This window comes from Mesorhizobium sp. ANAO-SY3R2 (genome assembly GCF_042466635.1).
GTDB lineage: Bacteria > Pseudomonadota > Alphaproteobacteria > Rhizobiales > Rhizobiaceae > Aminobacter.
Genome location: NZ_CP159955.1, coordinates 1977038 through 2033046, shown reverse-complemented (window position 1 = coordinate 2033046; position 56009 = coordinate 1977038). Strand labels below are relative to the sequence as shown.

General features: G+C 63.2%; 52 protein-coding genes, 2 pseudogenes and 1 riboswitch (2 of these 55 running past the window's edge). Of the genes and pseudogenes, 27 read left to right on the top strand and 27 right to left on the bottom strand.

The features are described from left to right. From glpX to ABSY17_RS14620, 3 genes are all read left to right on the top strand, one after another. Nucleotides 1-596 carry the 3' portion of a class II fructose-bisphosphatase gene (glpX, locus tag ABSY17_RS14630; protein WP_378951994.1) on the top strand. Its footprint begins 379 nt before the window's first position, so the window shows 596 of its 975 coding nt (coding positions 380-975); the start codon falls outside the window, past its left edge; the stop codon is at nucleotides 594-596. 56 nt (nucleotides 597-652) lie between these two features. Continuing rightward, nucleotides 653-2443, top strand: a complete 1791-nt coding sequence (gene recJ / locus ABSY17_RS14625; protein ID WP_378951991.1) for a single-stranded-DNA-specific exonuclease RecJ — start codon at nucleotides 653-655, stop codon at nucleotides 2441-2443. 135 nt (nucleotides 2444-2578) lie between these two features. After that, nucleotides 2579-3352 carry a transglutaminase family protein gene (locus tag ABSY17_RS14620; RefSeq protein ID WP_378951988.1) on the top strand — a complete coding sequence of 258 codons (774 nt, stop codon included), beginning with the start codon at nucleotides 2579-2581 and terminating at the stop codon, nucleotides 3350-3352. Nucleotides 3353-3367: 15 nt separating this feature from the next. Here ABSY17_RS14620 and ABSY17_RS14615 read toward each other — a convergent pair whose 3' ends face one another. The 3 genes from ABSY17_RS14615 to folE all read right to left on the bottom strand — a co-directional run bounded on the left by ABSY17_RS14615 (nucleotide 3368) and on the right by folE (nucleotide 5548). Further along, complete coding sequence (locus ABSY17_RS14615) at nucleotides 3368-4333, bottom strand: patatin family protein (RefSeq protein ID WP_378952703.1); 966 nt, start codon at nucleotides 4331-4333, stop codon at nucleotides 3368-3370. Between the two features lie 86 nt (nucleotides 4334-4419). Next, nucleotides 4420-4872: a phosphoribosyl-AMP cyclohydrolase gene (hisI, locus tag ABSY17_RS14610; protein ID WP_378951986.1), complete on the bottom strand. Its 453-nt coding sequence runs from the start codon at nucleotides 4870-4872 to the stop codon at nucleotides 4420-4422. Nucleotides 4873-4909: 37 nt separating this feature from the next. After that, the gene (gene folE / locus ABSY17_RS14605; RefSeq protein WP_378951983.1) at nucleotides 4910-5548 is read right to left on the bottom strand and encodes a GTP cyclohydrolase I FolE; all 639 of its coding nucleotides are present in this window, start codon (nucleotides 5546-5548) and stop codon (nucleotides 4910-4912) included. A gap of 237 nt (nucleotides 5549-5785) precedes the next feature. On the opposite strand from folE, the gene ABSY17_RS14600 reads away from it, so the two are divergent. After that, complete coding sequence (locus tag ABSY17_RS14600; RefSeq protein WP_378951980.1) at nucleotides 5786-6229, top strand: iron-sulfur cluster assembly scaffold protein; 444 nt, start codon at nucleotides 5786-5788, stop codon at nucleotides 6227-6229. On the opposite strand, the gene ABSY17_RS14595 is transcribed toward ABSY17_RS14600, so the two are convergent. After that, complete coding sequence (locus ABSY17_RS14595) at nucleotides 6226-7140, bottom strand: LysR substrate-binding domain-containing protein (protein WP_378951977.1); 915 nt, start codon at nucleotides 7138-7140, stop codon at nucleotides 6226-6228. The genes ABSY17_RS14600 and ABSY17_RS14595 overlap by 4 nt on opposite strands. A gap of 93 nt (nucleotides 7141-7233) precedes the next feature. Here ABSY17_RS14595 and ABSY17_RS14590 point away from each other — a divergent pair, with 93 nt between their 5' ends. From ABSY17_RS14590 to thrS, 4 genes are all read left to right on the top strand, one after another. Next, nucleotides 7234-7395 (top strand): hypothetical protein, encoded by a 162-nt coding sequence (locus ABSY17_RS14590; RefSeq protein WP_378951974.1) that lies wholly within the window; start codon nucleotides 7234-7236, stop codon nucleotides 7393-7395. Nucleotides 7396-7493: 98 nt separating this feature from the next. Then, nucleotides 7494-7859, top strand: a complete 366-nt coding sequence (gene yidD / locus ABSY17_RS14585) for a membrane protein insertion efficiency factor YidD (protein WP_378951971.1) — start codon at nucleotides 7494-7496, stop codon at nucleotides 7857-7859. Nucleotides 7860-8002: 143 nt separating this feature from the next. Beyond that, a complete protein-coding gene (gene blaOXA / locus ABSY17_RS14580) occupies nucleotides 8003-8836 on the top strand; it encodes a class D beta-lactamase (RefSeq protein WP_378951968.1) in 834 nt (277 codons plus the stop codon). Nucleotides 8837-8980: 144 nt separating this feature from the next. Next, a complete protein-coding gene (gene thrS / locus ABSY17_RS14575) occupies nucleotides 8981-10960 on the top strand; it encodes a threonine--tRNA ligase (protein ID WP_378951965.1) in 1980 nt (659 codons plus the stop codon). Nucleotides 10961-11099: 139 nt separating this feature from the next. On the opposite strand, the gene ABSY17_RS14570 is transcribed toward thrS, so the two are convergent. Next, nucleotides 11100-12068, bottom strand: a complete 969-nt coding sequence (locus tag ABSY17_RS14570; RefSeq protein ID WP_378951962.1) for a hypothetical protein — start codon at nucleotides 12066-12068, stop codon at nucleotides 11100-11102. A gap of 134 nt (nucleotides 12069-12202) precedes the next feature. Here ABSY17_RS14570 and ABSY17_RS14565 point away from each other — a divergent pair, with 134 nt between their 5' ends. Both ABSY17_RS14565 and ABSY17_RS14560 read left to right on the top strand, forming a co-directional pair. Continuing rightward, complete coding sequence (locus ABSY17_RS14565) at nucleotides 12203-12787, top strand: nitroreductase (protein WP_378951959.1); 585 nt, start codon at nucleotides 12203-12205, stop codon at nucleotides 12785-12787. Nucleotides 12788-12791: 4 nt separating this feature from the next. Beyond that, a pseudogene (locus ABSY17_RS14560) lies at nucleotides 12792-13395 on the top strand (flavin reductase family protein). Here ABSY17_RS14560 and ABSY17_RS14555 read toward each other — a convergent pair. Further along, the gene (locus tag ABSY17_RS14555; RefSeq protein ID WP_378951956.1) at nucleotides 13392-14273 is read right to left on the bottom strand and encodes an HpcH/HpaI aldolase/citrate lyase family protein; all 882 of its coding nucleotides are present in this window, start codon (nucleotides 14271-14273) and stop codon (nucleotides 13392-13394) included. The pseudogene ABSY17_RS14560 and the gene ABSY17_RS14555 sit on opposite strands and share 4 nt — an antisense overlap. Before the next feature lie 4 nt (nucleotides 14274-14277). Next, nucleotides 14278-14730, bottom strand: coding sequence for a MaoC family dehydratase (locus ABSY17_RS14550; protein ID WP_378951953.1), 453 nt, complete (start codon nucleotides 14728-14730; stop codon nucleotides 14278-14280). 147 nt (nucleotides 14731-14877) lie between these two features. On the opposite strand from ABSY17_RS14550, the gene ABSY17_RS14545 reads away from it, so the two are divergent. Further along, complete coding sequence (locus ABSY17_RS14545; RefSeq protein ID WP_378951950.1) at nucleotides 14878-15999, top strand: DUF2336 domain-containing protein; 1122 nt, start codon at nucleotides 14878-14880, stop codon at nucleotides 15997-15999. Between the two features lie 17 nt (nucleotides 16000-16016). Here ABSY17_RS14545 and parE read toward each other — a convergent pair whose 3' ends face one another. The 9 genes from parE to ABSY17_RS14500 all read right to left on the bottom strand — a co-directional run bounded on the left by parE (nucleotide 16017) and on the right by ABSY17_RS14500 (nucleotide 27003). Beyond that, nucleotides 16017-18077 carry a DNA topoisomerase IV subunit B gene (parE, locus tag ABSY17_RS14540; RefSeq protein ID WP_378951947.1) on the bottom strand — a complete coding sequence of 687 codons (2061 nt, stop codon included), beginning with the start codon at nucleotides 18075-18077 and terminating at the stop codon, nucleotides 16017-16019. Nucleotides 18078-18224: 147 nt separating this feature from the next. Continuing rightward, nucleotides 18225-21035 (bottom strand): aminomethyl-transferring glycine dehydrogenase, encoded by a 2811-nt coding sequence (gene gcvP, locus ABSY17_RS14535; RefSeq protein WP_378951944.1) that lies wholly within the window; start codon nucleotides 21033-21035, stop codon nucleotides 18225-18227. A gap of 13 nt (nucleotides 21036-21048) precedes the next feature. Next, entirely contained in the window at nucleotides 21049-21417 is a 369-nt protein-coding gene (gene gcvH / locus ABSY17_RS14530; RefSeq protein WP_378951941.1) for a glycine cleavage system protein GcvH, read from the bottom strand. Between the two features lie 5 nt (nucleotides 21418-21422). Continuing rightward, nucleotides 21423-22523, bottom strand: a complete 1101-nt coding sequence (gene gcvT / locus ABSY17_RS14525) for a glycine cleavage system aminomethyltransferase GcvT (protein WP_378951938.1) — start codon at nucleotides 22521-22523, stop codon at nucleotides 21423-21425. Nucleotides 22524-22673: 150 nt separating this feature from the next. Beyond that, nucleotides 22674-22760, bottom strand: a riboswitch (glycine riboswitch). Between the two features lie 83 nt (nucleotides 22761-22843). Beyond that, nucleotides 22844-23635: a molybdopterin-binding protein gene (locus ABSY17_RS14520; RefSeq protein ID WP_378951935.1), complete on the bottom strand. Its 792-nt coding sequence runs from the start codon at nucleotides 23633-23635 to the stop codon at nucleotides 22844-22846. A 1-nt stretch (nucleotide 23636) separates the two neighbouring features. Further along, nucleotides 23637-24515, bottom strand: a complete 879-nt coding sequence (locus tag ABSY17_RS14515; protein ID WP_378951932.1) for a cytochrome b/b6 domain-containing protein — start codon at nucleotides 24513-24515, stop codon at nucleotides 23637-23639. Between the two features lie 126 nt (nucleotides 24516-24641). Next, entirely contained in the window at nucleotides 24642-25232 is a 591-nt protein-coding gene (locus ABSY17_RS14510; RefSeq protein ID WP_378952700.1) for a DUF1345 domain-containing protein, read from the bottom strand. Between the two features lie 62 nt (nucleotides 25233-25294). Then, nucleotides 25295-25771: a YaiI/YqxD family protein gene (locus ABSY17_RS14505; RefSeq protein WP_378952697.1), complete on the bottom strand. Its 477-nt coding sequence runs from the start codon at nucleotides 25769-25771 to the stop codon at nucleotides 25295-25297. A gap of 104 nt (nucleotides 25772-25875) precedes the next feature. After that, nucleotides 25876-27003: an S-(hydroxymethyl)glutathione dehydrogenase/class III alcohol dehydrogenase gene (locus ABSY17_RS14500; RefSeq protein ID WP_378951929.1), complete on the bottom strand. Its 1128-nt coding sequence runs from the start codon at nucleotides 27001-27003 to the stop codon at nucleotides 25876-25878. Nucleotides 27004-27276: 273 nt separating this feature from the next. On the opposite strand from ABSY17_RS14500, the gene dnaE reads away from it, so the two are divergent. From dnaE to ABSY17_RS14480, 4 genes and pseudogenes are all read left to right on the top strand, one after another. Beyond that, nucleotides 27277-30756: a DNA polymerase III subunit alpha gene (gene dnaE / locus ABSY17_RS14495; RefSeq protein ID WP_378952694.1), complete on the top strand. Its 3480-nt coding sequence runs from the start codon at nucleotides 27277-27279 to the stop codon at nucleotides 30754-30756. Between the two features lie 116 nt (nucleotides 30757-30872). Further along, nucleotides 30873-31829: pseudogene (locus ABSY17_RS14490) on the top strand (glycine betaine ABC transporter substrate-binding protein). A 34-nt stretch (nucleotides 31830-31863) separates the two neighbouring features. Continuing rightward, nucleotides 31864-32550 carry a L,D-transpeptidase gene (locus ABSY17_RS14485; protein WP_378951926.1) on the top strand — a complete coding sequence of 229 codons (687 nt, stop codon included), beginning with the start codon at nucleotides 31864-31866 and terminating at the stop codon, nucleotides 32548-32550. Nucleotides 32551-32705: 155 nt separating this feature from the next. Continuing rightward, nucleotides 32706-32924 carry a hypothetical protein gene (locus tag ABSY17_RS14480; RefSeq protein ID WP_378951923.1) on the top strand — a complete coding sequence of 73 codons (219 nt, stop codon included), beginning with the start codon at nucleotides 32706-32708 and terminating at the stop codon, nucleotides 32922-32924. Here the strand turns inward: ABSY17_RS14480 and ABSY17_RS14475 are convergent. From ABSY17_RS14475 to ABSY17_RS14465, 3 genes are all read right to left on the bottom strand, one after another. After that, nucleotides 32921-34243, bottom strand: a complete 1323-nt coding sequence (locus ABSY17_RS14475; protein ID WP_378951920.1) for an RNA polymerase sigma factor — start codon at nucleotides 34241-34243, stop codon at nucleotides 32921-32923. The two genes, ABSY17_RS14480 and ABSY17_RS14475, sit on opposite strands and share 4 nt — an antisense overlap. Before the next feature lie 3 nt (nucleotides 34244-34246). After that, nucleotides 34247-34657 carry a YciI family protein gene (locus ABSY17_RS14470; protein WP_378951917.1) on the bottom strand — a complete coding sequence of 137 codons (411 nt, stop codon included), beginning with the start codon at nucleotides 34655-34657 and terminating at the stop codon, nucleotides 34247-34249. 155 nt (nucleotides 34658-34812) lie between these two features. Continuing rightward, a complete protein-coding gene (locus ABSY17_RS14465; RefSeq protein ID WP_378951914.1) occupies nucleotides 34813-36141 on the bottom strand; it encodes a DNA polymerase IV in 1329 nt (442 codons plus the stop codon). A 156-nt stretch (nucleotides 36142-36297) separates the two neighbouring features. On the opposite strand from ABSY17_RS14465, the gene ABSY17_RS14460 reads away from it, so the two are divergent. Beyond that, nucleotides 36298-36795, top strand: a complete 498-nt coding sequence (locus tag ABSY17_RS14460; RefSeq protein WP_378952691.1) for a GNAT family N-acetyltransferase — start codon at nucleotides 36298-36300, stop codon at nucleotides 36793-36795. Nucleotides 36796-36799: 4 nt separating this feature from the next. Here ABSY17_RS14460 and ABSY17_RS14455 read toward each other — a convergent pair whose 3' ends face one another. Both ABSY17_RS14455 and ABSY17_RS14450 read right to left on the bottom strand, forming a co-directional pair. Further along, complete coding sequence (locus ABSY17_RS14455; RefSeq protein ID WP_378951911.1) at nucleotides 36800-37354, bottom strand: DUF924 family protein; 555 nt, start codon at nucleotides 37352-37354, stop codon at nucleotides 36800-36802. Continuing rightward, a complete protein-coding gene (locus ABSY17_RS14450; protein ID WP_378951908.1) occupies nucleotides 37354-39210 on the bottom strand; it encodes a monovalent cation:proton antiporter-2 (CPA2) family protein in 1857 nt (618 codons plus the stop codon). Before ABSY17_RS14450 ends, ABSY17_RS14455 begins: the two co-directional genes overlap by 1 nt. A gap of 255 nt (nucleotides 39211-39465) precedes the next feature. On the opposite strand from ABSY17_RS14450, the gene ABSY17_RS14445 reads away from it, so the two are divergent. Beyond that, nucleotides 39466-39732, top strand: a complete 267-nt coding sequence (locus ABSY17_RS14445; RefSeq protein WP_378951905.1) for a hypothetical protein — start codon at nucleotides 39466-39468, stop codon at nucleotides 39730-39732. 67 nt (nucleotides 39733-39799) lie between these two features. Here ABSY17_RS14445 and ABSY17_RS14440 read toward each other — a convergent pair whose 3' ends face one another. The 4 genes from ABSY17_RS14440 to ABSY17_RS14425 form a co-directional block, all read right to left on the bottom strand. Beyond that, a complete protein-coding gene (locus ABSY17_RS14440) occupies nucleotides 39800-40354 on the bottom strand; it encodes a hypothetical protein (protein WP_378951902.1) in 555 nt (184 codons plus the stop codon). Between the two features lie 72 nt (nucleotides 40355-40426). Continuing rightward, nucleotides 40427-41506 carry a YcjF family protein gene (locus tag ABSY17_RS14435; RefSeq protein WP_378951899.1) on the bottom strand — a complete coding sequence of 360 codons (1080 nt, stop codon included), beginning with the start codon at nucleotides 41504-41506 and terminating at the stop codon, nucleotides 40427-40429. After that, the gene (locus ABSY17_RS14430; RefSeq protein WP_378951896.1) at nucleotides 41503-42978 is read right to left on the bottom strand and encodes a YcjX family protein; all 1476 of its coding nucleotides are present in this window, start codon (nucleotides 42976-42978) and stop codon (nucleotides 41503-41505) included. Before ABSY17_RS14430 ends, ABSY17_RS14435 begins: the two co-directional genes overlap by 4 nt. A gap of 67 nt (nucleotides 42979-43045) precedes the next feature. After that, nucleotides 43046-43549, bottom strand: a complete 504-nt coding sequence (locus ABSY17_RS14425) for a SixA phosphatase family protein (RefSeq protein ID WP_378951893.1) — start codon at nucleotides 43547-43549, stop codon at nucleotides 43046-43048. Between the two features lie 243 nt (nucleotides 43550-43792). On the opposite strand from ABSY17_RS14425, the gene dksA reads away from it, so the two are divergent. Beyond that, nucleotides 43793-44209 carry an RNA polymerase-binding protein DksA gene (dksA, locus tag ABSY17_RS14420; protein WP_378951890.1) on the top strand — a complete coding sequence of 139 codons (417 nt, stop codon included), beginning with the start codon at nucleotides 43793-43795 and terminating at the stop codon, nucleotides 44207-44209. A gap of 66 nt (nucleotides 44210-44275) precedes the next feature. Here the strand turns inward: dksA and ABSY17_RS14415 are convergent, their stop codons facing one another. Next, nucleotides 44276-45034 (bottom strand): hypothetical protein, encoded by a 759-nt coding sequence (locus ABSY17_RS14415; protein ID WP_378951887.1) that lies wholly within the window; start codon nucleotides 45032-45034, stop codon nucleotides 44276-44278. A gap of 206 nt (nucleotides 45035-45240) precedes the next feature. On the opposite strand from ABSY17_RS14415, the gene cckA reads away from it, so the two are divergent. The 4 genes from cckA (at nucleotide 45241) to ABSY17_RS14395 (ending at nucleotide 50787) form a co-directional block, all read left to right on the top strand. After that, entirely contained in the window at nucleotides 45241-47838 is a 2598-nt protein-coding gene (gene cckA / locus ABSY17_RS14410; protein WP_378951884.1) for a cell cycle histidine kinase CckA, read from the top strand. Nucleotides 47839-47944: 106 nt separating this feature from the next. Beyond that, complete coding sequence (gene deoD, locus ABSY17_RS14405; RefSeq protein WP_378951881.1) at nucleotides 47945-48688, top strand: purine-nucleoside phosphorylase; 744 nt, start codon at nucleotides 47945-47947, stop codon at nucleotides 48686-48688. A gap of 184 nt (nucleotides 48689-48872) precedes the next feature. Then, nucleotides 48873-49049 carry a hypothetical protein gene (locus ABSY17_RS14400; protein WP_378951878.1) on the top strand — a complete coding sequence of 59 codons (177 nt, stop codon included), beginning with the start codon at nucleotides 48873-48875 and terminating at the stop codon, nucleotides 49047-49049. Between the two features lie 334 nt (nucleotides 49050-49383). Then, entirely contained in the window at nucleotides 49384-50787 is a 1404-nt protein-coding gene (locus tag ABSY17_RS14395; protein WP_378951875.1) for a DEAD/DEAH box helicase, read from the top strand. A gap of 95 nt (nucleotides 50788-50882) precedes the next feature. Here ABSY17_RS14395 and ABSY17_RS14390 read toward each other — a convergent pair whose 3' ends face one another. Further along, nucleotides 50883-51704 carry an SDR family NAD(P)-dependent oxidoreductase gene (locus ABSY17_RS14390; RefSeq protein WP_378951872.1) on the bottom strand — a complete coding sequence of 274 codons (822 nt, stop codon included), beginning with the start codon at nucleotides 51702-51704 and terminating at the stop codon, nucleotides 50883-50885. 219 nt (nucleotides 51705-51923) lie between these two features. Here ABSY17_RS14390 and ABSY17_RS14385 point away from each other — a divergent pair, with 219 nt between their 5' ends. From ABSY17_RS14385 to dapB, 5 genes are all read left to right on the top strand, one after another. After that, on the top strand, nucleotides 51924-52955 hold the full coding sequence (locus ABSY17_RS14385) for a cysteine synthase A (RefSeq protein ID WP_378951869.1): 1032 nt from the start codon (nucleotides 51924-51926) through the stop codon (nucleotides 52953-52955). Further along, the gene (locus ABSY17_RS14380) at nucleotides 52955-53698 is read left to right on the top strand and encodes an alanyl-tRNA editing protein (protein ID WP_378951866.1); all 744 of its coding nucleotides are present in this window, start codon (nucleotides 52955-52957) and stop codon (nucleotides 53696-53698) included. The genes ABSY17_RS14385 and ABSY17_RS14380 overlap by 1 nt, the downstream gene beginning before the upstream one ends. 15 nt (nucleotides 53699-53713) lie before the next feature. Further along, a complete protein-coding gene (gene sseA, locus ABSY17_RS14375; protein ID WP_378951863.1) occupies nucleotides 53714-54565 on the top strand; it encodes a 3-mercaptopyruvate sulfurtransferase in 852 nt (283 codons plus the stop codon). A gap of 2 nt (nucleotides 54566-54567) precedes the next feature. Beyond that, entirely contained in the window at nucleotides 54568-55131 is a 564-nt protein-coding gene (locus ABSY17_RS14370) for a GNAT family N-acetyltransferase (protein WP_378952688.1), read from the top strand. Between the two features lie 129 nt (nucleotides 55132-55260). Beyond that, nucleotides 55261-56009, top strand: the 5' portion of a protein-coding gene (dapB, locus tag ABSY17_RS14365) for a 4-hydroxy-tetrahydrodipicolinate reductase (protein ID WP_378951860.1). 76 nt of this gene lie beyond the right edge of the window; the window shows 749 of its 825 coding nt (coding positions 1-749); the start codon lies at nucleotides 55261-55263; its stop codon lies beyond the right edge, outside the window.

Here is a 56009-nt window from a genome sequence, read left to right as displayed (position 1 = left end):
TGGACAAAATCGCCGTCGGCCCCGGCTATCCGGATGGCGTGATCGACCTCGACGCTTCGCCGGCCGACAACATCGCCAGTGTTGCCAAGGCCAAGGGCGTGCCGGTGAACGAGATCACCGCCTGCATTCTCGACCGCCCGCGCCATGCCAAGCTGATCGAGGCTGTGCGCGAGACGGGTGCGGCCATCCGCCTCATCGGCGACGGTGATGTGGCCGGCGTCATCCACACCACCGATCCGGAGGAGACCGGCATCGACATCTATCTGGGCACTGGTGGTGCGCCGGAGGGCGTGTTGGCAGCCGCGGCGCTGCGCTGCACCGGCGGCCAGATCCAGGGGCGCTTGCTGCTGGACACGCCCGAAAAGATCGCCCGCGCGGCCACCATGGGCATCACCGATCCGAAGAAGGTCTACCGCACCGAGGAGATGGCGCGTGGCGACGTGCTGTTTGCAGCCACGGGCGTGACCGACGGCAACATGCTCGCCGGCGTGAAATTCGGCCGCGACTCCATCACCACCCACACCATCGTGCTGCGCTCGTCGTCCAAGACGGTGCGCGAGATCAAGGCACGGCATCAGGATCTGGAAAAATTCTGATTACGCAGCCCGCTTGGTCGCCTATGGTCCATCCGCAGAGGGTGGACCATTTCTGAATGACTTCCGAAAAACGCAATTTCCTTGGCGTGAGGCGTTCGGCCACCGGTGTCTCATGGGAGCACCGGCTGACCGAGCGTCAGGACATGCTGGCGCTCGCTATCGCCCAGGGCCATGGTGTGCCCGACATCGTCGCGCGCGTGCTGGCCGGCCGCGGTGTTCTGCCGGAGGACGCCGAACGATTTCTGGACCCGACGATCCGGGACCTTCTGCCTGATCCCGCATCGCTGACGGACATGGGCAAGGCGGCCGAACGGATCGCCGAAGCCGTCGTGCGCAAGCAGAAGGTTGCGATTTTCGGCGACTATGACGTCGACGGCGCTTCGTCATCGGCGCTGATGAAGCGCTTTCTCGCGCATTTCGACATCGAGTCCGAAGTCTACATTCCCGACCGAATTTTCGAAGGCTACGGCCCCAATCCCGACGCGATGCGCGAACTGATCGGGCGCGGCGCGCAACTGATCGTCACCGTCGACTGCGGTACCAACAGCGCGGCATCCATCGATGCGGCGAACGAGGCCGGCGCCGACGTGGTGGTGCTCGACCACCATCAGGTCGGCGGACCGCTGCCCAATGCGCGTGCGGTCGTGAATCCGAACCGCGACGACGACCTGTCGGGACAGGGCCATCTCTGCGCGGCCGGCGTAACCTTCCTGACGCTTGTCCACACCGCCAAGGTGCTGCGCGAGAGGCTGCCCGACGCGCCGCGGCCGGATTTGTTGTCCATGCTCGACCTGGTGGCACTCGCCACCGTCTGCGACGTAGTGCCCTTGACCGGCGTCAATCGCGCCTTTGTCGTCAAGGGGCTGCAGGCGATGCGCCAGCAGAACAATGCGGGGCTGACGGCACTTGCCCGCGTCGCCCGCATCGGCGAGCCGCTCAACAATTTTCATCTCGCGTTCCTGCTTGGCCCACGCATCAATGCCGGTGGCCGCATCGGCGACGCGGCGCTCGGCAGCAAGCTGCTGGCCACCGACGATCCCGTCGAAGCCGGAACGATCGCCGAGACGCTCGACCGCCTGAATCAGGAGCGGCAGGCGATGGAGACCGTAATGCTTGCCGAGGCACGGGCCGAGGCCGATGCCGAGATCGGTGCCGGGCCAGGGCCGGCCGTACTCGTCACCGCGAACACGACCTGGCATCCCGGCATCGTCGGCCTGCTTGCCTCGCGGCTCAAGGACCATGCCCGCCGCCCGGCTTTTGCCATAGCTTTCAATGCCAACGGAGTAGGCACCGGTTCTGGCCGCTCCGTCTCGGGCTTCGATCTGGGCCGGTTGGTGCGCGAGGCGGTGGAGGCAGGTCTGCTGGTCAAGGGCGGCGGCCACGCGATGGCGGCGGGGATCACCGTCGAAAAGGCCAAGCTTGGGGAGTTGCGTGGGTTTTTCGAGGCCCGCGCCTCGGCTGAGGTTTTTCGCCTGCAGAGCGAAGAAAGCCTGCAGATCGATGGCGCGCTTGCCGCCGAGGGGGCAACTCTTGGGCTTGTCGAGGCGTTGGAAAGGGCCGGTCCATTCGGTGCCGGTCACGTTGCACCCGTCTTCGTGCTGCCGCGCCACCGGATCGCTGATGTCCGTGTCATCGGCACGGGCCATATCCGCATCGAACTGCGTTCGGAGAGCGGCGGCAGGATACAGGGCATCTCCTTTCGCGCGGCAGAGACACCGCTCGGCGATTTCCTGTTCAAGAACCGGGACCGTACAATCCATGTCGCCGGCTCGCTTTCGGTCAATCACTGGAACGGCAACCGTACCGTGCAGTTGCGGGTGATGGATGCGGCCCTGGCGGAATTCTAGTCGACAGCCGTTTTCGAAGTCGGAAGAGCATTTTCAATCGACCCGAAATTCGCACTGCGAACGCCGATTCGCCCTTGATCCTCTAGTGACTAGAGGAATTATGCAGGTCCGCGATCTGGACGGGAGATCGATCCAGTGACCGCGGACAGTGTGGAAGCATATCTTCGCCAGACAGCTTTGCTCGACTACGGGGCGCCTTCGATCCGGTCGCTTGTCGCCGAACGCGGCTGGGGCGGACTGTCGGAGTTCGACAGGATCGGCGCTGCCTACAGCTTCGTCCGCGACGAAATCGCCTTCGGCTACAACAGAGCTGACGACATCAAGGCGTCTGAGGTCCTCGACGACGGATATGGCCAGTGCAACACCAAGGGAACCTTGCTCATGGCGCTGCTTCGAGCGCTGGAGCTGCCCTGCCGCCTGCACGGCTTCACCATCCACAAGGCACTACAGCGCGGCGTCGTGCCCGAACTCGTCTATGGCCTTGCCCCGGATAGCATCCTGCACAGCTGGGTTGAGGTCCATCACGGTGGGCGTTGGGTCAACCTGGAGGGCTTCATACTGGATGCCGCTTTCCTGCAGGCCCTGCAGGAAAGATTCGCCAGCAGCGGCGAGGCGCTCTGCGGATACGGGGCGGGGACTGATTGCCTCTCCGCGCCACCGGTCGATTGGGTGGGCGAGAGCACCTACATCCAGAAGACCGGTATCAATGCCGACCTCGGCCTGTTTGACAGCCCCGACGAGTTCTATCGGAAGCATCGACAGGATTTCGGCTGGGTGCGGGGTATGCTGTACCGCTATGGTATCCGCCACTGGATGAACGCCAGAGTGAGGCGGGTGCGCCAGGGGAAAATCCCGCCGATCCCGGAAGTTGGAGACCACGCCCAGGCCGAGCCGGGGCAGATAAGTTGATAGGCCGCCAGCGGCTCAGCCGAGCACGGCTTGCAGGCGCACGATTTCCTCCATCTGCGCCTTTGTGGCCTCGTAGCCGAGGCGGATGGCCTCGTCGGCGCGGTGGAAATCTGAAAGGCCGATTTGGCCGAGTTTCGGCTGCAGCGACAAATCGGGTGGATCGCCGGCAAGCCGCGCCCGCGAAATGCGGTCCTGGATGATGTTGAAGGCTTCGACCATCACGCCGGTGATGCCAAGACGCGATTCGCGTTCGCTTTGCGGCGAGTTCTCGCCTGGCCTTGCAGGACGTTCGACGACGAGTTCGCCGGCGCTGTGTTTGATGACGGCAGCACGTCCAAACAGGTCGTAGTGCAGGTTGACCGCGACGACCAGCGGCTGTTCGTTGGCGCGGCACACCGAGACGGGAACCGGGTTCACCAGTGCGCCGTCGACCAGCACGCGACCGTTGCAGGTGACGGGTTCGAACACGCCGGGTAGTGCGTATGAGGCACGCATGGCCTTGATCAGCGACCCACTCGACAGCCAGATTTCATGGCCGGTGCGGATCTCGGCAGCCACGCACACGAACGGCTTGGGCAGGTCTTCGAAAGTCAGGCCTCCCATATGCTGCTGCATGCGGGCGTCGAGCTTCATGCCGCCGAACAGGCCGCTGCCGCCGATCTTCAGGTCGAAGAGCCCAAAGAGCCGGCGCTTGGTCAGGCTGCGGGCGAATTCCTCGAGCTCATCGAGCCTTCCGGCGAGATAACAACCTCCGACAAGCGCGCCGATGGACGTGCCGGCAATCATGTTGACATGGATGCCAGCCTCGTCGAGCGCGCGCAGCACGCCGATATGGGCCCAGCCGCGTGCAGCGCCACCGCCGAGGGCGAGCGAAATGCCGGTTGGCCCGGCTTTGGGGGAACCGTCAGTACTCCTGCCGGAGGAGAAGCCATTGGCTTCCCGGACATTCTGACGCGCATGGAAGGACGCCCAGTCGAGCATCACGATCTCCTTGTCCGACACCCAGACTACATCCAGGCCGTGTCGAAATCGTGAATCTTAGTGTCGCAGGGCGTCAGGCAGGTTCACTATTCCTTGCGGTAGACTTTGTCTGCATCGAACAGCGGCTGAGTGCCATCTGCGCTGAGAGTCGCGACGCCGTCCTTGAGGCCCACCATCCGATAAAAGCAGGAACGCCTTCCTGTGTGACAAGTTGCATCGTGGCCAGTAACTTTTACACGCAGCCACACCGCGTCTTGATCGCAATCGGTGCGAAGTTCGACGACGTGCTGGAAATTGCCCGACGTTTCGCCCTTCTTCCACAACGAGCCGCGCGAGCGCGACCAGTAATGGGCGATACCGGTCTCGATGGTCAGCGCCAGCGCTTCGGCGTTCATGTGCGCCACCATCAGCAGCATTCCGTCCGCCGCGTCGGTTACCACGGCGGTCACGAGGCCATTGGCATCGAAGCGGGGTGTAAACACGCCGCCCTCCTCGAGGGCGGCCTTTTCCTTGGAGGTTGCAGGAAATTGCAATGTCATCGCCGGGTCCTGGAAGTTCGGGGACCGGCGAGGGAAGTCAAATCCCGCCGCCGGCGCGCACCATGGTCACGAACCGGACCTGTTCTTCGGGGCTGTCCCGGAAAACGCCGGTGAATGTGGAGGTCAGGGTCGAGGACCCTTGCTTGCGGATGCCGCGCATGGCCATGCACATATGCTCGGCCTCGATCATGACGGCAACGCCGCGTGGATTTAGCACGTCCTGGATGACACCGGCAATCTGAGCCGTCATCGCTTCCTGCGTCTGCAGGCGGTGGGCGAAGATGTCGACGACACGCGCGATCTTGGACAGGCCGACGACCTTGCCGTCAGGCAGGTAACCGACATGCGCCTTGCCGATGATCGGCACCATGTGGTGTTCGCAATGCGAATGGAACTTGATGTCGCGGACGATGACCAGATCGTCATAGCCGGCGACTTCCTCGAACGTGCGACCGAGCTCTTCGGCCGGGTTCATGTCGTAGCCGTTGAACATCTCGCGGTAGGCCTTGGTGACGCGCTTCGGCGTGTCGATCAGGCCCTCGCGATCAGGGTTGTCGCCGGTCCAGCGCAAAAGCACCTTTACGGCCGCTTCGACCTCCGCCTCCGTGGGGCGGGCGGTCTCGGGCTTTTCCATATATGCAGACTGCGGCATCAGCTTTTTAATCACGGCATCCATATCAGGCGTCTCCCGTAGTCCCTGTCGACGCAGGGACGAGTTGAACGGATCACAGCCACTTCAGGGAAAATCGGAAAATGTCGCCGTACCCAAAGCTGCTTAACTTGCTCTTCGCTCCATGCCACATTGGCTGGCTTGTCGGGAAGCGAATACCACCATTATATATGAGTGGAGACGACGATTGAAAGTGCGCCAGCGACAAGAGATGTTCGCTCCACGCGTTGAGAGTGAAACAATTTGATCGACGACATCTACAACTCGAAAATCCTGGGCTTTGCCGGCAATATCGGCCGCCTCGGGCGACTCGAAAATCCGGATGCGTCAGCCACTGCGCATTCCAAGCTGTGCGGCTCCACCGTCACCATCGATCTCAAGATGAAGGACGGGATCGTCACGGACTTCGCCCATGTGGTCAAGGCTTGCGCGCTCGGACAGGCGTCGTCGGCGATCATGGCCGAGCATGTGGTGGGTGCCTCTGCGGATGAACTTCGCGCGGTCCGCGAGAGCATGCTGCACATGCTCAAGGACAACGGCAAGCCGCCCGAGGGGCGTTTCGAAGACCTGAAATATCTCGAGCCAGTGCGCGACTACAAGGCGCGCCACACCTCGACCATGCTGACCTTCGACGCCGTGGTCGACGCGATAGGGCAGATCGAGCGCCAAAAGGCAGAAACCGTCTAGAAATTCTGGAGATAGCGCCGGGCTTCGGCAAATTCGATCCGAATCCAGTCGGCAAATGCTAGGGTCGGTTCGGACAGTTTCCGCAAGTTCCTCGCTACCAGCCAGTAGGCGCCGCAGACGACGTTGGTCTCGAACGGCTTGACCAGCGCGCCGGAGGCCAGTTCGTCACGTACCAGCAGCAAGTCGCCAAGCGCGACGCCGTGACCGAGCAGCGCCGCCTGCTTGGACAGCGATGCGTCCGCGAGCAGGGGGCCGCGGCCCGGTACAAGCTCTTCGGCAACGCCCGCCGCCGCGAACCAGCGCGCCCAGCCACTGCGGTTTTCTTCGTGCAGGAGCGTGTAGCACCCGAGCTCGGCCGGATGGTCGAGCTCGGGGCCCGAGCCGAGCAACGCCGGCGACAGAACTGGCGAGTCGATGACAGGGGCGAGCAGTTCCGCCTCGCTGCGTGGCCATGAGGTCGCCTGTGCGCTGAAGCGCAGCGCGAGCTCGGCCTGCCCGCTGCGGAAGTCGATCAGGCGGGGCTCGACGTCGAGCGACACATCGATATCTGGCCGCAACTCGCGGAATTGGTTGAGCCGCGGCACGAGCCAACTGGCTGCGAGCGAAGGTTCGACGCTGACGGTGACGACCGACTGCGTCGGGCGTGCCACGAGTTCGGCCAAGCACTGATCGATGTCGTCAAAACTCTTCACCACCTGCCTGAGCAGCTTCTGGCCGGCCTCCGTAAGTTCCACGCGCCTATGGTGGCGCTCGAACAGCTGCTGGCGAAGAAAGCCCTCCAATTCGCGGATCTGCCGGCTGATGGCGGCTTGTGTGACAAAAAGCTCCTCGGCAGCCCGGCTGAAGCTCAGGTGCCGCCCGGCAGCCTCGAAGCTTCGCAATGCCGTCAGCGGCAGTCGCCCGCGCTTCATTCGCATAATCTCAGGTTATCTGAACCGGACGTTATACTCGTTTGAAGCGAACGGCTAGGGGCGGTCTAATCATGCCAGCAAGGAGGCAGGACCATGCCGACGCTCATCGACGCATACGCGGACATGTTCCGCATCGCGATGTTCCAAACTGATCACTCCACTTCCGGGACAGGCCGCTGGACCGATCGGCGGCAACTTGAGCCGCCACAGCGCCGGTGGCCAAACCATCCGGGGAAACGTAGCTGGCTCGCGTGACACGCCGCCGCAGTCGCGTGGTCACATGGACTGGGCATTGCGTCTGCATGTCGGAATTGACATCTATGGCGGATGATCAATCCTGAGCGGCGAAGGCGATGAGCCACGGCCACGACCATACCCACGGCAAGCCTTTGGTCCGCGGCCGCAACTGGCCCGGACCATGGCCCAAGACGCCCGGACGTTTGCTGGGCACGTCATTGGTGCGCCTCTATCAACTGACGCTTTCTGGTTTCATCGGCAATTCATGCCGCCACATGCCAACCTGCTCGGAGTACGCCCACGAGGCGATCGCCCGGCACGGCCTGTGGGCCGGCGGCTGGATGGGGCTGTTCCGCGTGCTGCGCTGCGGGCCGTGGGGCACGCATGGCATCGACCGGGTGCCGGAGGAACTGGCGCCGCGCTATCGCTGGTTCACCCCCTGGCGCTACTGGCGCATCGGCAGCAAGCCTAAACAGGCATGACAGGCAACGCGTGGCCCGATGTATGATGTATTAAGACACCAGATTTACCCTTTGCTTAGGGTAAACAAAAGCTGTCCAAATTCAGTCATATTCAAGCCAGCTAGCCTCGCTAGTCCTCGGCGGCCAACCGCCCAGAGGATGTCATGTCGGTAACCCCTGAAGTCCGAGTCTTGTCCTTACTTGCAGTCGCAGTGTTTGCGTATGCTTTCCCGGCTTCTGCGCAAACGGCAGCGCTGAAACCTGCCTTGGAATGCACGCTGATAGCTGACGCCGCGAGTGGCGCGACGCTGTTTCGTGAAGGTGTCTGCGACAAGCGCGTCAGCCCCGCCTCCACCTTCAAGGTTCCCTTGGCGTTGATGGGCTTCGATTCCGGCATACTCATCGACGAACACACGCCGCGCTGGGACTACAAGCCCGAATTCAATGCGGTGAAGCGTGACCACAAGCCTGTCGATCCCACCATATGGGAAAGGGATTCGGTCGTCTGGTACTCGCAGGAGATCGCCCGTAAACTCGGCAACGAGCGTTTTGCCGGCTATATCGCCGGTTTCGGCTACGGCAACGAGGACATCTCGGGCAATGCCGGCAAGAAGGACGGTCTGACGCGCTCCTGGCTAAGCTCCTCGCTCAAGATCTCCCCGGAAGAGCAGGTGGCGTTGCTGCGCCGCATCGTCAACCGGTCGTTGCCGCTCTCGACTAGGGCATTCGAGCTGACGGAAGCAGTGTTGCCGCCGTTCGAGGCCGGCGGCTGGCGTGTCAACGGCAAGACAGGCACCGGCTGGCTTCCGGCGAAGGACGGCCAGCCCAACCGCAATCGGCCTCTGGGATGGTTCGTCGGCTGGGCGGAAAAGGATGGTCGCAAGATCGTGTTCGCGAACCTCCACGTCAACGACGGCAAGAGCTCGATCACGCTTGGCCGGCATGTTCGCGACGCCTTCCTGGCCGAATTGCCTTCGATGAAGCTGAAGGGCAACTGAGGGGTTAGCCGGCGGCGCCGTCGTTGCATCTCTTGCAAAGTCTTTACGACGCTGAAATCTCACCCTAAAAGACCGCTCGTTACCGGACGCATCCGGGTTTTCAACCACCCGCGCTCGTTTGCGGGACTGGATAGGAGAAGAGTTTTGCTGAATTCCGTTTCCCTGACATTTCCTGATGGCTCCGTCCGCGAATACGACGCGGCAATGACCGGTGCTGGGCTTGCCGAATCGATCTCCAAGTCGCTGGCCAAGAAGGCTGTGGCCTATGTGATGGATGGCGTGCTGCGCGATCTGTCCGACCCGCTGGGCAAGTCCGGCAAGGTCGAGATCGTCACCCGCGACGACCAGCGCGCGCTCGAACTCATTCGCCACGACGCCGCCCACGTGCTGGCCGAGGCGGTGCAGGAATTGTGGCCGGGCACTCAGGTTACCATCGGACCGGTGATCGAGAACGGCTTCTACTACGACTTCGCCCGCAACGAGCCCTTCACGCCCGAGGATTTCCCGGCGATCGAAAAGAAGATGCGGGAGATCATCGGCCGCAACAAGCCGTTCACCAAGGAGGTCTGGTCGCGCGACAAGGCCAAGCAGGTGTTCCGCGACAAGGGTGAGGCCTACAAGATCGAGCTGATCGATGCGATCCCCGAGGATCAGGACCTGAACATCTATGCGCAGGGCGAGTGGTTCGATCTTTGCCGCGGTCCGCACATGGCTTCGACCGGCCAGATCGGCAGCGCCTTCAAGCTGATGAAGGTGGCCGGCGCCTATTGGCGCGGCGATGCCAATAATCCGATGCTGACGCGCATCTACGGCACCGCCTGGGCGGACCAGGCGCAGCTCGACCAGTATTTGCACATGCTGGAAGAGGCCGAGAAGCGCGACCATCGCAAGCTCGGCCGCGAGATGGACCTGTTCCACTTCCAGGAAGAAGGGCCGGGCGTCGTCTTCTGGCATGCCAAGGGCTGGAAGATGTTCCAGAACCTCGTCAGCTACATGCGCCGCCGGCTGGACACGCAGGGCTACCAGGAGGTCAACGCCCCGCAGGTGCTCGACAAGAGCCTGTGGGAGACTTCCGGCCACTGGGGCTGGTATCGCGACGCCATGTTCAAGGTGACGGTTGCCGGCGATGATACCGACGACGACCGCGTCTTTGCGCTGAAGCCGATGAACTGCCCCGGCCACGTGCAGATCTTCAAGCATGGCTTGAAGTCGTATCGCGACCTGCCGGTGAAGCTCGCCGAATTCGGCAATGTGCATCGCTACGAACCTTCGGGCGCTCTGCACGGGCTGATGCGCGTCCGCGGCTTCACCCAGGACGACGCGCACATCTTCTGCACCGAAGAGCAGCTTGCCGCCGAGTGCCTGCGCATCAACGACCTGATCTTGTCGACCTATGCCGACTTCGGCTTCGAGGAGATTTCGGTGAAGCTGTCGACGCGGCCCGACAAGCGCGTGGGCTCCGACGAGGCCTGGGACCACGCTGAAGAGATCATGTCGAGCGTGCTCGAGACGATCCGGACACGCTCGGGCAATCGCATCAAGACGTCGATCAATCCGGGCGAGGGCGCCTTCTACGGTCCCAAGTTCGAATATGTGCTGAAGGATGCGATCGGCCGCGAATGGCAGTGCGGTACGACCCAGGTCGACTTCAACCTGCCGGAGCGTTTCGGCGCCTTCTACATCGGCTCGGATTCGGAGAAGAAGCAGCCGGTCATGATCCATCGCGCCATCTGCGGCTCGATGGAGCGTTTCCTCGGCATCCTGATCGAGAACTACTCGGGCCATTTCCCGCTGTGGTTTGCGCCGCAGCAGGTGGTGGTGGCGACGATCACCTCCGATGCCGACGACTATGCCCGCGAGGTGGTGGCCAAGCTCAAGGCGGCCGGCCTCTCGGCCGAAGCCGATCTGCGCAACGAGAAGATCAACTACAAGGTCCGCGAGCACTCGCTGGCCAAGGTCCCCGTGATCCTCGTCTGCGGCAAGCGCGAGGCGGAGGAGGCGAGCGTCAACGTCCGCCGTCTCGGCTCGCGCGACCAGCAGTCGATGAGCCTCGACGAGGCGATTGCCTCGCTGGTTGACGAGGCGATGACGCCGGATCGCCGGCGCGCCACAGCGGCGGCCTGAAACAAACAAAAAGGGCGGCAGTGATGCCGCCCTTTTTGTTTGCAGCGTCATGCTGCAAGGGGTGGGGCGGCGGCTGCGGAGTTCTCAAGCCAAGGCTGGGCCAGTGTCAGGCGCGGCTCAAATCGCGAGGAGCTGTGGCTCAGTCCGCGCCTTCGGTCGGGTCGATCGCCGCATCTTCGGAGGCGACGACATCGACGTCCTGGTTGTGGCCGGCAACGACGGTGAAATCGCGCTGATAGATACGGTCGCGGTTCTTGGCGATGATGGTGTAGTCGCCTTCCGACAGGACCATTGAGGCGAAGGCACCGACTGCCTCGCGCAACGGATCGCCCGATTCGGTCAGGACCGACCAGGATGTGTCGGCGATCGCTTCGCCGCCGGCCTCGCGCACCAGCTTGAAGGTGATGTCGGCGGCGCGGTGCTCGACGGCCGCCTCGGTCAGCTTGCCTGCCTCGACGCGGATGTCGGAGCGGATGACGGCGTTGACGTTGCCATAGGTTGAGACCACGTGGTAGGTGCCGGAATTCAACCGCACGACAGCATTTGGCGCAACGTCGGGAATGATCAGTGCGCGCTCGCCGTCGCTGCCGGGGTCGGCTTCATAGATCGAGAATTTGAGCTTTGCCGGGGGGATGCGCACACCGCCCGACAGCACGGCATCGAGCTTGAGGCCGCCGGCATCAAGCACCAGATTCTCACGCTTACCCTGCTTGCCGACCGTGATGCGCTTGGTAGCACCCGCGCGGCCGTAGGAGGCATGCACGAGATAGCTGCCGGGCGGCAACTGGAACATGCTGGTGCCGCCTTGCGCGGAGGCCACGAGCGGCAGCTTGCCGTCTGGCCCGGCCTCGGGACGGAATACCCGCCAGACCAGCCCGCGGCTGATGTCCTTGCCCTTGGCTGTGAGTTGGGCGGTCAGCGTGATCTCGCCTAGTGGGCCGGTCGCCAGTGGCTCGTCGCTTCGCGGCGTCGCAAATCCTGAGATGCCGGGCAGGCTCAGTCCTTCAACTGCGTTCGCGCCGTCCTGCGCGAAGCCAGCCAGCGGCTGCACCGTAAGCAGTGCGGCACCCAGAATCGGCGCTAAAAATCGGACGTGTCCCCTAGACATCCCTTGTTTGAAGCCCAAGGCGGTGGCAATTTCAAGGCTATTCCGGCGCCATGGAATCGTCCGATGGTCCGCCGCTGCCAAAGCTGCCTCCGTTCGGACGGCGCTTCAGCCCGAAAATCAGGAGTGACTGCGCTTTGACATCGCCGATCATCGACCTTTTGCTGACCCGCAATTCCGCTCCCATCCCGGAACTTCGCGCACCTGCCCCTTCCGACGCCGAGATCGAGACGATGCTGCGTGCGGCGACACGCGTTCCCGACCATGGCCGCCTCGAGCCCTGGCGCTTCATTCTCTATCGCGGCGAGGCAAGGATCGAAGTCGGCAATAAGCTGGCCGAACTCGCCGAGCGCCGCGAAGGGCCTTTGGCGGAGGGCCGCCGCAATCAGGAATTAAGCCGGTTTTCGCGTGCGCCGCTGGTCATCGGCGTGGTTTCCAGCCCCAAGGACCATCCGAAGATTCCGCAGTGGGAGATGCTCCTGTCGGGCGGCATGGCGGCGATGAACCTGATTACCGCTGCGAATGCGCTTGGCTACGGCACCAACCTGATCACCAACTGGTATTCGGATTGCGAGGAAGGCCGTGCGCTTCTAGGCTTGGCGCCGCATGAGCGGGTCGTCGGCTTCGTTCACATCGGCTCCTACGAAGGAACCGGCCAGGAACGCCCGCGCCCCGATGTCGCCAAGCTCTACGCCGACTATTCCGGTCCCTGGGCGGGCTGACACGATGTTCTACGAACCGTCGAAGGGCCACGGCCTGCCGCATGATCCGTTCAAGGCGTTGGTGTCGCCGCGGCCGATCGGCTGGATTTCGACTGTCGGCAAGGAAGGGGCTCTCAATCTTGCGCCCTATTCCTTCTTCAATGCGCTGTCGGGGAAACCGCCGCTGGTCTGGTTCTCTTCCGAGGGCCAGAAGGACAGCGCCGCTTTCGCCGGCGATACCCGCGAGTTCGTCGCCAACATTGTCGGGCGCGATCTTGCCGAGAAGATGAACCGCACGTCGGTCAATGCCCCGCGTGGCACGAGTGAGTTCGACTATGCCGGTTTGACGCCCGCGCCGTCTCAGCTGGTGGCGCCGCCGCGCGTGGCTGAGGCGCCGGCTGCGCTCGAGTGCAAGGTCACCGAGATTTTCCGGCCGAAGGGCCTTGATGGAAACGAGACCGGCGCAATCGTCGTCATTGGCGAAGTGGTCGGCGTCCATATCGACGAGGCTTTCCTCAAGGAAGGCCTGTTCGATGCGGTCAAGGCCGGCAATGTCGCACGCCTTGGCTACATGGAATTCGACCGTCGATGCGGTCTTTCCCATGCGTCGGCCGCGCTGGGAGGATTAGACGCGCGGGCCGGCTGCTCTGGCCCGTTCGAGCAGCCGCTGCGCCAGCCTGAGGTGCGGGCGGTCATACATCTTTCCATCAATGCCGACGACGCCGGGATTTCCTGCGGCTTCGAATGCTGCAACCACGGTGGAGGCATGAGCTATGGCCTCGACCGTTGGGGTGAAGGCGTCGTTGATGATCGCGACCTGATCGGGATGAATCGCCATCTTGGCGGTGAACCCATCCCGCTCGGCTTCGATGCATTCGTTGCGTAGGACCTCGATGTCGCGGAAATTGATGAAGACTGTGTCGATGGCCGCTGTGCCGGCAGCCGTCGCGCCAAGCACCGTCAGCGACCGCGCCAGCCTGAAGACGTCGGTGTAGCGGCCGGCGGGGTCGCGCGTCGTGCGTGCGCCGATGGCCGCTGAAAGATCCTCCGCGCCCCAGGTCATGCCGGCGAGGCGGGCGCTCGCGCCGGAATAGGTGCCGGCGGACAATACGCTCGCTGCGGTCTCCGAGATGATCGGGATGATCCGCGTCGAACCGTCCGGCAGGCCGTTTTCGGCTTCATGCACGCGGAGCTTGGCCGACAGGTGCTGCACGTCCATGCCCGAACTGGATTTTGGCAGCATGATGCCGTGCGGCCCAACGGGGATGATCGCGCGCAGATCGTCGTCGGTCATGCCGGTGGTGAGGTCATTGACCCGCACATAGATGGCCATCGTCGCGTCGTCGCGCCGGGCTGCTATGAATTCGGCCGCAACCGCTCGCGCGTGTGCCTTTTTCTCCGGTGCCACCGAATCTTCGAGGTCGATGATCACCACGTCCGTACCGGAGGAAAATCCGCGTTCGAGCTTCCTTTCCGAATCGCCGGGAACGAACAGCAGCGAACGCATAGCTTCAGGACGCCTTCTTCATCATCATCGCCTGCCGCCGGCATTTGGCGACGAGAACACCGTGTTGATTGTAGGCCCGATGCTCGAATTCGACGATGCCGCGGTCGGCCTTCGATTTCGATCCACGCACCGACATGATTTCGGTTTCGACCCGGATCGTGTCGCCGTGGAAGACCGGGTGAGGGAAGATCGTCTCGGTCATGCCGAGATTTCCGATGGTAGTGCCGAGCGTCGTGTCGTGAACAGAAATGCCGATCATCAGGCCGAGTGTGAACAGCGAATTGACGAGCGGCTTGCCCCATTCGCTCTTGGCCGCGAAGTCGAAATCGATGTGCAGCGGCTGGGCGTTCAGCGTCATCGTCGAGAACAGCATGTTGTCGCTCTCGGTGACCGTCTTGGTGAGTTGATGCCTGATCACCTGGCCGACCACGAATTCCTCAAGATGCAGCCCGGCCATCGCGTTTCCTCCTGTTCCCGGTTTTTGATAGGCGCTGCATTGCCACCCCGCAAGCGGGTTAATCGATATGGTGAACGCTTCGTAAACCTTTTGTTCCTAAGGTCGATTCCTGAGTTTGGCACAGGCTGCCGGGGGCTACGAAAGCGGATGGTGGTTTCGCATTTCCTGAAATGGATCGACACCGCAAAGGTGGCCGAACGTGCTGCTGCAGCTTCGGCGCTTGCGGCTGCCTATGTCGGTCGCGAATTGCCTTTCGAGGATCGCTGTGCTGCCGAGGCCGCTTTGACGCTGCTGCTCGACGATCCGTCGCCCAAAGTCCGGCAGGCTCTGGCCGAGGCGCTGTCGATGAGCATGCACGCGCCTCTTCAGGTGATCGTAGCCCTTGCCGCCGACCAGCCTGACGTTGCCGCACTCGTGCTGGCGCGATCGCCGCTGCTCACCGATGCCGATCTCATCGACCGGGTTGCCGCGGGGCCCGTTACCATCCAGAAGCTCATTGCCGACCGACCGGTCGTATCGATGTCGCTTGCGGCTGCCATCGCCGAAGTGGGCGAGGCGGATGCCTGCGTCGTCCTGATCCAGAACTATGGCGCCAATATCGCCTCGCTGAGCTTCCGGCGCATGGCCGAGCGCTTTGGTCATGACGGGCGCGTCCGCGAGGCGTTGATCGCTGATCCGCGGCTGCCATCGGATTGCCGGCACCTACTTTTGGTCAAGCTTGGCGAGGCGCTCAAAACCTCCCCTCTGGTCCTGGCGTTGATGGGCGCTGCGCGTGCCGAGCGGGTGACGCGTGAGGCCTGCGTCAAGGCTTCGCTGACGCTGATCGAAGGCACCCAATCCGGCGAACACGCAGCGCTGGTCGAGCACCTCAGGCTGCGCGGCGACCTGACCGCAAGCTTCATCATCCGCGTGCTTGCCCATGGCAAGGTCGATTTCTTCGGAGCGGCGCTGGTTGTGCTCACAGGTCGCGACGAGCAGCGGGTGAGGACCTTGCTCTCATCCGGCCAGGATGTTGCGTTGACTGCTCTATTCCGTTCGGCCGGGCTGACCGATGCGACGCATGCGATCATCCTGCGGGCGCTGAAGATCTGGCGCGAGGTGGCCAACGGTCGGCGAGTCGCCGGCGCCCAGGAAGTCAGCTGGCTGATGCTGAAGGAATTGGGCGGCCAGACCGCCGGGGGCGAACTGGCCAGCCTGGTCAAGTCCATCCATCTCGAAGCGCTGCGCGAGAACGCGCGCGGCCATGCACTGGCGATAGCCGCGGCCTGAACGGCCAGCAGCCGGGGTCAGATGTCCAGCGCTTCGGTAGTCGCGAACTCCGCACGCTCCTGGATGAAGCGGAAACGCAACTCGGGCTTGGTGCCCATCAGTGCGTCGACTGCATTCTTGGTCTCGTCGACGTCGTCGATCACATCGACCCGTAGAAGCGTGCGCTTCCTGGGGTCCATCGTCGTTTCCTTGAGCTGGCTGGCCATCATCTCGCCGAGGCCCTTGAAACGGCCGATCTCGATCTTGCCGCGCCCGGTGAACTCGGTGCGCATGAGTTCGTCCTTGTGGGCGTCGTCGCGGGCGTAGGCGACCTTGCCGCCCTGCCTGATGCTGTAGAGCGGCGGCACGGCCATGTAGAGGTGGCCACCGCGGATCAGTTCCGGCATTTCCTGGTAGAAAAAGGTGATCAGCAGCGAAGCGATGTGGGCCCCGTCGACGTCGGCGTCGGTCATGATGATGACGCGGTCGTAGCGCAGGTCTTCTTCACGGTATTTCAAGCGCGTGCCGCAACCCAGTGCCTGGATCAGGTCACCGATAAGCTGGTTCGATGTCAGCTTCTCGTGACCGGCGCTGGCGACGTTCAGGATCTTGCCGCGCAGCGGCAGGATCGCCTGCATCGAGCGGTCACGCGCCTGCTTGGCCGAGCCACCGGCCGAGTCACCCTCGACGATGAACAGTTCGGCGCCTGCTGCCGCATTCTGCGTGCAATCGGCCAGCTTGCCAGGCAGGCGCAGCTTGCGCACCGCACTCTTGCGCGAGACTTCCTTTTCCTGCCTGCGACGTACGCGCTCGTCGGCGCGAGCGATCACCCAGTCGAGGAGCTTGGAGGCTTCCTGCGGATTGTCGGCGAGCCAGTGGTCGAACGGATCGCGGATCGCCGTCTCGACGATGCGCATGGCCTCGACGGTCGCCAGCTTGTCCTTGGTCTGGCCGACGAATTCCGGTTCGCGGATGAACACCGACAGCATGCCGGCCGCCGAGATCATCACGTCTTCGCTGGTGACGATGGACGCGCGCTTGTTGCCGACGAGGTCGGCATAGGCGCGCAGGCCGCGCGTCAGGACGTTGCGGAAGCCCATTTCATGGGTGCCGCCGTCGCCGGTCGGGATGGTGTTGCAGTAAGAGTTGATGAATCCGTCGCCACCATACCAGGTGACGGCCCATTCCATCGAGCCGTGGCCGCCTTGCTTGTCGCTCTTGCCCGAGAAGATTTCGCGGGTCACCTGCATCTCGTCGCCGAGCGAGGCCTTGAGATAGTCGCCGAGACCGCCAGGGAAGTGGAAGACGGCCTTGGCCGGCGTCTCGTCTTTTTCCTTGAGCAGTGCCGGATCGCAGCTCCAGCGGATCTCGACGCCGCCGAACAGGTAAGCCTTCGAGCGCGCCATCTTGCAGATGCGGGCCGGCTCGAAATGCGCATCCTTGCCGAAGATTTCGGGATCGGGGTGGAAACGAACCTTGGTGCCGCGCCGGTTGTGCACGTCGCCAAGGCTTTCGAGGCCGCCTTGCGCGATGCCGCGTGAAAAGCGCTGGCGGTAGAGTTGGCGGCCGCGTGCGACCTCGACTTCGAGCACGTCGGACAGGGCGTTGACCACCGACACGCCGACGCCGTGCAGGCCTCCGGAGGTCTCGTATACCTTGGAATCGAATTTGCCGCCGGCATGCAGCGTCGTCATGATGACTTCGAGCGCCGACTTGTTCTTGAACTTTGGGTGCGGATCAACAGGGATGCCGCGGCCGTTGTCGGTGACGGTCAGGAAGCCTTGTGCATCAAGTTCGACCTCGATGAAGGTGGCATGGCCGGCAACCGCCTCGTCCATCGAGTTGTCGATGACTTCGGCGAACAGATGGTGCAGCGCCTTTTCGTCGGTGCCGCCGATATACATGCCCGGACGGCGGCGAACCGGCTCGAGACCTTCGAGAACCTCGATGTCGGCGGCGCTATAGCCTTCGCTGCCGTCCTTGGCCGGCGCCGGGCGCTTTGCCACCGCTGCTGCCTGCACCAGCGGATCCGCCGGGCGGGAGACCGGGCGGGCGGGCTGCTTGTCGAAATTGCCGAAAAGATCGTTGCTATCGTCCATGGGCGGGCGAGGTTTCCAGTCTGCGAATCACTAGTGATAGTGCCATGCATCGGATGGGAACGCGACATGGGTTCCCCTTTTGTACAAATGCAAAAGCGCCGGAGAACCGCGTAACGCGGCTTTCCGGCGCTTTCAAGTCTTACGTCACTATTCGGCGGCGCCGAGATAGGCGTCAAGCGGCGGGCAGGCGCAGACCAAGTTGCGGTCGCCTGCGACGTTGTCGATGCGCGACACTGGCGACCAGTACTTGGCCGTCGTGTCGGGATCGCCGCCCGGATAGGCCGCTTCGAGGCGCGAGTAGGGGTGGGCCCACTCGACTGCCAGCGCTTCGGTCGCCGTGTGCGGGGCATTGACCAGCGGATTGTCGTCCTTCGGCCATTCACCCTTCTCGACCTTCGCCGCTTCGTTGGCGATGGCAATCATCGCCTCGCAGAAACGGTCGATCTCGCGCTTCGGCTCGGACTCGGTCGGCTCGACCATCAGCGTGCCGGCAACCGGCCACGACATGGTCGGAGCGTGGAAGCCGTAGTCGATCAGCCGCTTGGCGATATCCTCGACGGTGATCCCGGCGCGGTCTTTCAGGACACGCGTGTCGAGGATGCACTCATGCGCGACACGGCCGTTCCTGCCCTTGAACAGCACCGGATAGTGCGCCTCGAGCTTGGTGGCGATGTAGTTGGCGTTGAGGATCGCCTGCTCGGTAGCTTGCTTGAGGCCCGAAGCGCCCATCATCCGGATGTACATCCAGGTGATTGGCAGGATCGAGGCGCTGCCGAAGGGGGCTGCCGAAACCGCGTGGTCGCTGCCTGCGTCGACGTGACCGGGCACGAAAGGTGCAAGGTGCGCCTTGACGCCGATCGGGCCGACGCCGGGGCCGCCGCCGCCATGCGGAATGCAGAAGGTCTTGTGCAGGTTCATGTGGCAGACGTCGGCGCCGATGTCCGCCGGACGCGAAAGTGCGACCATCGCGTTCAGATTGGCGCCGTCGAAATAGACCTGGCCACCATGCGAGTGCACGATTTCGCAGATGTCGCGCGCGCCTTCTTCGAACACGCCATGCGTCGAGGGGTAGGTGAACATCAGCGCCGCCAGCCGGTCGGCATGCTGCTCGGCCTTGGCCTTGAGATCCGCGACGTCGATGTCGCCGTCGTCGAGGCAGTGCACGACCACCACTTCCATGCCAGCCATCGCAGCACTGGCCGGGTTGGTGCCATGCGCAGACGACGGGATCAGGCAGATGTTGCGCTGGGTCTGGCCGCGCGACAGATGATACCGGCGGATGGCCAAAAGCCCGGCATATTCGCCCTGGCTGCCGGCATTTGGCTGAAGGCTGACAGCATCGAAGCCGGTGATCTCGCACAGCCAGGCTTCGAGATCGTCGGTCATCGCGCGATAGCCGAGCGAATGCGACTTAGGCGCGAAGGGGTGCAGATTGGCGACCGACGGCCAGCTGACCGGCATCATCTCGGCGGCCGCATTGAGCTTCATGGTGCAGGAGCCGAGCGGGATCATGGCACGGTCGAGCGCGAGATCCTTGTCTGCCAACCTGCGCAGGAAGCGCATCATGTCCGTTTCCGAGCGGTTTTCGTGGAACACCGGCTGGGTCAGGAACTCCTTGCCACGCGGCTTGCCCGGCAGCGAACGCTTGGCCTCGGCAGGCGCCTTGGCACCGAACAGTGCTGCGATCGCATCGAGATCCGCGTCCGTCGAGGTCTCGTCGAAGGCGACCGAAACATGGTCGGCGTCGATGACACGCAGCAGGCGGCCGGTCTTCTCTGCCTCGGTGGCGATGGCTTCCGCCTTGCCCTTGACCTCGACAGTGACAGTGTCAAAGCGCTGGGCGCCGAGCACGCTGAGGCCGGCAGCCTTCAGGCCTTCGGAGAGGCGGCTCGCCAGCGTATGGACGCGCTCGGCAATCGCCTGCAGGCCGGCGGCGCCGTGCCAGATGGCGAAGGATGCCGCCATGTTGGCGAGCAGGGCCTGTGCCGTGCAGATATTGGATGTGGCCTTGTCGCGGCGGATATGCTGCTCGCGCGTCTGCAAGGCAAGCCGATAGGCGGGGCGGCCCTTGCTGTCGACCGATTGGCCGACGAGGCGGCCCGGCATCAGGCGGGTCAGCTTGTCGGAGACGGCGCAATAGGCAGCGTGCGGGCCACCAAAGCCCATCGGCACGCCAAAGCGCTGCATCGAGCCCGTGGCAATGTCGGCGCCGAGGCTGGCAGGGGTATCGGTGACGGTCAGGCTGAGCGGATCGGAAACGAAGATCACCAGCGCGCCCAAGGCCTTGGCCTTCTCGATCGCGGCCTTGTGGTCGCCATAGACGCCGTTGGTGTCGGGCCAGGAGACGATCAGGGCAGCGGTATTGTCGTCGATGGTCTCGCCGTCGATCTCGGTGCCGAGCGGTTCGGCGCGGGTGCGGACAACGTCGAGGACCTGCGGGTGGGGCACGCCGGCAAGGGCGACGCGGCTGCGCTTGTCGCGGTGATGGCGCAGCGCAATGCCCACGGCTTCGGCCACGGCGGTTGCTTCATCGAGCAGCGAGGCGGAGGCGACGGGCAGGCCGGTCAGTTCTGCGACCAGCGTCTGGAAGTGGAACAGCAGTTCCAGGCGGCCCTGGCTGATTTCCGCCTGGTAGGGCGTATAGGCCGTGTACCAGGCGGGATTTTCGAACAGGTTGCGCTGGATGACCGGCGGCACATTGACGCCGTGATAGCCGGCGCCAATGAAGCTTTTCAGCACCTTGTTGCGGCCCATCTTCTCGCCGAGTTCGGCCAGAGCCTCGTGCTCGGTCGCGGGCGCGGGAAGTGCCAACGGGCGGTCGAGCCGGATCGACTTCGGCACGGCCTGCGAGATCAGCGTTTCCACCGAGGGTACGCCGAGCGCGGCGAGCATGACGCGGGTATCAGCCGCGCGTGGCCCGATATGGCGAGCCGAGAAGGGATAAGGTGCAGTGGTCATCCTGGCGATCCTGTCAACCGATATGCGCTTTGTAGCCGGCCTCGTCCATGAGGCCTTCGAGCTGTGCCGGATTGGCGAGCTTCATCTTCCAGAGCCAGCCGTCGCCGGTGGCGGCGTTGTTGACGAGCGCCGGATCGGCCGACAGCGCGCCGTTGGCGTCGACGATCTCGCCGTCGACCGGGGCGTAGACATCAGAAGCGGCCTTGACCGACTCGACGACGACGGCGACGTCGCCCTTGGCGACCTTGCGGCCAGCCTCAGGCAGGTCGACGAAGACGAGATCGCCAAGCTGTTCTTGGGCGTAGTCGGTGATGCCGACGGTGGCGATGTCGCCCTCGACGCGGATCCACTCGTGGTCTTCGGTGAAGTAGGTCGTGGTCATGGAAATTATCCTTTGCGATAGCGATGCGGCGTGAAGGGAAGGGCGTGTACGTCGACAGGCACCTTGGTGCCACGCACGTCGGCGAAGAGGCGGGTGCCAGCCTTGGCGAGCGGGGTGGAAACATAGCCCATGGCGACCGGATGACCTGCCGAGGGGCCGAAGCCACCCGATGTGACGCGACCGGCAGGGTTGCCTTCGGCGTCGAACAATTCGGCGCCCGAGCGCACCGGCTGGCGTCCCTCAGGCTTCAGCCCGACGCGCTTTTCCGTGGCGCCCACGGCAAGGATCTTTGCGAGCGCGGCAGCACCAATGAATTTGCCCTCGGCGCGCAGGTCCTTGGGAATCGCCCACATCAGGCCAGCGCTCACCGGGTTGGTGTCAGGCGTGATGTCGTTGCCGTGCAGGCAAAGGCCCGCTTCGAGGCGCAGGCTGTCGCGGGCGGCGAGGCCGATCCACATGGCGCGCTCGTCGGCAAGCAGCTTGCCCAGCAGTTCGCGCGCATCGGCTTCCGGCAGGCCGATCTCGAAACCGTCCTCGCCGGTATAACCCGAACGGCTCATAAACCAGTCGGCGCGTGGCTCAAAGCCCTGCATGAAGAAGAGTTGGTCGGTGGCAATGCCGGCCTTTTCAATAACAGCTGCCGCTTCGGGTCCCTGAATCGCCACGAAGACGCGGTCGAGCGGCTCGACACTGGCATCGAAATCCTTGGCCAGCGCGCGCAGATGCGCCTCGTCGGCGGCGGCATTGCCGGCGTTGGCCACCACCATGAAGCGTTCGTCGCCGAGCCTGGTGATGATCAGGTCGTCGACGATGCCGGCCGTCTCGGTAAGGAAGAAGGTGTATTTCGACTGCTTGAACTCAAGTGCTGCGGCATCGAGCGGGCAGGCGCGGTTGATGAGGTCGGCGGCGCCGGGGCCGCTGACCACGAACAGCTTCATGTGCGAGATGTCGAACAGGCCGACATGCTCGCGGGTGTGAAGATGCTCCTTCATCACCCCGGCGGGGTAGGTCAGCGGCATGTTCCAGCCGGCGAAAGCGCCAAAGCGCGCGCCAGCGGCGGTGTGAAGATCTGCAAGTGGAAGTTGGTTGGTGGTGTCGCCCGTCATGTCATCTCCAGAGTCGCACGCAATCGGCCGCTAATTGCAGCCAGTCCGTGCCCCTCTGTCTGAAGCCTGAGAGACTCGCGCAACCGGAACTCTGTCGGTTGTGCTTACACCTTCGGCGCGGGATCGAAGTCCCGACTTTCCAGAGTGTCTATCCCGTCTACGGTTCTTTTGCCTGAGAGATTTCGGGCGATTTCCCCTTCGGCGACAGCTTTCGCTGTTCTCTCCCGCAAACAGGTAGAGCCCGCAAAGGCCCTCGACAAGTCGTCATTAGCCCAAGCACGGTGCTTTGTCACGTGATTGCTGTCGGGTTATCCCGCTTCTCAGATGCCGCCGTACCAGTCGTAGCCGCGGTCTTCCCAGTAGCCGCCCTTGCCGAGCCCCATGGCGCCGAGGCTGTCGACCAGCTCGATCCTCTTGAGGTATTTCGGCATCTTGTAGCCGAGTTGACGCTCGACCCGCACGCGCAGCGGCGCGCCGTTCTCGACCGGCAGAGGCATGTCGTTCATGCCGTAGGCCAGGATCGTCTGTGGATGGCGGGCGTCGATCAGGTCGACCGAGCCGTAATATTTGTATTCTCCGGACAGGTCGCGTTCGATCGTGTCGAGACAGTGGAACACGACATAACGCGCCTGCGGCTTCACCACAGCCTGGTCGAGCACCAACGACAGCGGAACGCCGGTCCATTTGGCAATGCAACTCCAGCCCTCGACGCAGTCATGGCGGGTGATCTGGGTGCGCGGGGGCATATCCATGAGTTGCTGCCGCGACAACGACAACGGCCTTTCCACCAGCCCCGCCACCTCCAGCCGCCAATCCGCAAAGTCGTTCGACAAAAGCCGCTGGTAGACAGGATCGTCCGGCGCGGTCACGCCGTTCGGACGCTGCGGCTGGCGTATGTCTGCCTGGGTGAACTCCTGGGCTAGCGTATCGCGTCCGGCGAGCAGGCGTTGCGCGTGATAGGTAAGGTCGTTGGCCTTGGCGAGGAAGTTGCGCACGCCGTTGTCGCGGTCCTGCAGGAAGTCGAAGGCGTCACAGCCGGAGAGGGCGGCGCCCGAGATGCCGAGCGTGGCGGCGGTGAGGAAGCGGCGACGGGTTATGTGGAACTTCGGCATGTCAGTCGCTCCCTTCGGTGGGACGCTCAGGTGGCAGCGGATCGGTGCGATACCAGCCGGTGATGATCGAGCGCAGTTCGTTGATCGGCCCTGCAGCGACGATCATCAGGATATGAATGATGAAGAAGCAGACGATCAGTACCATGGTGGCGAAGTGGATCGTGCGCGCCGTCTGCCGCCCACCGAAGAGGTCGGTGAGGAACGGCACGGCCGCATCCATGCTTGGCGACATGGTGAGCCCGGTCAGGATCATCAGTGGCAAGAGCACGAACAGGACGCCGCCATAGGCGAATTTTTGCAGCGTGTTGTAGTCGCGGTCATGGTGGAACCTGAACCTGATGTGATCGGTGATGTCGTGGGGCAGGCGGCGAAAATCCTCTGCTCGGGGCGCAAGGTCGCGACGCAGATGCCCGTTCACGGCACTGGCGATGAGCCACACCAAAAGCGTGGCCGACAACACCCATGCAAAGAAGAAATGCACCACCCGCCCGGTGGCAAGATCTTGCCCGGAGGGGATCGTCGCCCAGGACGGGAAGGCCCGCTCGCTCTGTTCGTCCTCGGGGCCGGACAGGCCGAGAATTCCCGTGGTGTTGACTCGATGACCGAAGAGATCGGTGTAGCCAATTGAATCATCGTCGGTATCTTCAGCGCCAATAGCCAGGACGTCGTTTGAGAACTGGAATCCTGACTGCTTGCCGATATAGAGTGCTGGATGTGCGTTGAAGATCTGCAGACCGCTGAGCAGCAGGAAGAACAGCGAAATCGCCCAGATCCAGTGGGTGAGGCGGGTCCAGCCGGCTTGGCGGTAGATCAACTCGCCTTGCGATGCGGCCTGCGGTTCTCCGTCGGCAGTTTGCGTATTTCGTTCAGAACTATCCATCGCAATCGTCCTCCGCTGGCCTTGGCCACGGCGGGACGCAATCTTGCGCCCTTTCAGAGGAAATTACGCGGCCCTATTGGCTTCGGTTTCAGCGCTGCGATGATATTCGCGTGATCGCGGGACCGTTCAGCTGGCTAACGACACGACGAGATTGACGGCTGCCGCGACGATGACGGTATTGTAGAAGAACGATACGATGGAATGCACAAGCACGGCAGCGCGCATCTGGGTGCTTGAGATGTTGGTATCGGCCGTTTGCGCCGTCATGCCGATGACCACCGCGAAATAGAGGAAGTCCCAGCCGACCGGCCTCTCGGTTCCGGGGAACAGCAGGCCGCCTACTGGCTTGCGGGCGCGCGTTGAGGTGGCCTCGGCCTTCTTGTCGCCTTTCCAGTAGAGGCGGGCATAGTGCAGGGCCGCCATCGAGTGGATGGTGAACCAGCCAAGCGGCAGCGATGTGACCGAGAAGGCAAGCCAGAAGGGATGATGGACCTGCTTCGCGTTCATCAGCAGGAAAAGCGACCCGACCGCCACGCATGCGATCGCCGCTGTCACCAGGAAGATGATCCAGACCGGTTCGTCTGCCTGCTGGGCACGCCTGCTCAGGAAGTCGGCCGTCAAGCTCGGCATCTCCATTAGTACCAAGAAGATGTAGGTAGCGAAAAAAGCGTTGGCGCCGATCGCGTAGCTCAGCGGATGTCGTAGCACCAACGCCATTCCAAGCGCGGCGAGGCCGACGACGGCGCCGGCGAGGAAGGCGAAATGTCTGGGAAACTGCGTCACGCTGTCGTTCCTCCGGCAGATCGTACTGACTGGAGCGCGCGTCGCGCGATCTGGTCAAGTGCTCCGAGGAAACGCGAGCGATCCTGTGGCGCGAAGGACGCGTTGTAGCCCTTGCTTTCGCCAGTTTCGCGCAGATGCTGCTTGAGGTCGCGCATCGCCACCGCCATACCGATGGTCTCGGGTGTGAACGGTTTGCCGGTGGGGCCCAGCACATATGCGCCGAGCGCAACGGTTCTTGCTGCCAACGGAATGTCGGCGGTCACGACAATATCGTTGGCGCGCGCATTCTCGACGATCCAGTCGTCGGCCGCGTCCGCGCTCTTGGAGACGACGACATGGCGGACCATTGGGTCGCGGGAAGGACGCAGTCCTCCGTTCGACACGAAGGTGACCACCAGCCCAAGTCGGTCGGCGACCTTCTCGGCCTCCGCCTTCACCGGGCAGGCGTCGGCGTCCACATAGATGATGGGCATGTTGTCGGTCATTTCAGTGTCATTTCGGCAACGAGGTCGCAAGGCTTGCGGCTGCGACAGGGGACAACCGCGCCATCTGGGCGGTGCGGTTGTCTCGAACAGGATCAGTAGACGACGACGCTCCTGATGCTCTCGCCGGCATGCATCAGGTCAAAGCCCTTGTTGATGTCTTCGAGCTTGAGCGTGTGGGTGATCATCGGGTCGATCTGGATCTTGCCGTCCATGTACCAGTCGACGATCTTCGGCACGTCGGTGCGGCCGCGGGCGCCGCCGAAGGCCGTGCCCATCCAGGTCCGGCCGGTGACCAGCTGGAACGGACGCGTCGCAATTTCCTGGCCAGCACCTGCGACGCCGATGACGACCGACTTGCCCCAGCCGCGATGCGACGATTCCAGCGCCTGGCGCATCACCGTGGTGTTGCCGGTGCAATCGAAGGTGTAGTCGGCACCGCCAATCTGGTCGGCACCGCGCTTGGTCATGTTGACCAAATAGGGAACGATGTCGCCGTCGACCTCCTTCGGATTGACGAAATGGGTCATGCCGAAGCGCTCGCCCCAGGCCTTGCGGTCATTGTTGATGTCGACGCCGATGATCATGTCGGCACCGGCGAGGCGCAGGCCCTGGATGACGTTGAGGCCGATGCCGCCCAAACCGAAGACGATCGCCGTCGCGCCGATCTCGACCTTGGCCGTATTGATGACCGCACCGATGCCCGTCGTCACGCCGCAGCCGATGTAGCAGATCTTGTCGAACGGGGCGTCCGGATTGACCTTGGCGAGTGCAATCTCGGGCATCACGGTGAAGTTCGAGAAGGTCGAGCAGCCCATGTAGTGGAAGATCTTATCCTTGCCGATGGAGAAACGGCTCGTGCCGTCGGGCATCAGGCCCTGGCCCTGGGTGGCGCGGATGGCGGTGCAGAGGTTGGTTTTCCGCGACAGGCACGACGGGCACGAGCGGCATTCGGGCGTGTAGAGCGGAATGACATGGTCGCCCTTCTTGAGCGAGGTCACGCCCTTGCCGACATCGACAACGACGCCCGCACCTTCATGGCCGAGGATGGCTGGGAAGATGCCCTCGGGATCGGCGCCCGACAGCGTGAACTCGTCGGTGTGGCAAATGCCGGTTGCCTTGATCTCGACCAGCACCTCGCCCTCGCGCGGGCCTTCAAGGTCCACCTCCATGATCTCGAGCGGCTTTCCGGCTCCAACGGCTACGGCGGCGCGGGTTTTCATGGTGGTCTTCCTTCTCGAGTATGCAGAGGGCAAAAGTTCGGGGGCAAGGTTTCAGGTTTTGCGTAGGCGATCAACCATGAAGGCCATCGCAAGTGCTCGCGATGCTGCAACCGACATGGTACTCCACAACCGGTTGCCGGCGCGACCCCTTGCAGGATGGACATGGCTACGCGCGTGACCGAATGTGGGCGACGTAGCATCCCTGAAAGGGCAGACGATTCGATGTCGAGTGAACGGCCGCCACGCGATCCCCTCAAGCGTGAAGCGCTGAAAATGGAAGCAAAGCCAGAGGTTTCCGCGCGGACTTTCATCCATCTCCGCGTCCACTCCGCCTATTCGCTGCTCGAAGGCGCGTTGCCGCTCGGCAAGGTCGTCGGCCATGCGGTGAAGGACGCCGCACCGGCGATCTGCGTCGCCGACAGCAACAACCTTTTCGGTGCGCTGGAATTTGCCCAGAAGGCGACCAAGGACGGTGTCCAGCCACTGATCGGCTGCCAGGTCGATATCGACTTCGCCGATGGTGGCGACAACGCCCAGCGCGGCCAGGGCTGGAAGCAGGCACTCGACCTCTTCCCGATCGTGCTGATTGCCGCGACCGAGGAGGGGTACGCAAACCTCGTGCGCCTGGTCAGCCGCATGTATCTCGACACGCCGAACGGCGAGCCAGTGCACGCCAAGCTCGACTGGCTCGGCAATCTGGCCGATGGCATCATCTGCCTGACCGGCGGGCCGCGCGGACCGGTCGGAGCGGCGATCAAGAGCGATCACGCTGCGCTCGCCGAGAGCCGTCTGCTCACCTTGCAGGCGATGTTCGCAGATCGGCTCTATGTCGAGCTTGAACGCCTCGCCAGCTACGACCGCGGCATCGAGGCTGCCACCATCGAATTGGCCTATCGCCATCGCCTGCCACTGGTCGCCACCAACGAGGCCTTCTTTCCCGCGCGTGCCGACTACGAGGCGCATGACGCACTCATCGCAATCGCCGAAGGCTCGGTGGTCGCCGAAGACAATCGGCGCCGGCTGACGCCCGACAATTTTCTCAAGTCGCAGAAGGAGATGTCGGAGCTTTTTGCCGATCTGCCTGAGGCGATCGACAATACGGTCGAGATCGCGCGTCGCTGCTCGTACTATCCCAAGAACCGCAATCCGATCCTGCCGCGCTTCACCGGCGGCGACATCGCCGACGCCGCCGCTGCAGTGGCGGCTGAGGCGGCGGAACTGACGCGCCAGGCGCATGACGGCCTCGCCATGCGGCTCGAGACGCGCGGACTGGCGGACGGCTACACGCCCGAGCAATACAAGGAACGGCTGGAATACGAGCTCGGCATCATCGAGCGCATGAAGTTCCCTGGCTACTTCCTCATCGTCGCCGACTTCATCAAATGGGGCAAGATGCAGGGCATCCCCGTCGGGCCCGGCCGTGGTTCGGGTGCCGGTTCGCTCGTCGCCTATGCGCTGACCATCACCGACGTCGATCCGCTGCGTTTCTCGCTACTGTTCGAACGCTTCCTCAATCCGGACCGCGTCTCGATGCCCGACTTCGACATCGACTTCTGCCAGGACCGGCGCGAAGAGGTGATCCGCTACGTCCAGGGCAAGTATGGCCGCGACCAGGTCGGCCAGATCATCACCTTTGGTACGCTGCAGGCGCGCGCGGTGCTGCGCGACGTTGGCCGCGTGCTCCAGATGCCCTACGGCCAGGTCGACAAGCTGAGCAAGATGGTGCCGCAGAACCCGGCCAATCCTGTTACGCTGGCCCAGGCGATCGAGGGCGAGCCGCGCTTCGCCGAGGAGGCCGAGCGCGAGCCGATCGTCCAGACCCTGCTCGACATGGCACAGAAGCTCGAAGGGCTCTACCGCCACGCCTCGACCCACGCCGCCGGCATCGTCATCGGCGACCGGCCGCTGTCCGAACTGGTTCCGATGTACCGAGACCCGCGCTCGGACATGCCGGTCACCCAGTTCAACATGAAGTATGTCGAGCAGGCGGGGCTGGTGAAGTTCGACTTCCTCGGCCTCAAGACGCTGACCGTGCTGCAGAAGGCGCTACAGTTCATCAGCCGTCGCGGCGTCGACATCGACCTTGCGCTGATCCCGCTCGACGATCCCTTGACCTACGCCATGCTGTCGCGCGGCGAGACGGTCGGCATCTTCCAGGTTGAAAGTGCGGGCATGCGCAAGGCGCTGATCGGCATGAAGCCCGACCGCGTCGAGGACATCATTGCGCTCGTGGCGCTCTATCGCCCCGGCCCGATGGAGAACATCCCGACCTACAACGCCCGCAAGCATGGCGACGAGGAGATCGCCTCGATCCATCCGATGATCGACCATCTGGTGAAGGAGACCCAAGGGGTCATCGTCTACCAGGAGCAGGTCATGCAGATCGCCCAGGAGCTGTCTGGCTATTCGCTAGGCGAAGCCGACCTTCTGCGCCGCGCCATGGGCAAGAAGATCCGCGCCGAGATGGACAAGCAGCGCGAGCGCTTCGTCACCGGTGCGGTGGAAAAGGGCGTCTCAAAGCCGCAGGCCAACTCCATTTTCGATCTTTTGGCGAAGTTCGCCGACTACGGCTTCAACAAATCGCACGCTGCAGCCTACGCCATCGTCTCCTACCAGACGGCCTATCTCAAGGCGCACTACCCGGTCGAGTTCCTCGCGGGCTCGATGACCTACGATATGTCGAACACGGACAAGCTCAACGACTTCCGACAGGACGCCATGCGCCTCGGCATCGAGGTCGTGCCGCCGTCCGTGATGACCAGTTTTCGCGACTTCGAGGTCGGCGAAAAGAAGATCTTCTACTCGCTGGCCGCCATCAAGGGCGTCGGCGAAGCCGCCGTCCACCACATCGTCGCCAAGCGGGCCGAAAAGCCTTTTGCCAGCCTCGCCGATTTCTGCGAGCGGATCGATCCGAAGATCGTCGGCAAGCGTGTGCTCGAAAGCTTGATCATGGCGGGCGCGCTTGACTGCTTCGGCCATGAGCGCGCGGCAATGATGGCAGGCATGGAACGTATGATGGGCCTTGCTTCGCTGGCGCATGAGAACGCCACGATCGGACAATCCGACATTTTCGGCAGTGCTTTTTCCGGGCAGGCGCCGGTTCTGCATTTGCCGCAGGCGGACGCCTGGCTGGCGGCTGACCGACTGCATCGCGAATTCCAGGTCGTCGGCTTTTACCTCTCGGCCCACCCGCTCGACGAATACAAGACGGCGCTGGAAAAGATGCGGGTGCAGAACTGGGGCGACTTTGCCGCCGCGGTGAAGCGCGGGGCGACCGCCGGGCGGCTGGCGGGTACGGTCACGACCAAGCAGGAGCGCAAGACCAAGACCGGCAACAAGATGGGCATCGTCCAGTTCTCCGACGTCTCCGGCCAGTTTGAGGCGGTCATGTTCTCCGAAACGCTGGCGCAGTACCGCGATCTCTGCGAGCCCGGCAAATCGGTGGTGATCACGGTTGCGGCCGAAGACCGGCCCGAAGCCGTCAGTCTGCGCATCCAGACGGTGCAGCTGCTGGAGGACGAGGCGAGCCGGGTGCAAAAGACACTGCGCATCTTCGTCCGCGACGCTGCCCCGCTCGGCACGCTGTCCAACCATCTGACGGTGCGCGGCGAAGGCGAGGTGAGCTTTATCGTGCTCAAGGGCGAGGCGCAGGGCGAGATCGAGATCGAATTGCCGAACCGCTATCGCATCACGCCGTCCATCGCTTCTGCGATGCGTGCAGTGCCCGGGGTCGTCGAGGTCGAACTGGTCTAGACGATCGGCAGTAGATGCCAGCCTTGGTCGTTGTCCAAGGTCGATCCGGGCGGCATTGACACTGTATATGGAAGAAATCATGCTGATTGGCAGCGGAAACGAGGCTGCCGGTGAAGATGAAAACTTCTTCGTGTGTTGCTGTCGCGGCAATTGTACTGGCAGCGAGCGCCCTGCGCGTATCGGCTGCTGACCTTGTGGTTGCGATGCCGAATTGGCCTTCCGGCCAGGCGAGCGCCAACATCATCAAATACACGCTTGAACAGGGCCTGCATCTCCAAGTCGACGTGCAGGAGATGGGAATGCTGATCGCGTTCAACGGGCTCGATGCGGGCACGGTCGATGTCCACCCCGAGGTCTGGCAGCCCAACTTCGATTCATTGGTCAAGAAGTACAGCGCCGAGCGGGGCACGGTGAGGCTGAGCCCGCACAGTGTCGACGCCACGCAAGGCCTGTGCGTCACCCGCAAGACCTTTGACGATTATGGCGTGCGCGACGTGAGCGACCTGGCCGATCCCAAGAAGTCCGCCGTGTTCGACACCAATGGCGATGGCAAGGGCGAAATCTGGATCGGCGATGTCACCTGGTCGTCCACGGACATCGAGCGGATACGGGCCAAGAGCTATGGCTACGCCGAAAGCATGACGCTGTTGGAGATGCCCGAGGAAGTGGGCATGTCGGCGGTCGATGCGGCTGTCGCCACTGACAGGCCGATCGTTTTCTACTGTTACAGTCCGCACCACGTCTTCGGGCTGCGCGACATCGTCCGGCTGAACGAGCCTGCGCATGATCCAGCCAAATGGAACGTGGTTCTGCCTTCCGAGGATCCGTTCTGGCTGTCGAAATCGCAAGCCCCCGTTGCCTGGGATCGCTCGCATTTCAGCATAGGATATGCCGCCGAATTTGCGAAACGCCTGCCCGATGCGGCGAAGATTCTCGACCGCATCGATTTCACGACGCAGGAGGTCGTGGAGATGAGCTACGCGCTCTAGGTGGAGCGCAAGGATCCTTCCGACTACGCGCAGCAATGGCTGGCGAGCCATCCGGACCGCATCAAGGCGTGGCTGCAGAAATGATGGCGGAGTTGGAAACGCATCGGAGAGCAGGTCGATGAAGGCATCACTGAAACGGGCTTTCGGTGGCGGGTCGACAGGACGGGCATTAGCGATTGCGATTGCCGCGGCGACCTTGGCGACCACGGCCTTGGCCGACGGAACGCAGATCTTCGATCCGAAGACGCATAAATGGATCAACTACGACCGCAAGAAGGCCCGGCAGTACTACGCTGCCCACAACCAGGTGTCCGAGGCATTTCGCCGACAGATCGTGACCTTCAGAACCGCCGAGAAGCCGGGCACGATCATCATCGATGGCAACCAGCATTTCCTGTATCTCGTGCTGCCGGGCCTGAGGGCCGTTCGCTATGGCATCGGCGTCGGCCGCGAAGGGTTCGGCTGGGCCGGTATCCTCAGGGTGGGGCGCTCCGCGGAATGGCCGACCTGGACGCCGCCAGCCGAGATGGTGGCACGCGACCCGAACGCGGCCAAGTTTGCCGGCGGCATGCCCGGCGGCCCCGACAACCCGCTCGGCGCGCGGGCGCTCTATCTCTACCAGGGCGACCAGGACACCATCTACCGCATCCATGGTACGCCCGAACCCTGGACCATCGGACTCGACGTTTCGTCGGGCTGCATCCGCATGAACAATGACGACATCGTCGACCTGCACGCGCAGGTTCAGGTCGGTGCAAAGGTCGTGGTGCTGATGCAGGGGGCTGCACTTTACAAGGGTGTTTGACCGGGGCGGTTGACCGGACCGCTGCCCGGACCGGCGAAGGCCACTGTGTCCAAGGGGGGAAACTGAGCGTGCGAACAGAATGCATTGTCGGGCTTGCTGCCCTGGCGGCTGTTTCATTGACCGGCTGCACTTCAACTGCCCCCGAGCCGCAGGATATGGCACGCACGGCTGTTCAAACAGCCCCGGCCGACCTGCAACTGACCTGCGCAAGCGCTGCAGCGACCTCGGCTGGCGTGGACGCCAACACCGTTCTGCCCATCGGCTCGGCCCTGATCGACGCCACGCGCTATCAGGTCGAACTCAATGCCAGCGGCCAGCGCTTCAATTGCGTGATCGACAATGTCGGCAACGTCGTTTCGGTTCAGAGGGCCTAGGCTCCGTGGCCCAGGCAGGCGCTTGCTTGCCTGAGCAGCATCGCCCGCTCGCGTTCATTTTGCGTGAGGGCGGCGGCGCGTTCGAACTCGCAGCGTGCTTCGGCGAGGCGGCCGAGCTTCATCAATAGGTCGGCGCGCACGCTGGGCACCAGGTGATAGTTGCGCAGTGTCGGCTCGTGCGCGAGTTGGTCGGCAAGTTCCAGACCGGATGCCGGGCCGAAGGCCATGGCGAGTGCCATGGCCCGGTTGAGTTCGATGACCGGTGAAGGGGCAAGGGCCGCCAAAGTCGAATAGAGGCCTGAAATCCTGACCCAGTCGGTTTCGTCAGCCGTGCCTGCCCGTGCATGGCAGGCAGCGATGGCTGCCTGCAGGGTGTAAGGACCGGGCCGCACAGCCGATACTTCGGCCCTCTCGAGAGCTGCCAGCCCGTGCTTGATCAGCAGCCGGTCCCAGCGGGCGCGGTTCTGGTTCAGCAGCAAAATCGGCTCGCCATTGCTACTGGTTCGCGCAGCCAGGCGCGAAGCCTGGAGCTCCATGAGCGCCACTAGCCCGTGCACTTCCGCATCGCCGGGTGCCACTCCGGCGAGGATGCGGCCCAGGCGCATGGCCTCCTTGCATAACTGCGGCCGTATCAGGTCTTCGCCCTTGGTGGCGGAGTAGCCTTCATTGAAGACGAGGTAGAGCACTTCCAGCACCGACGAGAGGCGCTCGGCGCGCTCCGGACCGGAAGGCAGTTCGAACGCGGCCAGGGACTGGGCAAGGCTGCGCTTGGCGCGGACGATGCGCTGCGCCATGGCCGGTTCCGAGACGAGGAAGGCGCGCGCGATTTCCTCGGTGGTCAGGCCGCCGACGAGGCGCAGGGTCAGCGCCACCCGCGCCTCTGTCGACAGGACCGGATGGCAGGCGACGAACATCAGTCCCAGAAGATCGTCGCCGAGATCGTCGTCGAGGTTCGGCTGCTCGACCAGGCTGTCGGCTTCCGCCTCGGCGCCGAGCAGCGCCATCTTGCCTTGGGCCATTCTGGCGCGGCGGAAATGATCGATGGCGCGCCGCTTGGCCGAGGTAATCAGCCAGGCACCGGGCCTGTCGGGGACGCCGGTCTCCGGCCAATGCCTGAGCGCCGCGATCAGCGCGTCCTGGGCGAACTCCTCGGCAAGCCCGACGTCGCGGACGAAACGGGTCAGCGCGGCGATGATCCGGGCCCTCTCGATCCTGAACACAGTTTCGATGGCGCGATGTGTCTCACGGCTCCTGGCCACGTTGTCGTTGGCGTCGGATCCTTGCGACGATGTAGCCGAGGGGTGGTCGTTTGCGGCCATCTGCTATTTGTCTTGCGCGATGCCCATTTCGCGGAAGCGTTCAATACCTTCGCTGGGCTCGAAGTCCTCGAGCTCGAACATCTGGCGAATCTCGATCTCGCCGTCCCCGATCTGGGGGTTGGGAAAGCGGTTGACCCACTCTATCGCTTCCTCGCGCGTCTTGACCTGGATGATGGTGTATCCGGCAATGAGTTCCTTGGTCTCGGCGAAGGGGCCGTCGGTCACCGTCTTCTTGCCGCCGCTCCAGTTGATCCGCCAGCCCTTGGAGCTTGGCTGAAGGCCGCTGCCATCGAGCAGCACGCCGGCCTTGGCCAGTTCCCCGTGATAGTCGGCCATGGCGGAGATCATCTCCGCCGGCGGCATGACGCCGGCCTCGGAATCCTTGCTGGCTTTGACGACGATCATGAAACGCATCTTCAGTCTCCCTGGCTTTGCGGCGCGGCAACTGCTGCCGAACTTTCCTTGCATCGACTAGACGAGCAATGGTGGATGAGATCGACACTCAGGCAGGATATTTTTCGTGGCTTGCTTGGCAATCGGATTCGCTTGGCCGCCGTGCTCGCGGAACCTCAATCGTCCACGGCTTCAGGCGGATGCGCGTTGCGGCCCTTGCCGAAGGTATAGCCTGTCTCGACTGCCTTGCTGCCGAACTTGTTGCGCAGCGCATCCATGGCTCCCTCTGCAAGTGCGCGCTTGTGCGATCCGACATCGACGAGATCCGGCGGATCGGCGCGCTCGTCATCGGAGAGGTCGCTGACGCCGATGCCGAGCAGTCGGTACTTGGTGCCGTCGGTTTCCTTGTCGAGCAGGTGCATGCCGGTCTGAAAGATGCGGTCGGCAAGCCGCGTCGGATCGGCTAGCTGGCGATTGCGCGTCCTGGTCTTGAAATCCTGGGTCTTGAGCTTCAGCACCACGGTGCGCCCGGCAATTCCTGCCTTCTTCAGGCGTGCCGAAACCTTCTCCGAAAGCGCGCGCAACACCGGCACCAGATCGGCCGACGAGGCGAGGTCGCTGTCGAAGGTCGTTTCCGCCGAAACGCTTTTTGCCTCGTGGTCGGGAGAGACCACACGATCATCCTGGCCGCGCGACAAATGGTAGAGGCGGCTGCCCATGGTGCCGTAGCGGCGCATCAGGTCGCCGCGATCCATGCGCTGCAATTGGCCGATGCTGCGGATGCCGTCGCGCTCGAGCGTGGCGGCGAATGCCTTGCCGACACCCCAGATCATCGTCACCGGCTGCTCGGCGAGGAAGCCGACGGCCTCGGCCTCGCCGATCACCGCAAAGCCGCGCGGCTTGCGAAAGTCGGACGCGACTTTGGCCAGGAACTTACAGTAGGAGAGCCCAGCGGAAACAGTGATGCCCACCTCCTTCTCCACCGCGCTTGAGAAGCGCGCGAGCACCAGCGCTGGCGGCAGGCCATGCAGTTTCTCTGTGCCGGCGAGATCGAGAAAAGCCTCGTCGATCGAGAGCGGTTCGACCAGTGGGGTCAGCGCCTGCATCATCGAACGGATCTCGCGGCCGACACGGACATATTTTTCCATGTTCGGTTTTACAACGACGGCTTCGGGACAGGCTTCGAGCGCCTTGAACATCGGCATCGCCGAGCGCACTCCGTGGATGCGGGCGATGTAGCAGGCGGTCGAGACAACTCCACGCTTGCCGCCACCAATGATCACCGGCTTGTCCTTCAGTGCGGGGTTATCCCGCTTCTCCACCGCTGCATAAAACGCATCGCAGTCGATATGGGCAAGATGGAGCCTGTAGAGTTCGGGATGGCGCAGCAGGCGCGGGCTGCCGCAGGCATGGCAACGCGGGCCCCCACCACGTTGAAGGGCGAGGCAGTCGCGGCAGAAACCGTGGCTGGGATCGTTGACAGGCATTGCCTTCGCTGCGAACATAAAGAGAACGAACGCGATTTTATGTCAGCCAAACCGTCCCGACAAGGCCGCCGAGGGGAAGCATTCTATGTCTGTTGCCATCTTGCCGCTCACGTCCGACCTGTGGCCTCAATTCGAGGATCTGTTCGGCAAGCAGGGCGCCTGCTACGGTTGCTGGTGCACCTATTTCAGGCAGCCGCCGGCAGCACGCCGGCAGCACGTCGCGAGAACAATCGCGAACGCAACAAGGATCACATTAAAGCACGCATCGACGCCGGCCCGCCGCCGGGCCTGCTTGCATTCGAGGACGGGCAAGCCATCGGCTGGATGCAGATCGGCCCGCGTGCCGACGTGCCCGAATTCAACAATGCGGGCAGGGGGTCCGCGCCGCTGGAACCGGGCGACGCAGCCGATCCTGCTGTCTGGGCGATTTCCTGCTTCTTCATTCGCAGCAAGGCGCGCGGCAAGGGGCTGACGCACGGCCTGGTCGGTGCCGGCATCGATTTCGCCCGCCGGTCGGGTGCGCGCGTACTCGAAGCCTGCCCGATGGACCAGTCGAAGGATTCGCGCTCGGTAGGCCTCTATGTCGGCTCAACCCGCGTGTTCGAGAAAGCCGGCTTCGCCCGTGCCGCCGAGCGCAAGCCCGGCCGGCCATTGATGCGACTGGAGCTATGACGGATCAGCCCGAGAAACCGCCGCTTTCCAGGAAAGCCAGTTCCTGCGGAGTCGATTCGCGGCCGAGGATGTAGTTGCGGTGCGGGAATCGGCCGAAGCGGGCGACGATGTCGCGATGGCCGATGGCGAACTTCATGAAGTCACCGCCGAGTGCTGTCGAGCGTTCCATCGGAATGTCGTGGTCGGCCAGCGTCTCGGAATGCGAGAAGGGCAGGTAGAAGAATACGCGGATCGGCGCTTCAGTCGCCATGTCATGGCCGACTTCGATGGCCTTGCGCGCATAGTATCGGCCCAGTGGATCGGTGGCATACATGTGGCCGCTGCCGCGGAAGCAATTGCGCGGGAACTGGTCGAGCAGGATCATCAGCGCCAGCGCGCCCTCGGCGTCCTCTGACCAGTGGTCGCACTGGCGCTTGGCGGCTGCCATGTGCAGGTCACCGAACCGCTCGCGGAACTCGGCATCGAACATCTCGTCCTTGTAGAACCATTTTTCAGCGCCGGCCTCGCGCCAGAAGGTCACGACTTCGGTCGCGCGCCGCCTGTCCACTTGAATCCTCATTAGTACCTCTCCGTCTTCTCGATGGCTTTCTTGCTGAGCGCGTCAGCGGCTTCCTCGTTGAGCGCCTTGGCGCTGCGCCTCGGCGGAGCGAGGGGCGTCGGCACCGGCTCCGGAATGTTGCCCTGCAGATAGTCGCGGCCCGACTGGATGTCACCGGCGATCTGCATTTCGAGGCGTGCCGCATCGCGGTTGCGCACTTCCTCGATCACCTCGGCGACGTCGTCGGGGTCCTCGCCAAGGCGTTCGAGCGTCGTTCCACCGAAGAGCAAGGCCGATTCGAACGTCTCGCGAAGCTGGTAGTCGACACCGGCGCGGATCAGCTGGATGGCGGTGCCGCGGTCGAAGGCCCGGGCGAGCACCGGCACCAGCGGGAACTCCGCCCTCATCTGCTCGGCGATGCGTACCGCGGCGTCTTCCTTGTCGACGCAGATGAGTACCGCGCGCGCCCGACCGGCGCCGGCCGCATGCAGTATATCGAGGCGCGTGCCGTCGCCGTAATAGACCTTGAAGCCGAAATCGCCGGCCGCCTGGATCATCTCGACGTCGTTGTCGATGATCGACACGTCGACGCCGCGCAGCAGCAGCGGTTGGCTGACGATCTGGCCGAAGCGGCCGAAACCGATGATCAGCACGCTGCCGCTGAGTTCCACCGCCACGTCGACGCCCTCAAGCGATTGCTCGTCGCGCGGGGCCAGGCGGCGCAGGACGGAGATTGCCAATGGGGTGAGCACCATCGAGATGATGATGATGGCGGTGAGGATCGCATTTGCCTCGCCGTCGATGATGCCGACGGCGAGCGCCGAGGAATAGAGCACGAAGGCGAACTCGCCGCCTTGCGCCATGACAACAGCGCGTTCCAGCGCCTCGCGATGTCCAGTCCTGAGGATGCGGGCGACCATGTAGATTCCCAGGGCCTTCATCGCCATGTAGGCAACGACGTAGAAGGCGATCATCCCCCAGTTCTTGGCGACCACCTCCAAGTCCAGCGACATGCCGACGGCCATGAAGAACAGGCCGAGAAGGATGCCGCGGAACGGCTCCACATCGGCTTCGAGCTGATGGCGGAAAGTCGATTCCGACAGCAACACGCCGGCCAGGAAGGCACCCATCGCCATGGACAAGCCGCTGAGTTGCATCGCCAGCGCCGAACCGAGCACGACGAGCAGGGCGGCGGCGGTCATCACCTCGCGGGCGCGCGATTCTGCCAATATCCGGAACAGCGGGTTGAGCAGGTAGCGCCCGGCAAAGACCAGCCCGACGATGGCGCCGACGCCGATGCCGATCTCGGCGAACCTTCCGGCCCAGCCAGTGCCGTGGTCGGTCGGCGTCACAGGCGCGAGGAAGGCGACCAGAGCCAGGAGGGGGACGATGGCGAGGTCTTCGAGAAGCAGGATGGAGACCATGCGCTGTCCCTTGGGCGTCGCGATCTCGCCGCGTTCCTCGAGCAGTTGCATGACGATTGCCGTGGACGTCAGCACGAAGCCGGCTCCGGCGATGAAGGATTGCGACACCGAAAACCCGGTCACGAGACCGACACTGGTCAGCAGCAGGGCGCACAGGCCCACCTGCAACGCGCCGAGGCCGAAGATCTCGCGCCTCAGGCCCCACAACCGCGAGGGCTGCATCTCCAAGCCGATGATGAACAGAAACATCACGACGCCGAGTTCGGCGACATGCAGGATGGTTTCAGCTTCCGTGAAGACGCCAAGCCCAAACGGGCCGATGACGAGGCCGGCGGAGAGATAGCCGAGGATGGAGCCGAGCCCGAAGCGCTTGAAAATGGGAACGGAGACGACGCCGGCGGTCAGGAGCGCCACCACATGAACCAGCTCTACGCCCGATGCCTCTGCCGCCATACGTCCTCACGATCCTCGTGGCTGCGCGGCATCGGCCGCAGTTGGGAAACGCAAAGATAGGTGTTTCGAAGGCTCGCGAACAGCCCATCAGTCTGCAATGCATCTGAAAGGCGACCAAAGTAGCGCGAGGGGGCATCAGCCCGGCAACCATCCATTGCGCACCCCATCGGCCGCCGCTAAGGCGTGCATGGTCTCGGCCAGTATCTGGTTGAACTGCCGCCAGCACTCTCTGCCGGCTGCGAGGAGAGGATCGAAATGAGAACTGTTCTGTTTACCGTACTCGGTGTCACCATACTAGGCCTTTCGGCCTGCTCGAAAGCTCCGGAGTGCACCACTGAAGCTCTGGCCAAGAAGGGCCAGGAGGTTGCCGCTGCTCTCCAGGAAGCGGTGACGAAGGACCCGGCCAAGGCGCTTGAACTGACTGCCAAAGTGCAGGAAGTCGCTTCCAAATACTCCGGCTCGACCGATCAGGCAGATGCCTGCAAGGCCTATGACGACCTTCTGGCGGCCATCAAGGGCTGATTGCGTAGCTAGAATCAGAAAGGGCGGTGCCGATGGCTCCGCCCTTTTTCATTGCCAACTGACAGGCCTAGTTCTTCGCGATGGCACCGATGGCGGCGCCGTCGACGCGCGACAGCTTCATGCCGATCACCGGAACCAACTGCTTGTCGACCCGCACCGATACAGTGACATGCATCGAATTTTCGTCCGGGACGCGGGCCTGCATGACGCCGTTGAGCTGGTTTCGGTTCAGCGACAGGATGACTTTGCGCCCATCGACGACATTGCCCGAGATGATGTCGAGGCCCTTGCCTTCCGAGCCATCCATGAAGGTGCCACGATAGCCGCTGCGGCCTGCCTGCTCGACGGTGGCCGACATCTTCTGGGTGAACACGCCGACACGGCAGCCGCCGTCAAGCGACATGCCGACCTTGCCATCAGGCGTCGAGCCGGTGAAGTTGCAGGTGAACTTGGTGCCCTTGTACTTGCCGGCGACGATTTCTCCCGGGCCGACCCAAGAGCCTTCCACCGATTTGAAGAACTTCTTGTCGCGTTCGGGCGATTTGACCGACTCGGCATGCGCCTGGCCCGACAGCGAAGCCGCCATGACAGGCAGGACGGCGGACAGGAACAAGCGCTTCATGGACACACCCGACAACAGGAAACTGGGAAGATTAACTGCCAGGACCATGGCGAAAAATGGTTAATGCTTTGTCTATTTTGAGGCGTTTGGCGCCTTGTCCTTGCTGGCGAATGTGGTCAATGCCGCCAAAAAATCGCCCATGCCGGGACGCTTCAGGGCGGTGAAGGGCAGGGGCCGCGCGGTCTCCATGGCAGCGATGCCTATACGTGCTGTCATCATGCCGTTGACCACGCCCTCGCCAAGCTTGGCCGAGAGTTTTGCCGCCAGCCCATGGCCGACGATCTGCTGGACAAAACTGTCGCCGACGGCAATCGAGCCGGTCACCGCCAGATGCGCGAGCGCGCTGCGGGCGAGGCGGAAAAAGCCGAGCGTGCCCGGCCGTCCACCATAGAGCTCGGCAAGCCGGCGGATCAGCCTGCCACCTTCGAATACGACATAGGCGATATCGACCAGCGCGCGCGGACTGACTGCCGTCACCAGCGAAACGCGCTTGGCCGCATCGAGGATGAGGATCTTTGCCTGGGCGTCGAGCGGCGCCAGAATTTCCGTTTCGGCGAGCCGCACGAGGTCGGCACCGTCGATAACCTCGTCGCGCTGCTCTTCCAGCATCCGGCGGCCGGCGGCGGTTTCGGGCCGGGCGGCCACGAAATTCGACAATTCGTCGGCGACGGCGCGCGCCGCGCGTGGATCGTTGCGTTCGATGGCATCGGCTGCACGCTCGCGCAGGCGCTCGACCGAGGCGAGGCGATAGAGGGCGAAGACCTCGCGCACGACGATGACGAGGAGCGTTAGCGTAGCCATTACCGCAGCTCCGACCGCCAGCCAGCCGAGCCAGTCGGCGCGGCTGAACAGGTCGCGGATCAGCCGGTCCGTCCAGAGGCCGATGCCGAGCGAGACGAGTGTGCCGGCTGCGGTGAAAAACAAAGTGCCCATCCAGGACTTGCGCCTGGTCGCAGTCGCCGGCGGTGGTACAGCCGCGGCAAGGTCCGCCTCGTCGAAAATGTCCAGTTCGGCGGGCGTGACGATCGCCGATTCGGCGGCCAGTGCACGGGGCTTGCGCACCGGACGTTCGGCCTCCTGATCCCGCGCGGACGGCTGGGACGGCTGTTCCGTATTGATCGGGAAAGCAGCGGGCTTTCGGGGAGCGCTCATGCCAAATGGTCTCCGATCAGGAACTGCAGGGCACGGTCGAGGCGGATATGCGGCAAGGACAGCGTCATCCCCTCCGCCGTCCGCTCGAGACGCGGGGGACGGAAGCGCACGAAACGGATCGCCGGGTCGTTGGCATCCTGGCGGTGATTGGTGCCGAAATCCTGAAACACGACATCTGCCTTTTCCGGTAAGTCACCGGGAAATATGGCGGTTTCGGTGTTGCCGTCGAAGCGCTCGTTGCCGATGGTCTCGCCCTCGATCGGCGTTCCGATGATGACAGGCAAGGTATCACGGCCCTGCTTGACGGTTCCCTCGCGGGTGGCGCGCACCGCGGCAAGCGCGAGAACGTCGACATCGGCGCCGGACAGATTGGCGCGAGCAACGGCACGGTCGGTCAGCCGGCGGACGATCGATTGCAGCCGGTCGTGGCTCTCGTGGTGGAGATGGTCCGCCTTGGTCGCGGCAACCAGGATGCGGTCGATGCGCCGTGAAAAAAGGTCGGTGAGAACGTTGCCTCGGCCTGGGCGGAAGCAGCCGAGGATTTCGGTGACCGCTCGTTCGAGGTCGGCGAGGGCGCCCGGACCGGCGTTGAGCGCCTGCATGGCGTCGATCAGCACGATCTGCCGGTCGAGCCTGGCGATATGCTCGCGGAAGAACGGCTTGACCACATGGGTCTTGTAGGCCTCGTAGCGCCGTTCCATCATCGCGCGCAGCGATCCCGGCCGGGCGCGCCCTTCGCCCAATTCGGGCAGCGGCGCAAACGTCAGCGCAGGCGAGCCCTCGAGGTCTCCGGGCATCAGGAAACGGCCTGGCGGGAGCGTGGACAACGCACGCTCGTCGTCCTTGCAGGCCCTGAGGTAACTGGAAAAACTCTCGGCTAGCCGTCGCGCAGTCATTTCGTCGGCGTCCGCATCGGGCGAAACTGTCGCGGAAAGGCCGCGCCACGTTTCCGACAGATCGGCACGCACTGGCAAGCGGGCAAGTTCGAACGCCTCGCGCGAGAAGTCGTCATAGGTCTTGCCGAGCAATGGCAGGTCGAGCAGCCATTCGCCCGGATAGTCGACGATGTCGACCGACAATTTTCCGGCTGAAAACATGCGGTTCCAGCCAGAAGCGGATTCAAATTCTATGGTCAGGCGCAGTTCCGAGATGGCGCGCGTCGAGTCCGGCCAGATGCGCTGGTCAACGAGAGCCGCGACGTGATCCTCATATTGGAAGCGCGGCACCGCATCGTCGGGCTGCTGCTCAAGCAAGGCGCGCGAAATGCGCCCGGACTTTTGCGCTTCGAACAGGGGCAACCTGCCGCCATGGATCAGGTTATGTACGAAGGAAGTGATGAACACCGTCTTGCCGGCGCGCGACAGGCCGGTGACGCCAAGCCGCAAGGATGGCGAGAAAAGCCCCGTGGCGCGGCCGGAGAGCGTGTCTAGGGCGATCCGCGCCTCGTCGGTAAAGGTGGTCAGAGACGCCAATCTTGATACCCCATGCAATCCGGCTCGATATAGGTGCCGTCAAAGGGTTTTGAAATGGCGAGCGAATTCAAAGATCGTCCGGCGTGAGGAAGGCTTCGAGATAGCCGCTGCCCAACTCGGCACGAGACAGATCACCCTCGAAGCGGATGACGGCAAGGCCCGACGTTGGGAACCCTGCATGCAGCGTATGCAGCGCATTTTCCTCGCCGGCGCCAGAAATGGCCGTGGCAAGGTCCTCCATCATCGGATTGTGGCCGATGACGAGAATGGAGCTATGCCTGCCGTTCTCAACTATCTTTTCGAGGTAACCGGTCGCATCGGCGCTGTAGAGGTCGTCGGTGAAGACTACCCGCCCTGTGTCGGTGCGGCCGGCAATACCCTCAAGCGTTTCCCGCGCGCGCCGGGCATTGGAGCAGAGCGTAAGCTCCGGGACGTAGCCGTGGCTGCGCATGGTTGCGCCGGTCGCCTCGGCATCGGCGATACCCGTGGCGTCGAGGGGGCGGTCGAAATCCCTGATGCCTGGAAGAGCCCAGCCCGCTTTGGCGTGCCTGAGAAGATACAGCCTGCTCAAATGTTGCCCCCGGAAGCTCAAGCTCCCGACGAGCCTGCGCGTAGTGTCAACTCAGGATGTAAACAAGCGCCAGCCGCCTTGCAACCGGACGATGCGCTCGCGCGCTCTCCGGGCGGAGAGTTGCAGCTTTGCTACGTTGATTATCGCCGGTTGATTCAGGTGCGAACTTTTCGATGAATAGGCTTGTGTGAGGGTTGCCCGGCGAATATATAGGCGCCAAAACGGGGTTGTCGGGTGAGTCTAATGAACGATGCCGTTGCACTTGGTTATGTGCCCTCCGAAGAGGAGCCGTTCATGAATGAGCGGCAGAAGTCTTACTTCAGAGCTAAGTTGATCGCGTGGAAGAACGATATCCTCCGCGAAGCTCGTGAAACCCTCGAAATACTCCAGCAGGAAAACGCCAATCATCCGGACCTTGCCGACCGCGCATCGTCCGAGACGGATCGTGCCATCGAACTCCGGGCCCGGGACCGTCAACGCAAGTTGATCTCCAAGATCGACTCGGCGCTGCAGAGGATCGACGAGGGTACCTACGGCTATTGCGAGGAAACAGGCGAGCCGATCTCGCTGAAGCGACTGGACGCACGTCCGATCGCCACGCTGTCCATCGAGGCTCAGGAGCGGCACGAGCGACGCGAGAAAGTCTATCGCGACGACTGATCGCGCGTCACATATCGATGAAAAAGGCGGCTCCGGCCGCCTTTTTTATTCGCCTGCCGCGCGTTTCTATTTCTTCTGGCTCGAGAGTTCGCCGAGCAGCTTTGCCATTTCGTCGTCGAGCGAATGGTCGGCCAGCTTGGTCGGTTTGGGTTGCGGCTTGTCGTCGAGCGAAACCTGCAGCTCATTGATGAGCGTGTCGTCGATCGGCTCGACCCGCGACGAGGGCATGGGAGCTACGAGAGCCTGTACCGGCCGCTGCGGCGTGGCGTAGGTTGGCGCCGCTGCGGTCGGCGTGGCCGGGTTTTGGGGGGCTGCGTTGGGCGCGAGCGTTGGCGCCGTGGCGGCAGGCATCTTCACGTGGTTCTGGCCTTGGGCGGGCGCAGGTTGCTGTGGCTGCGAGGGGCGTGCTGGCGCGTGGGCAGCGGGGCGCGGGGTGGGGGCTGACGGCGGCGTCTTCGCCTGTGGTCGAGGCGCCTGAGGGACCTCGTGTCCGCCTTCCGTGGCGGTCAGCGCCGGGCGGCGCGGCTGGCTCATGCGGATATCACGCTCGACCACCACGTCGGTCGGTCCGCCGATAAGCAGAAGGTGTTCGATGTCGTCGCGGCGAACAAGCACAAGGCGTCGCTGGCTGTCGACGGCCGTGGCATCCATGACTGCAAGGCGCGTCTTCCTGTTTCTTCCGCCCGCAACGAAGGTGCCGAAGGTAAGGCTGCGGATCAGCTTGACGATGACCAGCACAATGACGAGCAGCACCAGCGCCGCAAAGGTCCACAAGATCGCGGCCGTGTAACCGGGGCCTGCTACTTTATCCAGCCATTCGAACATTTGCTTCCCCGTCTGCACGTCCGCGTCGACACTAACTCCCCCTCGCAGCAAACGGCAAGTTGCCTTTCGCGCATCGCAGGTGGAGATTTCACTAAGTGCGCGATCTTGCGCCGAACTTGCGCCGATTCGTGGGTGGGCCTTTTCCCGGCAGGGAGAATGTGATTCAACCGGTTCCGAATAACGGAGCCGGAGAGACTCGCAGGGGCATGGCCAAGGAAACGCGCAACGACTTTTATCCGGTTCCGATCGTGGATCAGGCCGCGCGCCCCGATGCCATCACCCGGCTGATCATCTTTATTGTCGTGCTGACAGTTGCCGCAGTCGTTTTCGGACTTTTCCGGGAACGCCTAGGCGATCCATTTCTGCTCGGCATGCTTGGTGTGTTGGCAATGATCGGGGTCGGCTACCTATTTGCGACCGCTATCGGTTTCGTGCAGATCGCGCCGCGTTCGCCCGCCGACGGTCTGTCCAAGGCCTTTGTGGACTCCATGGCGCAAGGTCTTGTGGTGACCGATGCGAAAGGTCGCGTCGTCTATGCCAATCGTGCCTATGCCGATATGACCGGTGCTGCCGCCGCTTCCGACCTGAAGACGGTCGAGAACCTGCTCTCCGATGTGCCTGAGGCATCGGCGACCATCTCGCAGCTGGCTTCCGGCTTGCGTGATGGCGAGGCGCGCGATGGCGAGTTTCGCCTCGCGCAATCGGTGCGTCCGGGGGCAGCCCCCGGCGCGCGCTGGTATCGCGTGCAGGCGCGTGCCTTCTCCGTGCCCGACCAGCGTCAGCCGCTGAATGCCTGGCAACTCGCCGACATTTCGCCTGAACGAGCCGAGCAGGAACGCTTCTTCCTCGATCTGCAGCAGGCCATCGACCATCTCGACCATGCGCCGGCCGGCTTCTTTTCCGCCGACCAGGACGGCCGCATCACCTATGTCAACGCAACCCTGGCCGATTGGCTGGGCATCGACCTGGCGAGCTTTACGCCCGGCGCCGTTACCCTCGACGAAATCGTTGCCGGCGACGGCATGGCGCTTGTGCGCTCGGTCAAGGCCGATCCGGGCACGACGCGAAATGCCGTCATCGATCTCGACCTGGCAACGGTGAACGGCGAGGCGCTGCCGGTGCGCTTCATGCACCGCGTGTCGGCAAGCCGCGAAGGCGTCAACGGTCCGACGCGCACCATTGTGCTCAATCGCACCCAGGGCGAGGATTCCTCGGCCCAGCTCCGGGCCTCGGAGGTGCGCTTCACGCGCTTCTTCAATTCGACGCCGATGGCGATCGCCGGGGTCGACCAGAACGGCCGCATCGTGCGTACCAACGCTCCGTTCTTGTCGCTGTTCTCAACCGTAGTTGACCGTGACGCGGTCGACCGCCGCGTCCGGCTCGACACCGTCATCCACGAACGCGACCGCGCAGCGTTCGCCGCAGCGCTCGAAAGAGCGCACCAGCGCCAGGCAGATATCGCGCCGATCGACACCGTCCTGCCCGACAACGAGGACCGTCACATGCGCTTCTACGTCAACGCGGTGGCCGAGGGGGCGGATGTCGAGGGCGCCGAGGAAGCGGCGATCGTCTACGCGGTCGAGACGACCGAGCAGAAGGCGCTCGAAAGCCAGATGGCCCAGAGCCAGAAGATGCAGGCGGTCGGCCAGCTTGCCGGCGGCATCGCCCACGACTTCAACAACGTGCTGACGGCCATCATCATGGCGTCGGACCTCCTGTTGACCAACCACCGGCCGTCCGATCCGTCTTTCCCCGACATCATGAACATCAAGCAGAATGCCAACCGCGCCGCCTCGCTGGTCCGGCAGCTCCTGGCGTTCTCGCGCAAGCAGACGCTGCGTCCGGAGGTTCTCAACCTTACTGACGTGCTTGCGGATCTGCGCACGCTTCTGGCGCGGCTGGTCGGCAACAGCATCAAGCTCAAGATCGATCATGGCCGCGACCTCTGGCCGATCCGTGCCGATATCGGCCAGTTCGAGCAGGTGGTGGTCAATCTCGCGGTCAATGCGCGTGACGCCATGCCCCAAGGCGGCGACCTCTTGGTGCGGACCAAGAACGTGCCGGCAGAGGACTGCAAGGCATTTGGTTATCGCGAGTTGGTCGCAGCGGATTATGTGTTGGTTGAGGTCGCGGATTCGGGCACAGGCATTCCGCCCGAAGTGCTCAAGAAGATCTTCGAACCGTTCTTCACCACAAAAGAGGTCGGCAAGGGCACCGGACTTGGCCTGTCGATGGTCTACGGCATCATCAAGCAGACCGGCGGCTTCATCTATTGCGATTCCGAAGTCGGCAAGGGCACGGTGTTCCGTATCTTCCTGCCGCGGCATGTTGCCAAGCCGCAGCCCGTGGTCGAGGTTGCCGTGAACGCCGAGGTGGCGGCGACAGCCGTTGCCAAGCCGCAGGAACCGGCCCAGGCCGTTGCCAGGGACCTTTCAGGTTCGGCGACCGTGCTGCTGGTGGAAGACGAGGATGCCGTCCGCATGGGCGGGGTGAGGGCGCTGACATCGCGCGGCTATACCGTCCACGAGGCATCCTCGGGTGTCGAGGCGCTTGAAGTGTTCGAGGAACTCGGCGGTAAGGTCGATATCGTGGTTTCCGACGTGGTTATGCCGGAAATGGACGGGCCGACGTTGCTGGGCGAGTTGCGCAAGCGGCAGCCCGACATCAAGTTCATCTTCGTTTCGGGTTATGCCGAGGACGCGTTCGCCAAGAATCTGCCTGCGGATGCTCAGTTCGGCTTCCTACCCAAGCCGTTCTCGCTCAAGCAACTGGCCACCGTCGTCAAAGAGGTTCTTGAAAGCTAGGTCTGCACGGAAAGCATGTTTGCTGGTCTGCCCAACCATTTGAACCGCTTTTCCGGCGACGATTGTGGTGTCATGATGCGGTACGGAGCATCGTCAGGGTGGGAAGATGCAGACGACACCACACAATGAGGCAAAGCGGGGCGATTATGCCGAGGCAGTGCTTTTGCCGGGCGACCCTGAACGCGCGGAGTGGATCGCAACTACGTTTCTGGATGGGGTGAGGTGCGTGAACCGGGTGCGCGGTGCGCTCGGTTACACGGGGCAATATCGAGGTGTGCCGGTGAGCGTGCAGACGACCGGCATCGGGGCGCCGTCTCTCGCCATCTACGTCCATGAATTGATCGAAACCTTTGGCGCAAGGACGCTGATCCGTGTCGGCACTTGCGGCGCGCTGGCCGAGCACGTCAAGCTGCGGAGCCTGGTGATTTCGCAATCGGCGAGCAGCGACAGTCAGGTCAATCGTCATCTATTGGGCGCATACAACCACGCGCCAAGTGCCAGTTTCGAATTGCTGCAGCGAGCTGCAATGCGTGCCGCTGAACTTGGGCTCGACCATCACATCGGCCAGACGGCATCGAATGATGTGTTTTACCATCCAGACCCGCTCGGCCGCTTCTCCGGGGTGAGGGCCCATGGTGCGTTGGCCGTCGATATGGAGACCAGCGCGCTCTATACCCTGGCGGCCTGCTTCGGAGCCAGGGCGCTGTCGGTCTGCACCGTCGTCGATAGCGTGGTTACGGGCGAGGAGACGGATACTGCCGAGCGTCAGGAACTGTTCACCGACATGAGCAGGCTTGCGCTCGAGGTAGCGATCGCGACGCCCAATGTTGGTGAGCGGACGGCGACGTAGCGTGTTGATGCGCGCGTGCTAGCATCTCGGTGGCCCTGTGAGTCGGTCGTTTTTGCCGCGTAATCCTGATCGGTCATTGAAGTGATCTAGCCGGCAAGTTCCGCGCAAGCGACGTTTCATAGCTTCATCCGGTGTTCTGGTCTGTGTTCCCCTGCGTTAGGCAATCGGACAGAGGGACGGCCCGATGGAACAGTTTGTCGAGGAAAGCATGAAAAGGCGCCTGACCGAGCCGGTCGACATACTCACCGCGGTCAGCATCCTGAAATCGCATGGTTATTGGGGTGATGAGCTGATCATCGCGATCACCAGGATTTTCTACGTCGATCTGGATACTTACAACGAGGTCGTGGCCACGGCCTGATGCCGGCTGGCGAGGGCCCAATTTGATCCTCGATGCTGCATTGCAGCATGATCGGGTTGCTATTTGCGCGCAAATCGTCCATATGCGGCGGTATAGGCGCTTGGGCCGTTTGATCGGCTTTCTCCAAAGCGAGACTGGTTGCGTCTGTTTTCGCCCTTTCCGACATCGGTAGTCGGCGGAATAGACCCGTGGCATGAGGCCGGCGGGCACGACAGCGCAGCCGAGTGGACAGTGTCCGCCGCCTTGTCGTTTCATGGAATTCATAGGCCGGCAGGTTGCGCCCTGCCGCCATTGTTGTTTGCGACGGTAAGCCGTTGCACGAAAGATGAAGATATTGACGAATGAAATCGCTGCGGAGCCGACCGGCTTCGCCAAACTCGGCATTACCGGCGCTCTGCTCAAGGCTACCCATTCGGCTGGCTACACGGAGCCCAAACCGATCCAGGTCGAATCCATCCCGGCGCAGCTGGAAGGCCGCGACATCCTCGGCATCGCCCAGACCGGGTCGGGCAAGACGGCAGCCTTTGCCCTGCCGATCCTTTCCAAGATCATTGCTCTCGGCACCAAGCGCCGGCCGAAGACTGCGCGTGCGCTGATCCTTGCGCCGACGCGTGAGCTTGCGGTGCAGATCGAAGACACCATCAAGATCCTGGCCAAGGGCGCGCACATCTCGACCGCGCTGGTTCTCGGTGGCGTATCGCGCTTCTCGCAGGTCAAGAAGATCGGACCTGGCGTCGACGTACTGATTGCCACCCCGGGGCGTCTGACGGATCTGGTTCGCGAAGGCGACATCGTGCTCGCCGACACTCAGTGGCTGGTTCTCGACGAGGCCGACCGCATGCTTGACATGGGCTTCATCAACGACGTCAAGCGCATCGCCAAGGCGACTGCGAAGTTCCGCCAGACCGCACTTTTCTCTGCGACCATGCCGGCCGAGATCGCCGAATTGGCCAAGGGCCTGCTCAGGGATCCCGTGCGGGTCGAGGTTGCTCCGCAGGGCACCACGGCAGCCGAAATCCGCCAGAGCGTCGTGCTTGCCCGCACCAAGCAGAAGCGCAAGATCCTCTCCGACATGCTGGCCGACGAGGCCATGAGCTCGGTGATCGTGTTCGCGCGCACCAAGCATGGCGCCGATCGGGTCACCCGCGATCTCGAGCGCGACGGATTCGAGGCTGCCGTGATCCACGGCAACAAGTCGCAGAATGCCCGCCAGAAAGCACTTAACGGCTTCCGCGACGGTTCCGTCCGTATCCTGGTCGCCACTGATATCGCCGCTCGGGGCATCGACGTTCCCGGTATCAGCCATGTCGTGAATTTCGACCTTCCTGACGAGGCCGAAAGCTACGTCCACCGCATCGGGCGCACCGGCCGCAACGGCGCCGATGGCGTCGCGATCACGCTGGTCGATCCTTCGGAGAATGCCAAGCTCAAGGCTGTCGAGCGCATCATCCGCATGAAGCTGACGATCGATGCCGATCATCTCGGCCAACCCGATCCGCAGCGTCCTGCTGGCGAGCCGCGCTTCGAGCCGGCCAACGATCGCGGTGACCGCGAGGAGCGTCGTCCGCAGGGACAGAGGCCGCGCGGTAATAACGGCGGCAGGCCCAAGGGCGGCCACGGTGGCGGTGAACGTGCGAATGCCGGCGCGCCCAAGGGCGCCAAGCCGCAGGGCGACAAGCCGTTCCGCGGCAAGCGTCGTGGCTTCGGTGGTCGCAAGCCGGGCACGCGCGCAGCGTAATTTCTGCGATATCGAGAGCTGAATAGGGCGGTTGGGGCGATGCTTCGACCGCCCTTTTTCGTATGGGCAAGCCAACTCACTGCAAGGGAATGTGGTCAGTCGAAGGTCGAGCGGCGAGGATAGACGAGCGGCTCGGCCTTCCAGCGGGTGGAGGCGCGGAGTGCGGTCTCGCGCAATGGACGAGGCAGCAGGGCAAGCAGCTTCATGCCCCATGTCAGTCGCCGGGGGAACGTGACCTCGAAACCACCGCTACGTATCGCCTTGCAGATGCGTTCGGCCGCTTTTTCTACCGGCATCATGGCTGGCATCGAGAACTGAGCTTTTTCCGTCAGCGGCGTGTCGATGAAGCCGGGGTTCATGACCTGGACGCGGATATTCATCTTGTCGAAATCGAATTTCAGCGATTGCGCGATGATGTTGATTGCAGCCTTGGTCGCACCGTAGGCGGCCGTTGTCGGCCAGCCGAAATAGGCGCTGATAGAACCCATGAAGACCACATGGCCACGTCCGCGATTGCGCATGCGCTCGATGACTGGCAATAGCCCGTTCAACACGCCGAAAACGTTGACATCGAAACTCTGACGAAAGGGCGCGATGATCAGATTGTCGCCTCTCACCGGCAGGTAGGCGCCGGCGTTGAAGATGGCGAGCACGATCGGCCCTGCCTGTGCCTCGATGGCAGCGACGGCATTGGCCATGCCCGCTTCGTCGGTGACGTCGGAGGGAAAGGAAAGAACGCGGCCGGCCATGCCCTCAGTTTCGGCAATCAGTGTGTCGATGGGGTCGTTGGGCCGGACCGTGACTGCAACGGTGTAGCCCTGCCTGGCGAGCAGCCGTGCCACCGACCGACCGATGCCGGTGCTGCCGCCGGTAATCCATGCCACGCCTTGCTTCGGATCGGCCCGGTAGGTGCTCACTCGGTTCCCCTTGTCTACGCGTTCCGCTATCGATCTAGCGACGGCTTGCGGGAATGGAAAGTCCGTTCTGCGATGTGCGGCCGGACGGCGAATGGCATTTCACAAGCCACCGGAATCGCGCGCATTGACGCCACGATGCGGCTGGTTCAGAGAAATTCATACCTTGAAACCGCGTTCTCAGATTTCTAGGGTTCGACGGCGAACCAGGAAGGAATTTTCATGCGCTCGGTGATCGATGCCATCGGCAACACCCCTCTCATTCGGCTCAAGCGGGCGTCAGAGGAAACCGGCTGCGAAATTTTCGGAAAGGCCGAATTCATGAACCCTGGCCAATCGGTCAAGGACCGCGCCGGCCTGTTCATTATTCGCGATGCCGAAAAGCGCGGGCTGCTTAGGCCTGGCGGCGTCATCGTCGAGGGCACGGCCGGCAACACCGGGATCGGCCTGACCGTCGTCGCCAAGGCGCTCGGCTATCGCACGGTCATCGTCATCCCCGACACGCAGAGCCAGGAAAAGAAGGACGCGCTGCGCCTGCTCGGCGCCGAACTGATCGAGGTTCCGGCCGTCCCTTACAAGAACCCCAACAACTACGTGAAGGTGTCCGGCCGGTTGGCCGCGCAGTTGGCCGCAACCGATCCGAACGGCGCGATCTGGGCCAACCAGTTCGACAACGTCGCCAACCGCGAGGGCCATATCCGCACCACCGCCGAGGAAATCTGGCAGCAGACCGGCGGCAAGGTCGACGGCTTCGTCTCAGCCGTCGGAACCGGCGGAACGCTGGCCGGCGTGGCGATGGGCCTCAAGGCCAAGAGTAAGGACGTCAAGATTGCGCTTGCCGATCCGCTTGGGGCGGCGCTCTACAGCTACTATACGACGGGTGAACTCAAGGCCGAGGGCAGTTCCATCACCGAAGGCATCGGGCAGGGCCGCATCACCGCCAATCTCGAAGGCTTCACGCCCGATTTCTCCTACCAGATTCCCGATGAGGAGGCGCTGCCGATCGTCTTCGATCTGATCCAGGAGGAGGGCATCTGCGTCGGCGGTTCGTCCGGCATCAATATTGCCGGTGCGATGCGCCTTGCACGCGAACTCGGGCCGGGCCACACCATCGTCACCGTCCTGGCCGATTTCGGAACCCGCTACCAGTCCAAGCTGTTCAACCCCGAGTTCCTGCGTGGTAAGAGCCTTCCTGTACCGGACTGGATGGAGCGCCAGCCGGACATTGAGGTTCCCTTCGAACAGGTGGCATAATGGCTTTTTCAACCGAGGCAGTGTTTCGCGAGGATGCCTATCTGCGCGAGACCGAGGCCAATGTGATCGGCATCAATGATCGCGGCGGCATCATCCTCGATCGGACCATCTTTTATGCCACGTCGGGCGGCCAGCCCGGCGATAGCGGCTCGCTCATGCGAGACGACGGCGACTCCATTTCCGTGGCTGCCACCATCACCGGGGAGAGCAAGGACGAGATCATTCACGTGCCGGCTCTCGAGCAGGCCGTGCCCCAGATCGGCGAGCGTTTGAAGCTCTCTATCGATTGGCCGCGCCGACATCTTTTGATGCGCATGCATGCCGCGTGCCATCTGCTGACCGTTATTTGTCCCTATCCGATCACTGGTGCGTCGGTGAACGAAGAGGATTCGCGCGTCGATTTCGACATTCCGGACGCCGGCTTCTCCAAGGAGGACGTCACCGCGCGGTTGATGGAGCTCGTGCGTTCCGACCACCCGATCTACACGCGCTGGATCTCCGACGACGAACTGGCCGCCAACCCGACGCTGGTGAAGTCCAAGAATGTGCGCCCGCCTTCGGGGAAGGGAAAGATCAGGCTGGTGTGCATCGGCGACAATGCCTCGATCGACAGCCAGCCTTGCGGCGGCACGCATGTTGCCACTACCGGCGAGATCGGCGAGATACATATAGGCAAGATCGAGAAGAAGGGACGCGAGAATCGCCGATTCCGCATCCGTTTCGGCACAATGCCCGCCAACTGAACCCGAGAGGCTGCCATGAACGAGAAAAGCGCTTTCGTCATCGACGCCGACTGGCTGGAGCAGAAGCTGGGCACGCCTGGACTGTCGGTCGTCGACGCGTCCTGGTATCTGCCGGCACAAAAGCGCGACGCGCGTGCCGAGTACCAGGCGGCGCACATTCCCGGCGCGGTGTTTTTCGATCAAGACATGGCCGTTGATCCGGATGCCAGCCTGCCGCATGCCTTGCCGTCGCAGTCGATGTTTGCGCGTTACGCCGGCTCGATGGGGATTTCCGCTGACGACACCATCGTCATCTATGACGGCCCAGGCTTTCAGGCCGCGCCGCGCGTCTGGTGGATGTTCCGGATCATGGGGGTCTATCAGGTCTATATTCTGGATGGCGGCTTCGATCGCTGGAAGGCGGCGGGCCGGCCGGTGACATCGGAACCGACAAAGACGGCTGCGGGCATCTTTTACGCCGACTTCGACGCCTCGAAGGTCGTTTCCCTCCCAGAGATGCGCAAGATCGTCGAAAACAGTAGCGCCCAGATCGCCGATGCTCGTTCGGCCGGCCGTTTCCAGGGCGTCGATCCTGAGCCACGGGCCGGGCTGCGGTCTGGTCATATGCCGGGCGCCAGGAACGTGCCGTCTTCGACGCTGTCTGAGAATGGCGAACTTCTGCCGCTCGACCGCCTTCGTACCACGCTCGAGGCGGCCGGGCTCGACCTGTCCAGGCCGATCGTCACGACCTGCGGCTCAGGCGTTACCGCAGCGGTCATTACACTTGCGCTGCAATCGTTGGGACATGGCGACAACCGTCTCTACGATGGCTCCTGGGCCGAATGGGGCAGTCTGCAGGATACGCCAGTGGTGACTGGAAGCGCATGAACATGGCCGTCGAGCGCAGCGAGATCATACCGGTCACGGTGACCTTCCTGGAGATGCATACTCCGCCGGCCTATGCGCCGCCATTGCCGATGAATCGCCAGATCGCGCTTCTCAAGACGCGCGAAATACCGCTGCATTTCTACCGCTATCTCGCTGATCGAGTCGGCCGCAAATGGCACTGGGTCAACATCCTGCGGCTGGACGACGAGGAACTGGCTGCCGGGCTTCATCGCGAAGACCGCGACATTCGGGTTCTCTATCTGGACGGCGCGCCGGCGGGATTCTTCGACCTCAAGACTAATTTGCCCGACGAGGTGGAGCTCGCCTATTTCGGCATGATGGAACACGCAACCGGGCAGGGCATCGGCCGCTGGTTCCTCGGCGCAGCGATTTCGGCGGCATGGTCCTACAAGCCGCACAAGGTGACCGTACAAACCTGTACGCTCGACCATCCGGCAGCGCTCTCGCTCTACCAAAAGATGGGCTTTTCGCCCGTTGCGCAGACGACCGAGAATGTCAGGACAATGACCTTCGCCGAACGTTCGGCGAGCGTGATGCGGCCCTGACTGCGCACTGCCTCGGCAGAAGCGTTTATCATCGCTCCGCGAATCCAAAAACGGCCCGGCTTGCAAGAGCCGGGCTTTATTCGTATTGTTTGCCGTGGTATACAGTATACCAAGATGGAGGGGCAGACGATGACGATACGGGTAGTGATGGCCGGTGCCTCCGGCTGGGTCGGCAAGGCACTCATTCCCAGCATATTGGCTCAGGGCGACATGCAGCTTGCAGGTGCCGTGGCGCGCAGGGCCGCGGGCCAGGATGCCGGCGCAGCCACCGGCGGTCAGCCGATCGGTCTGAGCATCAGCGCCACGCTGGCAGAGGCGCTCAAAGCTGCGCCGTCGGATGTCGTCGTCGACTACACCAAGCCGGTGGCGGTAAGAGATCATGTCATGCTGGCGATCTCGCAAGGCCGCCATGTCGTGATCGGCACGTCAGGCCTGGGCGTGGCGGACTACCGCGAGATCAATGCCGCGGCACGGGCCAATGGCGTCGGCGTAGTGGCCGCGGGCAACTATTCGATCACGGCAACGCTGATGAAGAAGTTCGCCCTCATGGCGGCGCAATATGTGCCTGACGTTGAAATCATCGACTATGCCAGCGCAAGGAAACCCGACGCGCCTTCCGGCACCGCGTTGGAACTGGCCGAGACGCTTTCCGAAATCCGCGGTGCGCCGAGCGCCTTGCCGACCTCCGAAGTCTATGGCCACCCGGAAGCGCGCGGCGCGATGCTGGGCGAGGGCACCGCGGTGCAGGTGCATTCGCTGCGCCTGCCGTCCTACCAGTTGTCTTGCGAGGCCGTGTTTGGTCTTCCGGAGGAGCGGCTGACGATCCGGCACGACGCTGGCACCTCCGCCGTGCCCTATGTCGCGGGGACGCTGCTGGC

What these genes read in the sequence shown, in the direction of transcription:
- hisI (WP_378951986.1), bottom strand. Translation starts at nt 4,872, where the DNA reads ATGACATTGCAATTTCCTGCAACCTCCAAGGAAAAGGCCGCCCTCGAG.
- ABSY17_RS14595 (WP_378951977.1), bottom strand. Translation starts at nt 7,140, where the DNA reads ATGAAGCGCGGGCGACTGCCGCTGACGGCATTGCGAAGCTTCGAGGCT.
- ABSY17_RS14545 (WP_378951950.1), top strand. Translation starts at nt 14,878, where the DNA reads ATGGTGGTTTCGCATTTCCTGAAATGGATCGACACCGCAAAGGTGGCC.
- ABSY17_RS14475 (WP_378951920.1), bottom strand. Translation starts at nt 34,243, where the DNA reads ATGGCCGCAAACGACCACCCCTCGGCTACATCGTCGCAAGGATCCGAC.
- ABSY17_RS14515 (WP_378951932.1), bottom strand. Translation starts at nt 24,515, where the DNA reads ATGGATAGTTCTGAACGAAATACGCAAACTGCCGACGGAGAACCGCAG.
- ABSY17_RS14550 (WP_378951953.1), bottom strand. Translation starts at nt 14,730, where the DNA reads ATGGCCGGGCTGCATCTTGAGGAATTCGTGGTCGGCCAGGTGATCAGG.
- gcvH (WP_378951941.1), bottom strand. Translation starts at nt 21,417, where the DNA reads ATGACCACGACCTACTTCACCGAAGACCACGAGTGGATCCGCGTCGAG.
- cckA (WP_378951884.1), top strand. Translation starts at nt 45,241, where the DNA reads ATGGCCAAGGAAACGCGCAACGACTTTTATCCGGTTCCGATCGTGGAT.
- ABSY17_RS14510 (WP_378952700.1), bottom strand. Translation starts at nt 25,232, where the DNA reads ATGGCGTTGGTGCTACGACATCCGCTGAGCTACGCGATCGGCGCCAAC.
- dksA (WP_378951890.1), top strand. Translation starts at nt 43,793, where the DNA reads ATGAACGATGCCGTTGCACTTGGTTATGTGCCCTCCGAAGAGGAGCCG.
- ABSY17_RS14615 (WP_378952703.1), bottom strand. Translation starts at nt 4,333, where the DNA reads ATGCTCGACTGGGCGTCCTTCCATGCGCGTCAGAATGTCCGGGAAGCC.
- ABSY17_RS14385 (WP_378951869.1), top strand. Translation starts at nt 51,924, where the DNA reads ATGCGCTCGGTGATCGATGCCATCGGCAACACCCCTCTCATTCGGCTC.
- ABSY17_RS14505 (WP_378952697.1), bottom strand. Translation starts at nt 25,771, where the DNA reads ATGCCCATCATCTATGTGGACGCCGACGCCTGCCCGGTGAAGGCGGAG.
- ABSY17_RS14415 (WP_378951887.1), bottom strand. Translation starts at nt 45,034, where the DNA reads ATGTTCGAATGGCTGGATAAAGTAGCAGGCCCCGGTTACACGGCCGCG.
- dnaE (WP_378952694.1), top strand. Translation starts at nt 27,277, where the DNA reads ATGGAAGCAAAGCCAGAGGTTTCCGCGCGGACTTTCATCCATCTCCGC.
- ABSY17_RS14380 (WP_378951866.1), top strand. Translation starts at nt 52,955, where the DNA reads ATGGCTTTTTCAACCGAGGCAGTGTTTCGCGAGGATGCCTATCTGCGC.
- deoD (WP_378951881.1), top strand. Translation starts at nt 47,945, where the DNA reads ATGCAGACGACACCACACAATGAGGCAAAGCGGGGCGATTATGCCGAG.
- ABSY17_RS14520 (WP_378951935.1), bottom strand. Translation starts at nt 23,635, where the DNA reads ATGCCGAAGTTCCACATAACCCGTCGCCGCTTCCTCACCGCCGCCACG.
- recJ (WP_378951991.1), top strand. Translation starts at nt 653, where the DNA reads ATGACTTCCGAAAAACGCAATTTCCTTGGCGTGAGGCGTTCGGCCACC.
- ABSY17_RS14485 (WP_378951926.1), top strand. Translation starts at nt 31,864, where the DNA reads ATGAAGGCATCACTGAAACGGGCTTTCGGTGGCGGGTCGACAGGACGG.
- folE (WP_378951983.1), bottom strand. Translation starts at nt 5,548, where the DNA reads ATGGATGCCGTGATTAAAAAGCTGATGCCGCAGTCTGCATATATGGAA.
- ABSY17_RS14400 (WP_378951878.1), top strand. Translation starts at nt 48,873, where the DNA reads ATGGAACAGTTTGTCGAGGAAAGCATGAAAAGGCGCCTGACCGAGCCG.
- ABSY17_RS14590 (WP_378951974.1), top strand. Translation starts at nt 7,234, where the DNA reads ATGCCGACGCTCATCGACGCATACGCGGACATGTTCCGCATCGCGATG.
- ABSY17_RS14435 (WP_378951899.1), bottom strand. Translation starts at nt 41,506, where the DNA reads ATGAGCGCTCCCCGAAAGCCCGCTGCTTTCCCGATCAATACGGAACAG.
- ABSY17_RS14570 (WP_378951962.1), bottom strand. Translation starts at nt 12,068, where the DNA reads ATGTCTAGGGGACACGTCCGATTTTTAGCGCCGATTCTGGGTGCCGCA.
- gcvT (WP_378951938.1), bottom strand. Translation starts at nt 22,523, where the DNA reads ATGACGGGCGACACCACCAACCAACTTCCACTTGCAGATCTTCACACC.
- ABSY17_RS14470 (WP_378951917.1), bottom strand. Translation starts at nt 34,657, where the DNA reads ATGCGTTTCATGATCGTCGTCAAAGCCAGCAAGGATTCCGAGGCCGGC.
- sseA (WP_378951863.1), top strand. Translation starts at nt 53,714, where the DNA reads ATGAACGAGAAAAGCGCTTTCGTCATCGACGCCGACTGGCTGGAGCAG.
- ABSY17_RS14480 (WP_378951923.1), top strand. Translation starts at nt 32,706, where the DNA reads ATGGCACGCACGGCTGTTCAAACAGCCCCGGCCGACCTGCAACTGACC.
- ABSY17_RS14445 (WP_378951905.1), top strand. Translation starts at nt 39,466, where the DNA reads ATGAGAACTGTTCTGTTTACCGTACTCGGTGTCACCATACTAGGCCTT.
- gcvP (WP_378951944.1), bottom strand. Translation starts at nt 21,035, where the DNA reads ATGACCACTGCACCTTATCCCTTCTCGGCTCGCCATATCGGGCCACGC.
- ABSY17_RS14465 (WP_378951914.1), bottom strand. Translation starts at nt 36,141, where the DNA reads ATGTTCGCAGCGAAGGCAATGCCTGTCAACGATCCCAGCCACGGTTTC.
- blaOXA (WP_378951968.1), top strand. Translation starts at nt 8,003, where the DNA reads ATGTCGGTAACCCCTGAAGTCCGAGTCTTGTCCTTACTTGCAGTCGCA.
- ABSY17_RS14455 (WP_378951911.1), bottom strand. Translation starts at nt 37,354, where the DNA reads ATGAGGATTCAAGTGGACAGGCGGCGCGCGACCGAAGTCGTGACCTTC.
- yidD (WP_378951971.1), top strand. Translation starts at nt 7,494, where the DNA reads ATGAGCCACGGCCACGACCATACCCACGGCAAGCCTTTGGTCCGCGGC.
- parE (WP_378951947.1), bottom strand. Translation starts at nt 18,077, where the DNA reads ATGGACGATAGCAACGATCTTTTCGGCAATTTCGACAAGCAGCCCGCC.
- ABSY17_RS14370 (WP_378952688.1), top strand. Translation starts at nt 54,568, where the DNA reads ATGGCCGTCGAGCGCAGCGAGATCATACCGGTCACGGTGACCTTCCTG.
- ABSY17_RS14440 (WP_378951902.1), bottom strand. Translation starts at nt 40,354, where the DNA reads ATGAAGCGCTTGTTCCTGTCCGCCGTCCTGCCTGTCATGGCGGCTTCG.
- ABSY17_RS14555 (WP_378951956.1), bottom strand. Translation starts at nt 14,273, where the DNA reads ATGCGTTCGCTGCTGTTCGTTCCCGGCGATTCGGAAAGGAAGCTCGAA.
- ABSY17_RS14450 (WP_378951908.1), bottom strand. Translation starts at nt 39,210, where the DNA reads ATGGCGGCAGAGGCATCGGGCGTAGAGCTGGTTCATGTGGTGGCGCTC.
- ABSY17_RS14500 (WP_378951929.1), bottom strand. Translation starts at nt 27,003, where the DNA reads ATGAAAACCCGCGCCGCCGTAGCCGTTGGAGCCGGAAAGCCGCTCGAG.